Origin of the sequence: Marinomonas colpomeniae, from assembly GCF_014803385.1 — a bacterium.
Classification (GTDB): Bacteria; Pseudomonadota; Gammaproteobacteria; order Pseudomonadales; family Marinomonadaceae; genus Marinomonas; species Marinomonas colpomeniae.
Map to the genome: position 1 here is coordinate 1065690 of NZ_JACYFC010000001.1, position 50585 is coordinate 1116274.

A 50585-nucleotide genomic window follows, 5' to 3' on the forward strand; every position below is an offset into this window, starting at 1 on the left:
CAGATTAGTTTGATTCCTGTTAAGGATAGAAAAAAATACATGTATTTGAAGAAGGCCTCGGTAGGGATTTTATAATGCAACCAAGCGCCTAGCTGAACTCCTGCATAAGCAAGGGGGATAAAATAAAGCGATAGTAGAATATTAGAAGTGTTTAGCTGTCCAAGAATGCCATATGGAATGAGTTTGACGTAGTTTACAGCAGCGAAAATAACGGCGGCAGTGGCGACATATTGGGTTTTATCTAAATTGGTTCTGAGTAAGTAGACACTCATTGGAGGTCCGCCAGCGTGAGCGATAAAACTTGTGAAGCCTCCAAGTGCACACCAGAACTTGCCTGTTATCGCGCTAAGTGGCTTTTTTTGAGATGTTGTGTTTTTTTTCGGCCATGAGTTGATCGTAAAGCCAATCGCAATTATACCAACGACAATTTTTAGCCACTCTGTAGAAAACCATGAAGCAGTTAACCCACCAATAATAATACCAATTATGGCGGCGGGGATGCATTTTATTAGTTGCTCGGTACTCCATTTTCCCCAGAATTTTTGGACGGTAAAAATGTCCATAACGCAAAGTATTGGAAGCATGATCGCGGCAGCAAGAGTGGGGGATGTTTGGAGTGAGATAAGAGGTACAGCGATAACACCAAAAGCACCGGAGAAGCCTCCTTTGGATATTCCTGTTATAAAAACGGCAATAGCGATGAGAAAGATAAGGAACCAATCCATATAAATGCTCTTTATTTTTAATTGTTGTTATTTAGTTGGTAAAGCGGATGTTTTTATTATGTGTTATCTAGTCTTGTTTCAAAAGGTTTCTGTATTAGAATTGTTTAAATGTTAGTTTTTGCTCCGTTGAGTGAAGAAAGGATAAATACATAATGCGAATAGAAAAAGAAGTGTATGGAGAAGAGGCAATGGAGAAGCTAGGAGAAGCTTTTTCATCTTCACTCCATATTGGTGGTGTTGTCTATTTAGATGGCGACCTAGGTATGGGGAAAACCACATTAGTAAGAGGTGTTTTATGTGGCCTAGGGTACGTAGGGCCTGTAAAAAGTCCTACTTACACGATTGTTGAGCCTTATGAGATAGCAGGGGTTGAAGTTTTTCATTTTGACTTATATCGAGTGACAGACCCTGAAGAGCTTGAATATATGGGGATTCGAGATTATTTTTCAGAGAGTGGTTTGTGTTTGATTGAGTGGGCTGAAATGGGGCGCGGTGTGGTGGCTGAGGCGGATGTTGTTGTTTCATTGACGTTAATACCTGAAGGTCGACATGTGTCTTTTGAGGCTAAAACAGAAAAAGGCCGTGTTGCCTTACAGGCCCTAGGAGATGACATAACTACTTGATGTATAGAAGTCTTTACTATAAGTAAGATTGAGATCAACTTGATCAGCAGTTATAGTGGACAGATATACTAGCTAGCTGTCTGATATGCATACTAAATTTCATACTCATCTTTGTGTTTTTATAACGTTAATTTTATCTGTTGCGTCTTTTTATGTGGCGGCGGCAGATGTTCGAGATATACGTGTTGCTCAGCAAGAAGGCGTTACCCGTTTAGTGTTTGAGCTTTCTGGTTCCTCTGACCATCGTCTCTTCCCCCTTTCAAATCCTGAGCGTATTGTTCTTGATATTAGTAATGTCGAATTGACTTCTTCTGTTATGAGTAGTTTATCTTCTCTATCGTCTGATGTTTTGTCGCGAGTGCGTTATGCCAAGCGAGATAATGGCGTGCGCTTTGTATTAGATTTAGTTAGATCTGTAAAGGCAAAAAGTAGCGTGTTGGCGGCTAATGGAACGTATGGCCCGCGAATATTAATTGAACTTGAATATGGTGTTCGTAAGCCTGCAACGATTGTGAAAAGTTTGGCGACTCTTTCGCAAGAAAAGCGGGATATTGTCATAGCAATTGACCCGGGTCATGGTGGGAAAGATCCTGGTGCTTTGGGTCAATATAAAGTGCGAGAAAAAGATATCGTACTTTCTATTGCTAAAGAGTTAGCAAAACGAATTGATGCTGTAGATGGCTTTAAATCGGTTTTAACTCGTTCAACGGATACTTATCTTAAGTTACGAGATCGCTCACGGGTTGCCCGAGAGGCAAACGCGGATTTGATGATTTCTATCCACGCAGACGCGTTTACTAAATCAAGTGCGAGAGGTGCTTCTGTGTGGGCTTTATCATTAAGTGGAAAGAGCTCTGAGATGGGGCGCTGGCTGGCTCAGCAAGAAAATTCAGCTGACTTGGTTGGCGGTATTTCATTAGACGATAAGGATCAGTTGTTGGCTGAAGTGTTGCTAGATATGTCAATGAATTCAACTATTCATATGAGTCTTAATATAGGTAAAAGTGTATTGGGTGAAATGCGCGGAGTTGCTAGGCTGCATAAAGATACCGTTCAGCAGGCTGGTTTTGTAGTGCTTAAATCGCCCGATATTCCCTCTATTTTGATTGAGACGGGTTTTGTCTCAAATAAAACGGAAGCTAAAAATTTATCTAGCCGAACGTATCGAGTCAAGCTTGCGGCTTCTATTGCGAAAGGGACTGTTGAATATTTTACCAAGAATGCACCTGATGGCACCTTGGTTGCCTGGAAGCAAAAAAAGCATTCCGATTATATCTATGCGGTAACAAAAGGAGATACTTTGTCTGAAATTGCCCGTCGTAACAATGTTTCTCTAACTGTTTTGCGCCAAGCAAATAATTTGAAAAACGATGTTATATGGATTGGTCAAAAACTCGTTATTCCTGCTGGGTAGAATACTATTTAATCTCCTTGTGATAGACAAGGCGATACTATTATTAAAGGTCGTTCATGAACAGAATTAATCTATTATCTCCGCGTTTAGCTAACCAAATTGCAGCAGGTGAGGTGGTAGAGCGACCTGCTTCTGTTGTGAAAGAGTTACTTGAAAATAGCTTGGATGCGGGTGCTTCACAGCTTGATATCGATGTTGAGCAAGGTGGTGTGAGGCGTATAAAAATACGCGATAATGGCACTGGTATTATGAAAGAAGACCTTTCTTTGGCTCTGAGCCGGCATGCAACCAGTAAAATTATTACATTAGATGATCTAGAGGCAGTTCGTACCCTAGGGTTTCGTGGTGAGGCGCTTGCAAGTATTAGTTCTGTTTCTCGAATGCATCTTACCTCTCAAGCCGAGGGTGAGACTGAAGCTTGGCGTGTAGAAGTTGAAGGGAAAGATATGGCGGCAGCTATTCGGCCTGCGTCCCACCCTGAAGGCACGACAATAGATGTGTGTGATTTGTTTTTTAACACGCCAGCCCGTCGAAAATTCTTACGTACTGAAAAAACTGAATTTACTCATTTAGAAGAAGTGGTAAAGCGTCTGGCTTTAAGTCGTTATGAAACGGGTTTTCGTTTAAGTCATAATGGTAAGCAAGTTTACGATCTTCGACCTGTTACAGATCAACTCCATGCGGAGCATCGATTAGCGACTCTGCTTGGTAAGAAGTTTATTGAAAACTCCTTAACATTAGATGTCGAAGCCGCTGGGTTACGGTTGTGGGGTTGGATTGGATTGCCAACGTTTTCTCGATCTCAGGCAGATCTACAGTATTTCTTTGTAAATGGCCGAGTCGTGAAAGATAAGTTGGTGGCACACGCTGTGCGCCAGGCTTATCGTGATGTTTTGTATAATGGGCGTCATCCTACTTTTGTCTTATACCTTGAGTTGGATCCAGCAACAGTGGATGTCAATGTGCATCCTACTAAGCATGAAGTGCGTTTTCGTGATGGTCGTTTGGTTCATGATTTTCTGTTTAGTCGAATACATAAGGCTATTGCTGATGTGAGGCCTGAGTCTGATGCTGCGCCAACAGGTATGCAGGGAGGATCAATAGTTGAGCCTGAGATTACCGAGCAGTCAGCTTTGCCTCTGACAAATCGTTCATCTACGGCGGGAATGGATTGGATGAGGCCTACTTCTAATAGTGTTGGGGCTTCAGATGTCCGAGGGCAGCTTGACGGAATGAGTCGCCTTTCTGGTTACGCTCAAGAATATACTGCTCGTACTGAAGAGGTTGACCCTGAAACTGGAGAGGTAAGAGAAATTGCACCGATAAATTCTATTGGTGTGTCTGGGCCTTTAGAGCAAAGAGACGATTATCAGGCTGTGCCTCCTTTAGGTTTTGCTGTTGCTCAGTTGCATGGTGTGTATATTATTTCTGAGAGTGAGCAAGGGCTTATCTTGGTGGATATGCATGCGGCTCATGAGCGAATTGTTTATGAAAGAATGAAAACGGCTTTTTATCAAAAAAGTATTTCCTCTCAACCACTACTGGTCCCAATTAACGTTTCTGTTTCACAAAGTGAAGCGGATCTTGTTGAAGAAAGTGGTTATGTTTTTGAGTCGTTTGGCTTTCGTGTAGAAAGAACAGGACTAGAGAGTGTAATGGTCCGTGAGGTCCCCGTTATACTGATTCGTGGCGATGTAGAAGGGCTTGTGCGTGACGTAATTAGTGATTTGGCGGCTAATGGTATTTCAGATCTTATTGAATCTCGTGCGAATGAGTTGATGGCGTCAATGGCTTGTCATGGTGCTATTCGAGCAAATAGAAAACTAACCATTACAGAGATGAATAGTCTTCTTCGAGATATGGAAGTAACTGAGCGAAGCGGGCAGTGTAATCATGGGCGACCAACTTGGGCGCATTTAAGTATGTCTGACTTGGATAAACTCTTCTTGAGAGGGCGTTAAGATGACAAAACCAAATGTTGTTTGTTTAATGGGGCCAACCGCCTCTGGAAAAACTGGGTTAGCAGTTGAGTTGGCTGAAAACCACAATTTTGAAATTATCAGTGTGGATTCCGCTTTAGTATATAAAGGTATGGATATTGGCACTGCAAAACCGGACGCCGAATTACTAGCAAGGGCGCCACATCGTTTAATTGATATTATTGATCCTCTAGAGTCTTATTCTGCAGCTGATTTTGTTCTTGATGCAGTGGAGCAGTCTCAAGAAATACTGGCAAAAGGTAAGACGCCGCTATTGGTTGGCGGTACTATGATGTATTTCAATGCGTTGCAAAAGGGTTTGGCGGAAATGCCAACAGCGGATGCTGGCTTACGTGCAGAAATTGAAAAAGAAGCGCTTGAAAAAGGCTGGCCTGTATTGCATAACGAGTTACAACAAATAGACCCTGAGGCCGCATTACGAATTCACCCTAATGATCCTCAGCGCTTGCAGCGGGCAATCGAAGTATATCGTCTGACTGGCAAAACAATGTCTCAGTTATGGTCTGAGCAAGGGACGGTTTCTTTACCTTTTGAAATGATTAATGTGGCTGTTATGCCAAAAGAGCGAAGTGTTTTACATCAGCGTATTGAGCAGCGTTTTAGTGAAATGATGGAGCAAGGCTTTCTCGATGAAGTTGAAGGTTTTTACCGTAGAGGGGATTTATCTATTGATATGCCCTCTATGCGCTGTGTTGGCTATCGACAGCTTTGGCAACATTTAGACGGGGTGGATTCTCTAGATGATGCTATATTTAAAGGTGTTGTTGCTTCACGTCAGTTGGCAAAAAGACAATTAACGTGGCTGCGGGGTTGGGAAGATTTGATGATTTTTGATAGTTTGTCTCAAAATCTTACTGTCGAGGCCTTGAATTATATAGAAAGCAGGATTATATAAGGGGAAATGGATAAAAAATTGGTGTAGTATCTACCGTATTGTTTTATCAATATTTAATTTAAAATTTTGCACTTACTTAAGGAGATTCCAATGTCAAAGGGGCAATCATTACAAGACCCTTATCTAAATATCCTACGCAAAGAAAGAGTTCCAGTGTCTATCTTTCTTGTGAATGGAATTAAGCTTCAAGGTCAAATCGAATCATTCGATCAATTCGTGATTCTACTAAAAAATACTGTTAGTCAAATGGTTTATAAACATGCCATTTCTACAGTTGTACCTTCTCGTACTATCCGTGTTCCATCTCCTGATGATGAGCCTGAAGGCGCTGCTGAATAGTTTGTCTTTAATACGACAAACAGAGGAATACCATATTGTTTTTTGAACGCCCAGATAGTGGTGATCTTGCTGTATTGGTTCATATAGATTTTCATATTCAAAGTGAAAGTTATGGGCCGGAAGAGTTTGTTGAGCTTGCTATTTCCGCTGGTGCGGATCCTGTCGCAGTTGTTTCAGGGTCTCGCCAACGTCCAGATGCTAGGTACTTTGTAGGTACTGGTAAACTCGCTGAAATCAAAGATATTGTTGATCGAGAAGAAGCTGAAATTGTGCTTTTTGATCATGCTTTGACACCCTCTCAAGAGCGAAATTTAGAAAGCTATTTACAGTGTCGAGTGATTGACCGTACAGGGCTTATTTTAGATATTTTTGCTCGACGTGCACGAACTCATGAAGGCAAGTTGCAGGTCGAGCTTGCTCAGTTACAACATACGTCAACTCGCCTTATTCGAGGTTGGACGCATCTAGAACGCCAAAAAGGCGGTATAGGTATGCGTGGGCCAGGTGAAACCCAGCTTGAGACTGACCGTCGGTTATTAAGGGAACGTATTAAATCTATTCAGAAAAGATTGGCTAAGGTGGATGCTCAGCGAGATCAAAATCGTCGATCTCGTTCACGTTCAGAAATGCCTGTTGTATCTCTTGTTGGTTATACGAATGCAGGTAAGTCAACCTTATTTAACCATGTTACTGGTGCGGATGTATTCGCGGCAGATCAGCTTTTCGCTACGCTTGATCCTACATTAAGACGTTTAGATATTGAGCAAGTAGGTACAATTATTTTAGCGGACACGGTTGGTTTTATCCGACAGTTGCCCCATAGATTGATTAAAGCCTTTCAGGCAACACTGAAAGAGTCTTCGGAAGCTGATTTATTATTGCATGTTGTTGATGCTGCGGATTCTTATCGTGATGACAATATTGCGCATGTAGGTGTAGTACTGAAAGAAATTGGTGCTGATGAAGTCCCAACGCTGACCGTTTTTAATAAAATTGATGCGCTTCCAACCGGAGAGCCTCGTATCGATAGGGATGTTGATGGGAACCCTTATCGAGTTTGGCTGTCTGCTCGTGATGGGCAGGGTTTGGATTTGCTTAAGCAGGCTGTTGCTGAATTGTTGGCAGTAGATGTGTTTAATGAAAAACTTTATCTACCAAGTAATTGCGGTCGATTAAGAGCGATGCTTTTTGAGCATGGTGCAGTGAAAAATGAACGTTTTGATGAAAGAGGTCAATCTGTTCTTGAAGTGAAATTGCCTAAAAAAGATTATTTACAGATTTTGGCACGTGCTGGCATGTCTGAGGATCAGATCGAAGCTGCATAAGTTGCACAGGATTATCATTAAAATAAAGTGGAGATGTAGTATGGCCTGGAATGAACCGGGTAATAACGACAATGACCCATGGAATCCAGATAAAAACCGGAATAATGGTACTGGGCGCTCTGATGACGGTCGTGAAAAAGATACCAACAACGACGACCCTTGGGGTCGTAAGTCTGGAGGGAAGGATCAGGGTCCACCGGATCTTGATGAAGCCTTCCGGAAGTTGATGGATATGCTTGGCGTGAAAAAATCTCGCAAAACAGGCGGTCCTAATGGTGGTGGTTCTAATATGTCGGGTAAGTTTGGTGGAAGTTTAATCATCATCGTCTTACTTGCTATTGGCGGTTTGTGGGCTGCGACTGGTATTTATCAGGTTGATCAGCAAGAGCGTGGTGTTGTGATGCGCTTAGGTAAATACCACTCTACTGTTATGCCGGGCCTTCATTGGAATGCGCCTTTAATTGATTCTGTTAGTAAAGTGAATGTAACTAAGGTTCGTTCTCTTGATCATAAAGCGTTAATGCTTACTGTGGATGATGCTATTGTTGAGGTTGGTGTTGGGGTTCAGTACTCGGTACAGAATCCAAAAGACTTCTTATTTAACGTACGTAGACCTGAAGATTCTTTAGCTCAGATTACGGAAAGTGCGCTTCGTCATGTGGTTGGTAGTTCTGAAATGGATCAGATTTTAACTGAAGGTCGTGAGCTTTTGGCGGCTGAAGTTAAAGAGCGTATGCAGGATTACAGTGATGCTTACGGTACTGGCTTATTGATTTCAAAAGTTAACGTTGAGAACACTCAGGCACCAACTCAGGTGCAAGAAGCGTTTGATGATGTTATCAAGGCGAAAGAAGATGAGTTGCGGGTCCGTAACGAAGCAGAATCATATGCGAACGGCATTATCCCTGAAGCGCGTGGTCGTGCGCAGCGTATCAGAGAGGAAGCGGAAGCTTATCGATCTGAAATAGTTGCTCGAGCAAGTGGTCAGGCAGATCGTTTTGACCGTTTATATCGAGAGTACACGAAAGCGCCAGAAGTAACCCGTCGTCGTTTGTATATAGAAACGATGGAATCGGTTTATAAAGATGTGAATAAAGTTGTTGTTGATACTGAGGGTGGAAATAACATGATGTATTTGCCTTTGGATCAATTGATGAAGCAACGTTCAGCATCGTCTGAAGGGGCGACTTCTGTCGGTTCTGGAAATATTGGGTCGTTAACGGATCAGGTTATTGAAGAGATTCGTAAGCGTCAAAGCGCAACTATTCGTAGAGAGGGAAGAAACTAATGAAAGGCTTTTCTTTTTCAGTTTTATTTGTTGTTCTTCTCGGTATGTTGTTTGCTTCTCAAACGCTTTTTGTTGTGAAAGAAACAGAGCGTGCGGTAGTGCTTAAGTTTGGTGAGATTGTTGATGCGGATGTGCAGCCAGGTCTTCATTTTAAACTTCCGATTATGAATGAAGTTAAAAGATTTGATGCTCGAGTTTTAACAATGGACTCTCGTCCTCAGCGTTATTTAACGCTTGAGAAGAAGGCTGTTGTTGTTGACTCTTATGTTAAGTGGAAAATCGATTCTGTTTCTAAGTTCTATCAAGCAACATCAGGTGACGAAATCGTTGCCAACCGTGTATTGTCTTCTCGTGTTGATACTGGGCTTAGGAATAAGTTTGGTGAGCGGACAATGAATGAGGTTGTTTCTGGTCAACGTGATCAGTTAATGACTGAGTTGCGCGATGATTTGAATTTAGTTGCTCAAAATGAATTGGGTATTTCTATTGTTGATATTCGTGTTAAACGAATTGATTTACCACCTGATGTGAGTGAGTCGGTTTATCAGCGTATGAGAACTGAACGTGAGCGTGAAGCTCGTGAGCATAGGTCGAAAGGTTTAGAGCTTGCGGAAGGTATTCGTGCTGATGCTGATCGTCAACAAGTTGTATTAGAAGCTGAAGCTCAACGTGATGCGGAAATGATTCGTGGTGACGGTGATGCTAATGCAGCTGCTATATATTCTAATGTTTACACGCAAGACCCTGAGTTTTACGAATTTTATCGTAGTCTTCAGGCGTACCGTGAAAGCTTTAATGGTAGTAGCGACTTGTTCGTTCTTGAGCCAGATAGTGAGTTCTTTAAGTATTTGAATAGCTCTACTGGTACTCCTGCAAAATAGAGTGAGTATTAATTAATAATCGTACTTGAAGCCTATTTGTTAAAATAGGAAACATGTTACTATTATACAAACCGGGCAAAGCCCGGTTTTTTAATGGTCAAAATAAAGAGAATCTATGCAAGAACTGTTGCAGTCGCTGTTGGTTGGCGTCAGCCTTTTATTGATCGTCGAGGGTGTTTTGCCTTTTTTGACTCCAAATATATGGAGAAGGATTATGGAAAAAGCCATCGCAAGCTCTGACTTTAATTTACGTATTATTGGGGCGGTTAGTATGTTTCTTGGATTAGTCCTTCTTTTGCTGACACGAAGCTAAGAGGAAAAATTAATGACATTAGCAGATCGCTGGTTACTTCCTGAAGGTGTTGATGAAGCGTTACCTGAACAGGCCGCAAAAATTGAACACCTTAGAAGAACTCTGCTTAATCTCCATGAAAGTTGGGGATACCACTTAGTAATACCTCCTCTTTTAGAGTATTTGGATTCCCTTCTTACAGGTGCTGGTTCAGACCTAGAAATTGAAACCTTTAAAGTAATTGACCAATTATCTGGTCGACTTTTAGGTATTCGTGCAGATTTCACCTCCCAGGTTGCTCGTATTGATGCGCATTGCCTCAAAAATGACGGCGTTGAGCGTTTGAGTTATTGCGGTAGTGTTTTAAGAACGATGCCATCTGGCTTGGATGGTACGCGTAGCCCTATTCAGTTAGGTGCAGAAATTTATGGTCATGGTGGCGTTGAAAGTGACATTGAAGTCTTGTCATTGATGTTGCAGACGTTATCTTCAGCAGGTATTTCTAATCTTGTTCTTGATCTTGGACATGTTGATGTCGTTAGCGGTGTATTGACGACTTGCGATCTTAGTAATGAGCAAGAAAGTAAATTAATCGAATTATATAAAACAAAAGATCTACCTGAGCTTGATCGATATGTTGATAGTTTGTCTTTGTCTGATGCTCACAAGCAGTGGCTAGTTGGTTTACCTCGTTTGTGTGGTGGTAAGGAAGTGTTGGGGCAGGCGGCTGAATTATTTGGCGAAGTTAACTCATCTATCAATGATGCGATTGTGTTGTTGAAAAAATTGAGTGATGTGGTTTGTCAGCGCTTTCCTAGCGTTGGGCTGCATTTTGATCTGAGTGATTTGGTTTCTTATAGCTATCATACCGGCGTTGTTTTTGCGGCTTATGTTCCCGGTCATGGTAACGCAATTGCACGCGGTGGTCGTTATAATAATATTGGTGAAGTGTTTGGTCGTTCTAGGCCTGCCACTGGTTTTAGCACTGACGTTAAAGCTTTGGTTGCTTTAGCTGATGTTGTAGTAAGTAAACCTAAAACAGTTATATCACCAATTTGTTCAAGTGATGCGCTTTGGAAAAAAGTGAATGATTTGCGCTCTGAAGGATATCGAGTGGTAGAGGTTTTAGATGACCTGTATTCTGGGTGTGCTGATTTTAAATTGGATTTTGTTGATGAAGCTTGGCAGTTGATGCCAACTCAAAACTAAACTTTTCTTTAAGAACTATCTAAATGAGACCTGAAATTATGGGTAAAAATGTTGTTATTCTAGGCACTCAATGGGGTGATGAAGGTAAAGGCAAGGTTGTTGATCTACTAACTGAAGATGTTGCTGCCGTAGTACGTTTTCAGGGTGGTCACAATGCTGGTCATACTTTAGTTATTGATGGTAAAAAGACTGTTTTGCACCTAATACCTTCTGGTATTTTGCGTGAAGGTGTTCAATGTATCATTGGTAATGGTGTTGTTTTGTCTCCTGCCGCTTTGAAAAAAGAGGTGCTTGAGCTTCTAGAGCAAGGTGTTCCAGCGGTAGATCGTTTAAAAATCAGTGCTGCATGTCCTTTGATTCTTCCTTATCACATCGCAATTGATCAGGCTCGTGAGCTTGCTAAAGGTGAGAAGAAAATTGGTACAACAGGCCGTGGTATTGGGCCTGCGTATGAAGATAAAGTTGCTCGTCGTGCCATTCGTGTTGGAGATTTATTGGATTCCGAGCGTTTTGCTACCAAATTAAAAGAAGTACTTGAGTACTATAATTTTGTATTAACTCAGTATCACAAAGTCGATCCTATTTCCTTTGATGAGGTTTATGCGGAAGGCTTGAAAATGGCTGAGTTTCTGCGTCCTATGGTTGCAGATACTATTACTTTATTACATGACCTGCGTAAAGCGGGTAAAAATATCATGTTTGAAGGTGCTCAAGGCTCTTTGTTAGACGTCGATCATGGTACTTATCCATATGTAACGTCTTCAAATACAACAGCAGGTGGCGCACCGGCTGGAACAGGTTTTGGCCCTTTGTATTTGGATTATGTGTTGGGTATTACTAAGGCTTATACGACGCGTGTTGGCTCAGGCCCTTTTCCAACAGAGCTTTTTGATGAAGACGGTGATCGTTTAGGCGAGCGAGGCCATGAATTTGGTGCGACTACTGGTCGCTCTCGTCGTTGTGGTTGGTTTGATGCTGTTGCATTGCGTCACGCGGTTCAAATTAGTTCAGTGTCTGGTATGTGCTTAACAAAATTAGACGTGCTTGATGGCTCTTCCGTTATTAAGGTTTGCGTATCTTATGTAGATGTTAATGGTGTCGCTGTTGCTGGCTCTTTGGTTGATAGTGAAGGTTATGAACAAGCTAAGCCTGTTTATGTCGAGTTGCCTGGTTGGACTGAATCAACTGTTGGTGCTGCAAACTTCGAAGCCTTACCTAAAAATGCTCAAGACTATATTCGTTTCTTGGAAGAGCAGGTTGGTATACCGGTAGATATTATTTCTACAGGTCCTGACCGCAACGAAACAATTGTTATTCGAGATCCTTTTAAGCAGTAAGTTGCATTTATTCGATTATTATTTTTTAAAAAGCCGCTTTTATGCGGCTTTTTTTTGTTTTTTTTGCCATTAAGTTCACCATATTAGTATTCTTTGTAAATAGAGTGAAAAGAGGGGGATTAGTTTATCTAGCGCTAAGGTAATATTTACAATTGAATTTAAGGTGATGTAATTACCTGTTAAATAATGGAAAAATGAGAGGAAATGGTGATGGTTAAGTTATTGCTTGCTGATGATGATGCTCGTTTATCGGATTTAATAAAAGAATACTTTACTGGCGAGGGCTATGACGTAACGCATGCTTGGAATGGTCGTGAGGCATTGGAGTTAATGGCTGCGGATATGCCTGACATTGTTATTCTTGATGTGATGATGCCAGAGTTGGATGGCTTTGAAACATTAAAGCAAATTCGTAATAAAAGTGCTGTACCTGTTATTATGTTAACAGCAAAAGGGGATGATATTGACCGTATTCTTGGGTTAGAAATGGGTGCTGATGATTATTTATCTAAGCCTTTTAATCCGAGAGAGCTACTGGCTCGTATCAAAGCTATTTTGCGTAGAGCAAGTCAGGAGCGTGAAGGAGATCCAACCGCAGATATAGAGCTTTCCGGCGTTTTATTACGACGTAAAGATCGTACGGTTTATTTGGACGGTGAGTTAATTGAGTTAACGACTTCTGAATATACCTTGTTAGAATGTATGTTAATGGCTCCGGGTCAAGTTTTGACTAAGCAGGAGTTATCTGAAAAAGCGCTAGGTCGTAAATTAACTATGTATGATCGTAGTTTGGATATGCATATAAGTAACCTGCGTAAGAAAATTGGTAATTTGGAAAAAGGTGATCCTCGTATTAAAACTGTCCGAGGTGTAGGTTATATTTTTGTATCTGATGAGCAAGGTGCTTAACGTTTTATGAAGAATACTTTTCTGCGCGTATTTCTGGTGGTTTTGCTCTCCAATATTATAGTTGTGAGTATTGGTTTGGGTATGGTTCATTTTATCCAGAAACGTAACCAGGTATCAGCTGATTTATTGGGTGATATAGGTGTTCAGTTAGTGGCGGGGTATGAAAAATTTGGAATTACCTCTCTAGAAACAGAAACAGAAAAGGCTGAGAAAAAACTAGCGGGTACTATTTACCTTTATCAAGAAAATGGACGACCTCTTCTTAAGTCGTTACCTCGGAATTTTAGAGAGGAAAACTCACCGAGCATGGCGAGTCGTCCTGCAGCAGATTTTTTACATAGTCAATTTATTCAGGTAATTGGTGAAAGTAATGTCCAGTACTTATTGATATTTAAGCCCGATCCTAAGATTGATTCTCTTGCGCCGCAGGCTGTTGTTGGATTTTCTTTATTAGGTTTGCTCGTATCTAGTGGTGTTTTGGCTTATTGGTTATTGGGGCCGTTGTTGAAGTTACAGCGTGCAGCTCGCTCTTTCGGTCAGGGGGATATGTCTGCTCGGGTAGAGAATAAACTGGCTAGAAGAAGTGATGCTGTTGGTAAGTTGGCTCGTGAATTTAATGAGATGGCTGTCAGGATTGAAAATTTACTTTCTTCAAAAGAGCGTTTAATGCGAGATGTGTCCCATGAACTAAGGACACCATTGGCAAGGATCGAGGTCGCGCTAACGATCGCAGAGGATAAATATGCGATTGAAGCTCAAAAAGGCTACCTTCATCGTATTCGTACAGAGTTGCATGAGCTGGACGAGTTAATTGGACAAGTTCTCACATTAAGTCGGTTGGAAGAGGCTTCTTTAGTTAAAGAAAAAATGGATCTACAGGAGTGGCTTACTGAAATTGTCGACGATGTGAGTTTTGAGAGTCAGTTAAAGGGAATTAGAGTGACTAAAATAGGCTGTATTCCAAAAATCATATTGGGTGATCCTCTGCAATTACGTCATGCTATAGAGAATGTATTGCGTAATGCCTGCTTTTATTCTGGTAGTGGTGGGGTTATTGAAGTGGAGACAGAAGAAAGGTCTGGTTCTGCTTTTATTTACGTGAGAGATAACGGTCCTGGTGTGTCAGATGATAAGTTGGAAAAAATATTTCATGCCTTTTATCGATCTTCCGAAGCGCGAGGTGCCAATAGTGGGGGGTTTGGTGTTGGTCTTACTATTTCTCAGCGTATTATTCGTGCGCATAAAGGCTCAATCACTGCTTGTAATCGTGAGGTCGGAGGGTTAGAGGTTTGCTTTCAGTTACCATTAGTGTGAGGTTTTGATTTTTAATCTACCTGCCTTTTGAGAAAGCGCTTGTTATTATTTCTAGACATAAGTAATATGCCCCTCGCAAGTTGGCTAGGCAGTCGCCGCTCAATTTATTGAGGGGAGGAAAGTCCGGGCTTCGCAGGGTAAAGTGCCAGGTAACGCCTGGGGGGCGTGAGCCTACGGAAAGTGCAGCAGAAAATAAACCGCCTAAGTAGTTTACTACCGGTAAGGTTGAAATGGTGCGGTAAGAGCGCACCGCGCGACTGGTAACAGTTCGTGGCAAGGTAAACCCCACTTGAAGCAAGACCAAATAGGAACTCTTTGGCGTGACCCGCGCTGAGTTCGGGTAGGTTGCTAAAGACGTGCAGTGATGTACGTATTAGATGAATGACTGTTCACGACAGAACCCGGCTTATCGGCCAACTTGCGATTTTTACTCCCTTTTCTCTTTTTCACTCTGCTATTTATATTTTAAATAGTATGTCTTTTTATTCCTATATTGAATTTTTCTGTAGTGCTTCTCTTTGTTTGTAATTCCTATTTTTGTTTTTAAATTTTAATTAACCGCTATATCAAATAGCGGTTTTTTTATGCCTGTTGTTTTCTTTTTACACTTTTATTCAATTTTTTTTTACAATTTTGATCAATAAGTGTTAGATTGTGGGATAAAGTGTCGATAAGTGGGATATGGCTGTGTTTAGAGGGATTCATCAAGTTAGTGTGGATGTAAAGGGGCGTATGTCGCTTCCTGCACGCTTGCGTGATGAACTCGCTCAATATGACGATGAGGGCGTGGTGGTTACCATAGATCCCGTTTCTCGATGTTTACTGCTTTATCCCTTGTCTGAGTGGGAGTTAATTCAGCAGAAGTTAGATAAGTTACCCACCTTTCAGCCACAGGCCCGTCGACTTCAGCGTCTTTTGGTTGGACACGCAACGGATTTAGAAGTAGATAAAGCTGGACGGATTTTGTTGCCGGCACCTCTGCGAGAGTTTGCTCACTTAGATAAAAAACTCACTATTCTTGGGCAAGGCAAAAAATTAGAAATTTGGAGTCAGGAAGAGTGGGAAACACAGCGAGAAGATTACTTATCTCAAGATGCACTTGAGGATTTACAAATTGAAACCATGATGGATATTTCTTTATGACAAAGACGATGGCAGAACACATAAGCGTCATGCTTAATGAGTCCGTCGATATGCTGGTAACTGATGAAAACGGCCTTTATGTTGATGGTACGTTTGGTCGTGGCGGGCATACTCGTTTGGTTTTAAATCGATTGGAGGGTGGTCGTTTACTTGGCTTCGACAAAGACCCTGTTGCGATTCATCATGGCAAATTGCTAGAACAAGAAGATAGCCGATTCTCGATCGTTCAGGATAGTTTTGCCAATATGGCGGAGCAAATTCCTAACGTGTTCGGTGTTGATAGAGTCGATGGTGTAATGATGGATTTAGGGGTGTCTTCACCGCAAATTGATGATGCTGAACGCGGCTTTAGCTTTATGAATGATGGCCCGCTTGATATGCGAATGAACCCTGATGAAGGCATTAGTGCTGCTGATTGGATCGCAAAAGTAAAAGAAAAAGAATTAGCTGATGTTATGTACCAATTTGGTGAGGAGCGTTTCTCTCGCCGTATAGCAAAAGCTATTTGTGAGTATCGTGCTCATACGCCTATTTTGACAACGCTTCAGCTTTCTAAAGTTGTTGCTGAGGCTAATCCAGCTTGGGAAAAAGGAAAGAATCCAGCAACACGAGCTTTCCAGGGCATCCGAATTTATATCAACAATGAATTAGGTGATTTGGAAACAGGTTTAGAAGCTGCTGTAAGTTCTTTGAAGGTCGGTGGGCGGTTAGTTGTTATTAGTTTTCACTCGCTTGAGGATCGAATTGTAAAGCGTTTCATGAAATTAAAATCTAAAGGGCCTGAGTTGCCACGACACCTTCCTATTCGTAATGATCATCTCAATATTAAATTCAAATCGATAGGGAAGGCCATTAAGCCATCTCAATCAGAAGTTAGTGAGAATGTGCGATCCCGTAGCGCTGTTATGCGAGTGCTGGAGCGAGTAAGTGATTAGGTCGCGATTCTCGCTGCTGATCTTTATTCTCGGTGTTTCGGTATTGGCTGCGGTGTCAATTGCCGTTGTTATCCAGGTTTATGATTTCAGAAAAAACTTTTCTTATCTTCAGACTATGAAGAAAGATGAGGTCGATTATGAGGTTAGGTGGGGGCAGTTATTGCTTGAAGAGAGTGCTCTTACTCAACCTAGTCGTTTAGAGCAAGCGGCAATTAAAGATTTAAATATGCACGCACCATCACAGGATGAATTGGTAATAGTGAAACCATGAATATTGAAAATAGAGTTCACACCCCAGGGAAATGGCGCTTTAGATTCGTTTACGGCATTGCTTTAGTGCTATTTTTTGTTGCAGCTGGGCGGCTCTTTTATTTAACAGCGGTTGATAATGCATTCTTAAAAAATCAAGGTGAAATTCGTGCTGTTAGAACTGAGTCAATTCCTGCTACTCGCGGTATGATTTTAGATCGCCGTGGAGAGCCTTTGGCTGTGAGTACGCCTACATGGACGATAGTCGCCAATCCTAAAACTTTGTGGAAAATGCCAAATGATCCATCCTCTAATACTGGGCCAGAGCAAGAAATAGAGCGTCTTGCAGGTGTTATGGGGGTAGGTCGTGCGTGGTTACAAGAGAAATTTGAAGCAAATAAAGCACGATCCTTTATGTACCTGCGTCGCCAAATAGCACCAAGTGAAGCGGATGTTATAATGGGTGCCAAAATTGTTGGTGTAAGTAAGACCAAAGAATACAAACGATTTTATCCTGCTGGTGAGGTGGCGTCACATGTTGTTGGCTTCACTAATATCGATGATAAGGGGCAAGAGGGTGTTGAGTTAGCTTATGATAAAGCGCTAGAGGGTGAACCAGGTCGTCGTAGCTATGTTAAGGATTTAAGAGGGAATATTATTCGAGGTGTTGGTGTCGATGAAACAGAGCATCCAGGTGAAAATATTGAGTTAAGTATTGATTTAAGATTGCAGTATCTGGCCTATAGAGAGCTTAAAGCGGCTGTCACTGAGCATCGGGCAACGTCAGCATCTGCGGTTATTTTAGATGTCAAAACAGGTGAAGTGTTAGCGATGGTGAATCAACCGTCATATAACCCAAATGATCGTTCTAAGCTCGAATATGAAGAATTACGTAACCGCGCTGTTATTGATTTATTTGAGCCTGGTTCTACGATGAAGCCATTCACTATTTCTGCGGCATTAATGTCTGGTCAATATACGACAGAAACACAAATCAATACGTCTCCTGGTTATTTGCGTTTTGGGCGTTTCACAATACGAGATGCTGCAAATTACGGTGTTATTGATTTTGAAAAATTATTGATTAAGTCCAGTAACGTGGGAGCATCAAAGATAGCCTTGTCTTTACCTCAAGATGCCATCTGGAATATGGATTACGAACTCGGAATTGGCTCTTCTGTAGGTATTGGTTTTCCGGGTGAAGCTTCAGGTGTTTTACCATCTCATCCAAAGTGGCATCCATCAGAGATTGCAACCTTGTCTTATGGTTATGGTTTGTCTGTATCGACATTGCAATTGGCTCAAGCTTATATGACTTTGGCTAATGGTGGTTATCGTGTCCCTGTTACTATTTTTAAACAAGACGTTCCAGCGGATGGTAAACAAGTTATTCCGCGTGAAGTTGCTAAAGATGTTGTGAAAATGATGGAAGCTGTTGTGCAGCGTGGATCGGGTAAGGCTGCACAAATTCCTGGCTATCGCGTGGCAGGTAAGACGGGTACTGTTCATAAAGTAGGGTCGAAAGGCTACGAGTACGATCAATATGTGGCTTTATTTGCCGGTATGGCTCCAGCATCTAATCCTAGGTTAGCAATGGTCGTTATGATTAATGATCCGAAAGGCCGTGAGTATTACGGTGGCGAAGTTGCTGCTCCCGTTTTTTCACGAGTCATGGAGGGGGCATTAACAACACTTAATATTTATCCAGATTTACCTGAAGGGCTTAGGGAAGTGCGCTTGGACCAAAAGAAAGTGCCTTACCAAGTGGTACAAGGTCCCTAAATGCCACAGTTTACTTGTGGGCAATTACTAGAGTTAGCGGGCGATTCCATTCGGGGTGGTCCGCATTCTGATGTTGATGCCTGTGTTGATTATACTCATTTAGAAATTGACAGTCGTAAAGTTGATGCACAAAGTGTATTTTTCGCGTTACCGGGTGTTACTTCTAATGGCTGGGATTATTTAGATAAAGTTGCTTCATTAGGTTGTAGGCTTGCTGTTGTTCCAGCAGGCCTTAATTTACATCACGATACGCTAGAGCTTATCTTTGTTGTTGATCCAGCGAAACTCTTAGTTGCTACTCTTAATAGTTTTTTCGGTCGTATGCCTCAACATATGGTTGCTGTGACAGGAACCAATGGTAAATCTTCAATTTGTTATTATATGGCTCAACTAGCTCAGTCGGTTGGTTTAAGTAGTGGGTTGGTTGGCACTTTCGGCATTGGGCCTTTAGATAACTTATCTGAGGCAACGCAAACAACACCTGATATTCTTTCGCTACACCTTTTATTGATGGGCATGGCTGAAAAAGGAATTGATTTTGTTGCTTTTGAAGCTTCTTCACATGCTTTGGATCAAGGGCGTATTGAAGGTGTTCCTTTTCAAACTGCTGTTTTTTCAAACCTATCTCGTGATCATCTTGATTATCACGGAGATATGCAATCCTATGCGTTAGCAAAGCAGCGTTTATTTACTTTTCCATCTGTTGAACGTTCTGTGTTTTGTTTAGATGATGCTTATGCTTCATTTATGGCGACGGCTGCATCAAATTCTAATTGTTGTTTTTATAGCACGCAAAACCCAACCGCAGGTTTTTACGTTAAAGAGTTATTTTTGGATTCAGTTGGTTGTCATTTTGTTTTGTGTCATCCAGATGGAGAAGAAAAGATTTTTTTGCCTTTATTGGGGCGGTTTAATGTTCAAAATGCATTGGCGGCTTTGGCTAGTCTTTGGGGGGTCGTAAATGATAAGCGCCAACTTATTGATGGGCTTTCTGTATTAAAAGGCGCTCCAGGTCGAATGGATAAAATCGATAAGCCTAATTCACCTCTTGTGGTTGTTGATTTCGCACATACGGCTGATGCTTTGACTGTTGCTTTACAGGCATTGAAAGAGCATACAACGGGAAAACTTATTTGTGTGTTTGGTTGCGGTGGTGATAGAGATAGAGGTAAGCGTTCTCTAATGATGAGTGCTGCCTTAGGCAATTCTGATTTTGTGTGGTTAACATCTGATAATCCTCGCACCGAATCTATTAACCAGATTTTTTCTGATATTTTATTAGGTGTGCCAAACGATGATGGGCTATTTCATTTTGAGCCTGATCGTCGAGTTGCAATACGTGAAGCCATATCTTCTGCAGGTAAAGGTGATGTTATTTTGATTGCAGGCAAGGGGCATGAGAAGTATCAGGATATTCAAGGTATTAAATATCATTTTGATGATAAAGAGGAAGCTTTAAAGGCGTTGGAGTCATATGTTAATTGATCTTACTCTTTTAGATATTGCGCAAGCTTGTGGCGGCGAGTTGATTGGTATTAACCAGGATGTTCGTGTGGTTGTGACTGATACTCGAAAAATAACCTCTGGGTGTGTGTTCGTTGCGTTAAAAGGCGAGCGTTTTGATGGTCATGATTATGCAGTAAAGGCCGTTGAAGAGGGTGCTATTGGTGTTGTGTCAGAGCGAAGTGTTGATGTGCCATCTTATGTTAGGGTTGCAGATACAAGGCTAGCTTATGGTTGTATTGCTCGCCTGATTCGTGACTCATTTAAAGGTCCTGTTGTTTGTATTACAGGCAGTAATGGTAAAACAACTGTAAAGGATTGGCTCGCCCAATCATTTCCGGAAAGAAATGTGTTAAAAACACGCGCTAATTTAAATAATAAGATCGGTGTTCCGCAAACGTTACTTGAATTAGAGCGTTGTCATGATATTGCAGTCATCGAAGCTGGAACTAGTATTCCAGGAGAGATTGAGTGTTTAGCTGATATTGCTTTTCCTGATGTTGTTGTATTGACGAATGCCAGTGGTAGTCACTTTGAAGGCTTTGGAAGCCTTGAAGGGATTGCTCTAGAAAAAGGCTGCCTTATTTCAGGCGCAAAACCTGATGCGACAATTATTTTAAATGCAGATGATGGCTTTTATCATTATTGGTGCTCCTTGGTAGGCGTAAGAAGAGTTCTTTCTTTTGGCTTTCATGAAAGAGCAGATCTTTATGCGTTTGATTTGGTGTTGGGTGCTAAATCAAGTTCCGCTATGTTCAGTTATAAAGGTGAAATATTACCTGTTTTGGTATCTGGAGCAGGAAAACATCAAGTGGCTAATAGTATGGCAGTTGTTTTGGCTATGCTTTCTGTTGGTGTGGAGTTTCAAGCGGCAGTGCAAAAGTTAGCAATTCCAGTTCTTGTTTCAGGACGATTAGAGCGTCTTGTAACAAAAAATGGAGCTCTCTTAATTAATGATTGTTACAATGCGAGCCCAACGTCGGTTGAGGCTGCAATTGATGTTCTTACAATGCAATCGGTTGAAGAAACATGGTTGATTCTAGGTGCTCTAGGCGAGTTGGGTGAGCAGCGGGACAGTATTCACAAAGGACTAGGAATATATGCTAAACGAAAGGGCATTTCTCATCTAGTATGTGTGGGTTCTGTGGCTGGTTTGGCTGGTGCTGCTTTTAGAGATAGGGGCGGCGATGCTATGTTTTGTGATACACATGAGGAGGCGGCGGCATTGGTTCGCACGCTTGGAAAAACACACGCCATTTTAGTTAAGGGTTCTCGTTCAGCTAAAATGGAAAATGTTATTGAAGCATTAAAATAATTAGGATATTCCTTACCGATGTTACTTCTGCTAACGGCTTATTTAAGTAAGTATTACACGTTTTTTACTGTATTTGACTATTTGTCTCTCCGCGCGATTTTAGGTGTTCTTACCGCATTGGCTATATCGCTTTTGATAGGTAACAAAGTAATTACTTTATTACAGCGTTTGCAAATAGGTCAGTCCGTTCGAGATGATGGCCCTCAATCACATTTATCGAAAGCGGGCACGCCAACAATGGGCGGAGCTTTGATTATTTTTTCAATTTCTATTAGTACATTGTTATGGGGCGATCTAAGTAATAAGTACGTTTGGGTGGTTTTATTGGTGATGCTATCGTTTGGTCTGGTTGGCTGGGTTGATGACTACCGAAAAGTAGTACAGAAAAATTCTCGTGGACTTCCGGGGAAATGGAAATATTTGTGGCAAAGCGTGTTTGGTTTGGCCGCTGCATTGTATCTTTATTATACGGCAAGTACTCCAGCTGAAACCACGTTAATTGTCCCTTTATTTAAAGATGTTGCTATTCCGTTGGGTGCGTTTTTTGTTGTGCTTACTTACTTTGTCATCGTTGGTACGAGTAACGCAGTAAATTTAACAGATGGTTTAGATGGTTTAGCCATTTTACCAACAGTTTTAGTTGGTGGTGCATTGGGTGTATTTGCCTACTTAACTGGTAATATTCGCTTCGCAGATTATTTGCTTATTCCTTATGTTGAAGGGTCTGGCGAATTGTTGGTGTTTTGTGCTGCTTTGGCTGGCGCTGGTTTGGGGTTCTTATGGTTTAACACTTACCCTGCTCAAATATTTATGGGTGATGTTGGATCGTTAGCTCTAGGGGCTGCATTGGGTGTCATTGCTGTTATTGTTCGTCAAGAGTTGGTGTTGTTTATTATGGGTGGTGTTTTCGTAATGGAGACAGTGTCTGTTATTTTGCAGGTTGCTTCTTATAAGCTAACAAAGCGACGAATTTTTAGAATGGCTCCCATTCACCATCACTTTGAACTGAAAGGCTGGGCTGAGCCTAAAGTTATTGTGCGTTTTTGGATTATCACGGTTTGTCTTGTATTGGTTGGTTTTGCTACTTTAAAAGTACGTTAGGGGTTTTACATGTCGTTGATCGGGTCAGATCGGGTAAGAGCCGTTGTAGGCTTGGGTGCGACAGGTTTATCTTGCGTACGTTTTTTAGCGAGCAAAGGGTTAGACTTTTTTGTGGTGGATTCACGTGATAATCCACCAGGTCTAGACCAGGCAAAATTGCTTTGCCCTAGTGATAAAATATTCACTGGTGATTTGTCGATACTTGAAACGCTTGGCGTGACTGAACTATACGTTAGTCCTGGTGTAGCTTTGCGTACTCCTGTATTGGCTCGCTTGGCTGAACGTGGCGTAAGTATGCGTGGCGATATTGACTTGTTTTGTGATTATGTTGATGCTCCATTTGTTGCTATTACTGGCTCTAATGCGAAAAGTACTGTGACAACACTGGTCGCTTTGTTGCTTCAAGCTTGCGGAAAAAATGCAAAAGCGGGTGGTAACTTAGGTCCAGCTGCTCTAGAACTCCTTTCTCCTAATACTGATTTTTACATACTTGAATTATCTAGTTTTCAGCTTGAAACAACGAATGCGTTGCAGGCTGATTTAGCGTGCCTTTTGAATGTTTCCGAAGATCACATGGATCGATATGATAGCTTCTATGAGTATCAGCGTGTAAAGCAAAAGGTTTATCGAGGCTGTAAGGCTGCGGTCTGTAACAAGCAGGATATATTAACGGCGCCTCTCTTAGCAGAAGGGGTTCCTGTTCGATCCTTTACCACCAAAAGTCCTGATTTAAAAGAATTTGGTATGCTTGCAGATGGTGATGGAGCATGGCTCTGCCGTGGTGTTGAGCGTCTCTACCATACATCTCAGATAGCCTTAAAGGGTTCACATAATTATGCCAATGTTTTGGCCTCTTTGGCGATACTGGAGCTGCTTGGTATTGATATTCTTTCTGACGGTGTTGGTAAGGTTTTAAGTGATTTTTGTGGCTTGTCCCACCGTTGTGAAACGGTTCGAAATTATCGTGGTGCAGCTTTTATTAATGACTCGAAAGGTACAAATGTAGGGGCTACATTAGCTGCTTTGCAAGGTTTAGGCTCAGTATCCAATAAAAATATACTGCTTATTGCTGGCGGTGAAGGTAAAGGGGCTGATTTTAGCGATCTGATTAAGCCTGTCTCAAATTTTGTGCGCATTGTTTATTTATTTGGTAAGGATGCTGATCGTATTGCTGAAACGCTATCGGGTGATACTGAAATTAAGCGTTTTGACACATTGGATCAAATCGTGATGAGCGCGGCCAATGAAGTGAAAGAAGGAGACATTGTTTTGTTTTCACCTGCTTGTGCAAGCTTAGACATGTACAAGAATTATGAACTTCGTGGAGAGCACTTTGTTAGTTTGGTATCTGCCTTATGATATGGATGAAAATGTTTGACCCAGTCTCCTTTCGTGAGTTCTCTAGAGTGGATTCAATATTTATTGCTGCAGTTGTTTCTATTTTAGCATTAGGGATTGTGATGGTGTCTAGTGCATCGATCTCTATTTCAGAAAGCATTCATGGTCATCCTTACTTCTTCATGATTCGACAAGGTTTCTACCTTATTTTGGGTGCGTTTTTTGGTTGGGTGTTGCTTTCTTTACCAACTAAACAGTTGCAAAAATGGGGCATTTTGATGATGCTTTTTTCCCTTGTGCTATTGATTTTGGTTCTTTTGCCCGGTATTGGAAAGAGTGTGAATGGCAGCCGTCGGTGGATTAATTTAGTTGTATTTAACCTACAGGCTTCCGAAGTGGCTAAAGTATGCATGGTCGTTTATGTGTCGGGTTATTTGGTGCGTCGTGCTGATCGAGTGCGAGAGGGTTGGGCGGGTTTTGTACTCCCGCTCTTTCTCTGTAGCATTTTTCTACTTTTCTTATTGTTTGAACCTGATTTTGGTGCGTCAGTTGTATTGCTTGGTACTGTAATGGTGTTGCTTTTTTTAGGTGGCGCACCGTTATATCAGTTTCTGCTCTTAATGATGGCTGCAGTCGCTATGATGGGGGTTGTTGCTATTTCAGAGAGTTATCGATTAAAGAGATTAATGAACTTCACAAACCCTTGGGCTGATCCTTTTAATGAAGGTTACCAGTTGAGTCAGGCGTTAATCGCTTATGGTCGTGGTGAATGGTTTGGTTTGGGGCTAGGGAACAGTGTTCAGAAGTTGTCTTATTTACCTGAAGCTCATACAGATTTTGTGTTTTCTATTTGGGTTGAAGAGGCTGGCATGTTTGGTGGCCTGCTTTTGATTTTTCTGTTCGCTGTAATGCTAGCTCGTGCTTTTAAGATTGGACATAAAGCAATGCTTCTATCTCGTCCTTTTGCTGCTTATATGTGTTTTGGTTTCTCGATTCTTATTTTGGCTCAGGTAATTATTAATATTGGTGTGAATACAGGTTTCTTGCCAACTAAAGGTTTAACGCTGCCTCTTATTAGTTATGGTGGTAGTAGTTTAATTATCACTCTTGGAAGTTTATTTGTTGTTGCTCGTGTTGATATTGAAAATCGTCGGGCTGAAAAAGATCTGGGCACTGGTGATGTGGACGAAATAAAAGAGAGTGTGAAATGAGCGATGTTAAAAAAGTCATTGTTATGGCTGGCGGAACGGGTGGGCATATTTACCCGGCGCTGGCTTGTGCTCAAAGTTTTAAAGAAAAAAATATTGCAGTTGAGTGGTTGGGTTCAAAAGGCGGCATGGAAGAAAAATTGGTGCCAGAGAATGACATTACTATGCACTCTTTATCAATTAAAGGCGTAAGAGGAAAAGGTGTTGTTGGATTATTGGCTGCACCTTTTAGGATCTTACATGCAATAGGCCAAGCTATTGCAGTTTTACAAAAAACAAAACCAGATGTCGTATTGGGGATGGGAGGATTTGTTGCCGGACCAGGCGGTGTGGCGGCTCGAATCTTAGGTATTCCCTTGGTTATTCACGAGCAAAATGCGGTCGCTGGAACAACCAATAGATTACTGGCAAAAATTGCTAGTTTAAAGCTGCAAGCTTTTGACAGTGCTTTACCGAAAGGGATTACGGTCGGTAATCCAATTCGAGGTGATATTTTAAAGCAACAGGTTCGTGCCTCAAGAGACGGTTCTGCTCGACCTTTGCGTTTACTTGTTGTTGGTGGCAGCTTGGGGGCGAAGGCGATTAATGATGTCATACCTCAAGTGTTAAGAAATTGGTCCTTTTCACAGCGTTTAGATGTTTGGCATCAAACGGGTGTGAAAAACTTTGGTGATGTGTCGAATCTTTATAAAGACGCTCAGGTTGAAGCTCGTGTTGACGCATATTTAGATAATATGGATCAAGCCTATTATTGGGCTGATATTGTTTTATGTCGTGCTGGCGCTATGACAGTGAGTGAATTAGCTATTGCTGGATTACCTTCTATTTTAGTGCCTTATCCCTATGCAATAGATAATCATCAGACTGAAAATGCACGTTATTTAGAAAAGGTTGGCGGCGCCTATTTACTGCCTCAATCACAGCTTACGTGTGAAAAAATCCTGTCTTTACTTTCAATGTTTGTAGAAAATGAAGACACATTATTAAAAATGGGAGCTCAGGCAAAAGCAGTGGCTCACCCAGATGCGACGAGAGATGTCGTTGCACACTGTTTAAGGTTAATGAAATTATGATTGATAACAAAGTTCAGTACGACATTCCTACTATGCGCCGTATACAAAATATTCATTTCATTGGTATTGGTGGAGTTGGTATGTGTGGCATTGCTGAAGTGCTTCATAATCAAGGGTATAAGGTTTCTGGATCTGACCTCAATGGTTCTTCTGTTACAGAGCGTTTGGAAGGTCTGGGGATTAAAGTTTATCTTGGGCATTTGGAAGAAAACGTTTACGACGCGCATGTTATTGTCGTTTCTACTGCTATCAATGAAAAAAACCCAGAAATAATTTGGGGGAAAGAGCATCGTATACCTATCGTCCGTAGGGCTGAAATGCTAGCTGAATTAATGCGTTACCGACATGGTATTGCGGTTGCTGGTACACACGGAAAAACGACAACGACAAGTTTGATGGCTTCTGTTTTAGCTGCAACAGGTGAGGCGCCAACATTTGTAATTGGTGGTCGTCTAACGAGTGCTGGAGCTAACGCTCAATTAGGTAGTAGTTCGTATCTTGTTGCAGAAGCGGATGAGAGTGATGCATCGTTCCTTCACCTGCAACCTCAAACCGTGATTGTGACAAATATTGATGAAGATCATATGGACACTTATGGTGGTGATTTTGAAAAGGTAAAGCATACCTTTATTGAATTCATACATAATCTGCCGTTTTATGGTTTGGCTGTGTTGTGTGTTGATGATGAAAATATTCGAGAGATATTGCCTTCTTTAAGTCGTCCGGTGTTGACTTACGGTATTGAGCAAGAGGCTGATTTTTACGCAACGGATATTGTTCAAACCGGCCGTTTTTGTGAGTTTTTAGCTCATCGACCTGAAGGAAAGCCATTGAAAATTCGTCTTCCTATGCCAGGGATTCATAATGTCCTGAATGCACTTTCTACTATTGCGGTAGCAACGGATTTAGGTGTCGATTCGACCGCGATTCAAGTTGGCTTGATGGGCTTTGAGGGCGTAGGGCGTCGCTTCCAAGAGCAGAAACCTTTAACCCTTCCAAATGGTTCTGATGTGATGTTTGTTGATGACTATGGTCATCATCCAAGTGAGGTTCTTGCAACTATCAAGGCAATTAGGGCTGGTTGGCCTGAAAAACGTTTAGTGATGGTGTATCAGCCGCATCGCTATACACGAACGCGTGATTTGTATGAAGATTTTGTACGAGTGTTGTCACAAGTTGATGTATTACTTTTATTAGACGTTTATGCAGCAGGTGAAACTCCGATTAATGGTGCTGATAGTCGCTCTTTGTGCGGCAGTATTCGCCAGCGCGGCAATGTTGACCCTATTCATGTGGGCAGTGAGACTGACTTGCGGTCTATCTTGAGTAATGTATTGCGTGAAGGTGATTTGTTTATTACTCAAGGGGCGGGTGATATTGGTACTGTGTCTAAGAACCTATCAGTGAGTGGGGTTTAATGTGTCGAATACGTTAAAAGAATCTGTAATAGCTGTCATTTATGGCGGTCGTTCTGCTGAACGCGATGTTTCATTGTTGAGTGGGCCTTTGGTTATAGGTGGCTTGCGTGCGAACGGCTATCAAGTTGTTGAAATCGACTTATACGGGCCGCAGAAAAATTTAAATCCAGTAACTCAATTACAATCTATTGAATTTGATTTTGCCTTTATTGCGCTCCATGGTGGAGAAGGTGAAGATGGCCGAGTGCAGGCGCTACTGGAGATGCTAGGTAAGCCTTACACGGGCAGCTCACCATTAGCTTGTGGTTTGGCAATGGATAAAGTTCTAACCAAGCGCTTTTGGCATGGCGTTGGAATACCTACACCTGCTTATTTGTCTTTTGTTGATCAAGTAAATTCAGCTGTTATTGAAGAGGCCATGTCTTATCCCATGATTGTAAAGCCTTCTAGAGAGGGTTCGACAATAGGTATTAATAAAGCAACTAATCGAGCTGAGCTTGATGCTGCCCTTTTAAAAGCGTTGGAATATGACTCCGATATATTGGTGGAGGAGTTTATAGATGGCCCAGAATTTACAGTTACGATTATTGATGATGTTGCCTACCCTGCAATTGGTTTAAAAGCTTCTCCAGATCATGCGCTTTATGATTATGAAGCGAAATATATTGCAGATGATACTGAGTATTTGTTGCCGTGCGGCCTAAATGAAGATGATGAAAATGAACTTCAAATGTTAGCCCTTGATGCTTATCGCTCTCTAGGGTGCTCAGGCTGGGGGAGAGTTGATGTTATGCGTGATCAGTTAGGTGTTTTTTGGGTGTTAGAGGTGAATACTGCACCAGGCATGACATCTCATAGTTTGGTGCCTATGGCGGCCAATTATGTCGGTATTGATTATGCTTCATTAGTCGAGAAAATCGCTCAGAATGCTTGGTTAAAAGTAGGGCGTAGGTAATTTATGAGGATGGCTGCGCTAATCGGAGCGATTCTATTAGTCTTAGTCGCTACTTTTCAAGGAAATGATTCGTTTGATCGCTGGCTTGTTATTAAAAATATCGAGATTAAGGGGGATCTTAAATACGTAACAAAAGATGAATTGGAGTTGGATTATTCTACATTACTTGGTTTAAACCTTTTTAGTGTTTCGGTTGCTGACATATTAACTATTGTAGAGTCGTCTGAATGGGTTGAAAGTGCAGAAGTTCGTAAAGTTTGGCCAAATACATTGCAGGTGCTTGTTCATGAGCATACACCTCTAGCATACTGGGGAGATAGGCAGCTAGTTTCCACTTCGGCGGTTGTTATTGAGCCTAAAAGTGTACCTAAATTGCCGCTTCCTAGACTTTATGGGCCTTATGACTCTAGTGATGTTGTGCTTGAACAATTCGGTCTAATTAGCCAAGTGTTGGCATCGTCTTCTTTGCGCATCAATACACTTACTTTAGAAGCAAGAGGGGCATGGAGTATCATCTTTACGAATGGTGTTAGGGTTAAGTTGGGTCGAGAGGAGATTTTAGATAGATTACAACGCTTTATAGCGGTGTATAAAAGCGATTTATCGGGTAGAATAGAAAAAATTACATCAGTTGACGCGCGCTACCCTCATGGGGTTGCGGTAGGTTGGGAAAAAAATAAATAATGTTGGCCTGTTTGTTGCTTTTATTTAAGTAACTAAATGAGAATTATTATGCAAAACGCAATACCGGGATGGTGAAATGATAGTCGGTTTGGATGTGGGAACATCAAAAGTTATCTGTTTGGTTGGCGAAGTGCTGGCTGACGGTAGTTTGGAAATTGTAGGTATTGGCTCTCATAGCTCAAAAGGCATGAAACGCGGTGTTGTTATAAATATTGAATCAACGGTGCAGTCTATTCAGCGAGCAGTTGAGGAAGCTGAGTTGATGGCAGGTTGTAATATCCATTCTGTCTATGTGAGTGTGGCAGGAAGTCATATTCGCAGTTTAAATTCTCATGGCATTGTTGCTATTAAAGATGGTGAAGTTCAAAAAGAAGATATTGATCGGGTTATCGACGCAGCACAAGCAGTACCTATATCTTCAGATCAGCGAGTACTTCACATATTACCACAGGAATACCATATAGACTCTCAAGAAGGGATTAAAGATCCTCTTGGTATGTCTGGTGTTCGACTAGAGGCGAATGTTCATTTGATTTCTGGTGCTGTTAATGCCGTGATGAATGTCGAAAAATGTATTAAACGGTGTGGGCTCGGTGTTGATGGTGTGATTTTGTCACAGCTTGCTTCTAGTGAGTCTTCGTTGAGTGAAGATGAAAAAGATTTAGGTGTTTGTCTGGTCGATATTGGAGCTGGTACTTCGGATATAGCGGTTTGGATTGATGGTGCGCTGCATCATACTGCTGTTGTACCAGTTGCGGGTGATCAGGTGACAAATGATATTTCAATGGCATTACGTACACCTACTCAGCATGCTGAAGAAATTAAAGTTAAATATGCATGTGCAATGTCTTCAATGGCATCCGCTGATCAGGTTTTACAAGTTCCTAGTGTTGGCGATCGTCAGCCAAGATCTATTACTCGTCATGCCTTAACTGAGGTTGTTGAGGCAAGATATGAAGAAATTTACAATTTAATTTTAGATGAATTAAGACGCAGTGGATACGCGGAGCGAATCCCTGCAGGCATTGTAATTACTGGTGGTACGTCGCTTATGGAGGGTGCTGCAGATTTGGCTGAGAAGATATTTCAGATGCCAATTCGATTATCTATACCAGATTGTACTAAAGGAATGTCTGACATTGTCGATAACCCTATATATTCAACAAGTGTTGGATTATTGGCTTATGGTAGTAAAGAGGCTGAAGTAACAGAAATCTCGAAACGGGCGATGTCTAAGACGCAAATTAAACGTGAAACGTCAGTTCTGGCACCTAAAGAAATCGGGTCATCCTTCAGTGCAGCGAAGGCTTGGCAAAAATTAAAACACTGGTTTCAGAGTTATATCTAGTCAGAATAGATATTGAATTTATTGAGGAGCGATAAGCCCATGAACGTCTTTGATTTAGCTGAAGATAATTTGTCCGATAATGCCGTTATTAAAGTGATTGGAGTTGGTGGTGGCGGCGGTAATGCTGTTCGACACATGCTTCAAAACCGATTGGAAGGTGTTGAATTTATTTGCGCAAATACAGATTCCAAAGCGCTGATTGGATTTGATACAGGAATTTCATTGCAATTAGGCTCGACCATTACAAAAGGTTTGGGTGCTGGTGCAAACCCTGAAGTTGGACGTGATTCAGCTTTAGAGGACCAGGAAAAGATCACGCATCTTTTAACTGGTGCTGACATGGTGTTTATTACAGCGGGAATGGGTGGTGGTACAGGAACTGGTGCAGCACCTGTTATTGCTAAAGTGGCTCGTGAATTAGGTATATTGACGGTGGCAGTTGTTACTAAACCTTTTCCTTTTGAAGGTCGTCGTCGAGCAAGAGTTGCTGAAGAAGGTGTTAAAGAATTACGTGAAAATGTCGATTCATTAATTACAGTGCCAAATGAGCGTCTTTTGCCTGTATTAGGAAAAAATATTTCATTATTAAAGGCATTTGGTGAAGCGAATAACGTTTTATTTAATGCTGTACAGGGTATTACTGACCTTATTATGCGCCCAGGTTTGATCAACGTTGACTTCGCAGATGTAAGGACGGTTATGTCTGAAATGGGAATGGCGATGATGGGTACAGGGTCTGCGTCTGGTGATGATAGAGCAAGAGTCGCGGCTGAAGCTGCGATACATAATCCATTGCTAGAGGACATTAATCTCAGAGGTGCGCGTGGCGTACTGGTGAACATTACAGCAAACGAAGAAGTTGGTTTGTCTGAATTCACTGAGGTTGGTGGCATTATTGAAGAATATGCATCGGAAGATGCTACCGTCGTAATTGGTTGTGCAATTGATCCCAATGTTGGTGATGAAATGCGTGTTACGGTGGTTGCTACTGGTTTAGAGGGTCGCTCAGCTGTGGAAATGAAATCTGCTGTTGGTGAGTCTGTTGTCTCTCAGCCAGTTATGACAAAGGTAGAGCCTGTTATCGAAAGTCGTGAGACTCATGTAATAGAGGCGCAACCTCAGTCGAAATCTTCGCAAACTGCGAAGGTTGAAGTGGTAGAGAAAAGCTTAGATGAGAAGGGCGATTCTGTTGATTCAGCTTCTGCATCAAGTGGCGATAAATTATCGTATTTGGACATTCCAGCATTTTTGCGTCGTCAAGCTGATTAGTTTGCGCAAGAACTATGCAACATTAGGGTGTTGGATTGTATAAAAAAAGTATTATTGGTACTGTTTTTGATAGAGAGTATCAAGTCATAAAATTGTAGGAATATCATGATACGCCAACACACACTAAAGAACATTATTCGAGCGACTGGAGTGGGTTTACACTCTGGTGAAAAAGTATATTTGACGCTTAAACCTGCGCCTGTGAATACTGGTATTGTATTCGTTCGTACAGATTTAAATCCTGTTGTCGAAATTCATGGCAATGCAAAAGCTGTCGGATCAACGAACTTTGCTACGGCTTTATGTCAGGATGATGTTAGGGTCAGTACTGTAGAGCATTTGCTATCTGCTATGGCTGGCTTAGGTGTTGATAATGCCTATGTAGAGGTTAGCGCTAGTGAGATCCCTCTTATGGACGGAAGTGCGAGTCCTTTTGTTTTTCTTCTTCAGTCTGCTGGGTTGGAAGCACAAAACGCGCCTAAAAAGTTCATTCGAGTTAAGAAAGCAATTCGTGTCGATGACGGTGATAAATTTGCTTCTCTTGAGCCACATTCTTGCTTCCGCTTATCGTTTACTATCGATTTTCAACATCCAGCCATTGGTGAAGATGTTCAAAGTACGTCATTTAACTTTTCTACAACAACATTTGTAAAAGAGATTAGTCGTGCAAGAACATTTGGGTTTATGAAGGACCTTGAGTACTTCAAAAATAATAATCTGGCTCGTGGTGCGAACATGGATAATGCCATCGTACTTGACGATTATCGAGTGTTGAATGATGAAGGTTTACGTTACAGAGATGAGCTAGTGCGCCACAAAGTTTTAGATGCGATTGGTGATTTATATCTTCTAGGTCATAGTTTGATTGGCGAATATAAAGCCTATAAATCGGGTCATTCTTTAAATAATCAATTGGTATTGGCGTTACTTGAAAATCAAGACGCTTGGGAATATGTTACTTTTGAAGATGAAGCTCAAACTACACCTGTTACTTATGTAGAGCCTGCTTTTGCTGGTGCTTAGTAAGTGATTAAATCTTGAGCGTTTTTTTTAAAACCAGACATTATGTCTGGTTTTTTTGTATATAGGTCCTTGATATTTCATGTTTTGTCACACATTACCGTGATAGACTGTAATTATTACTAATTGGCTACGTTGAGTTCAAGATGTTAGGAACCGTAATTAAAAAGATTGTCGGCACAAAGAATGACCGAGAAGTTAAGCGATATAAAAAAATTGTTGCGCAAATTAATCAATTCGAAGCATCTCTCGAGATGCTTTCTGATGATGAGCTAGCTGCAAAAACAGGTGCTTTTCGTGACCGCCTTGCTCAAGGTGAATCATTAAAAGATATTTTGCCTGAGGCCTTTGCTGTCGTTCGTGAAGGTAGTCGTCGTGTGATGGGTATGCGTCATTTTGATGTGCAGCTTATTGGTGGCATGGTACTAAATGAAGGCAGAATTGCCGAAATGCGTACGGGTGAAGGTAAAACGTTAGTGGCAACATTAGCTGTTTATTTGAATGCGTTAACATCAAAAGGAGTTCATGTAATCACGGTAAATGATTATCTAGCTAAGCGTGATGCTAACTGGATGAGACCCCTTTATGAATTTCTAGATATGAGCGTCGGTATCGCCTTTTCTGGTCAAGATCGTGACGACAAGAAATCAGCTTATTTATGTGATATCACTTACGGAACCAACAACGAGTTTGGTTTTGATTACTTGCGTGACAATATGGTTTTCCGTTTGGAAGATCGTGTACAACGCGATTTGCATTTTTCTGTTATCGATGAAGTCGATTCTATTTTAATTGATGAAGCTAGAACTCCGCTTATTATTTCGGGCGCGGTTGAAGACAGTTCAGAGCAATACCGTAAGATTAATTTACTTGCTCCTCTTTTGGTTAAACAAGAAGAAGGTGAAAGTGAAGAAGCAACGGGTCATTATACATTTGATGAATCTCAAAGAAGTATTGATTTGACCGAGGAAGGTCATTCTTTTGTTGAGGAATGGTTAGTTGAGCAAGGTTTATTAGGTGAGGGTGAGAGCCTTTATGCCGCAGGAAATCTTACTTTGTTACACCATGTGCACGCTTGTTTAAAAGCACATGTGATTTTCAAAAAAGACATAGATTATGTTATTCAAGGTGACCAAATTGTCATTGTGGATGAGCATACTGGCCGAACTATGGCCGGGCGTCGTTGGTCTGAAGGTATACATCAAGCTGTAGAGGCAAAAGAAGGTGTGACTATTCAGGCTGAAAGTCAAACTCTAGCCTCAACTACATTTCAAAACTATTTCCGTCTGTATGACAAGTTATCTGGAATGACAGGTACGGCAGATACAGAAGCGTTTGAATTTCAGCAAATCTACGGTTTATCCGTTATTGTTATTCCGACTAATCGCCAGGTTCAGCGTAAAGATTTTAATGACTTGATCTATATGTCTACCGAAGACAAGTTCGAAGCAATCGTGTTGGATATTGAAGACAATGTGAAGCAAGGTAGTCCGGTGCTAGTGGGTACTGCTTCTATTGAGTATTCTGAATTACTTTCTGATTATCTTGTTAAGAAGAATGTTAAGCATAATGTTCTTAATGCTAAGCAGCATGAACGTGAAGCTGAGATTGTTGCAGAAGCTGGTCGTCCAGGTGCCGTAACAATTGCTACAAATATGGCAGGTCGTGGTACAGATATTGTATTGGGCGGTAATTTGCAGGTTGAGCTAGCTCAACTTGGAGAGTCTGCTAGCCAAGAAGCTATCGATGCTTTAAAACTTGACTGGAAATCACGTAATGAATCTGTTCTAGCCGCAGGTGGTTTACATATTATTGGTACAGAGCGTCATGAGTCACGCCGAATAGATAATCAACTGCGTGGACGTGCTGGTCGACAAGGTGATGCTGGTTCCTCTCGTTTCTATTTATCACTAGAAGATAATTTGATGCGTATTTTCATGTCTGATCGCATCAAAAAAATGATGATGGCGCTTGGTATGGAAAAGGGTGAAGCCATCGAGCATAAGATGGTATCAAATGCTATCGAAAAAGCTCAGCGTAAAGTTGAAGGTCGTAACTTTGATATTCGTAAGCAACTATTAGAATACGATGATGTTGCAAATGATCAGCGTCAGGTTATTTATCGCCAACGTTTTGAAATGATGGTGTCTGAAGATCTATCTGAAGCAATTACAGCAATGAGAGTTGAAGTGGTATCTGATCTTATTGATGAGTTTATACCGCCTCAAAGTATCTTTGATATGTGGGACCTTCAGGGTTTAGAGGATAAGCTTCGTAATGAATTTAGTCTGGATCTTCCTGTTTCTAAGTGGGTTGAAGAAGATAAAAAACTTTATGAAGAGCCATTGCGCCAAAAAATTCTAGATAGTTTTGTTAATGATTATAAAGCGAAAGAAGAAACTGCTGGTGAACAAGCGTTTAGATCCTTTGAGAAGCAGGTTCTTTTACAGGTTCTTGACACTCTTTGGAAAGAGCATCTCCAGACGATGGATATGCTTAGGCAGGGGATTCATTTGCGTGGTTATGCTCAAAAAAATCCTAAGCAGGAATATAAGCGTGAAGCATTTGAGTTATTTCAAGGTTTGCTAGAGCAAATTAAATTTGAAGTTGTTCAAATTATTACTCGAGTTAAAATACAGCCTGCCAATGAAGCTGAAAAAATAGAAGAGGCACGTCGTCAGCAAGAAGAAAAAACCACGGTTAATGCTGTTCATAATTCATTGCCTAACTCTTCTGTGGAAAAAAGCGATGATGGTAGCGAACTACCTAAAGTTGGTCGTAATGAGCCTTGTCCATGTGGTTCAGGTAAGAAATATAAACAATGTCACGGTAGTTTAGTTTAGCTGGAGATTGCTGAAATGGCAGTAGGGTTACATGATTTCCCTCTAATTCCTGAAATTAAAGGTATTAGAATTGGTGTTGCAGAAGCAGGAATTAAAAAGCCCAACAAAAAAGATGTTGTTATCTTTGAGTTGTGCGAGGGTGCTGTTGTAGCAGGTGTTTTTACTCAAAATGCTTTTTGTGCGGCCCCGGTGCGTCTTTGTCAGAAACATTTGGCAGCAATGGATGCTCGTTATTTGTTAATCAATACGGGTAATGCGAATGCTGGGACAGGCAAGTCTGGTGTGGAGAATGCGCTAAAAACTTGTGACGCCTTGTCGTCTCAAGTGGGAGTGAATATCGAGGCTATTTTACCTTTTTCTACTGGTGTTATCGGCGAGCCTTTACCTGTTGAAAAAATTATTGCAGCTATTCCGGCAGCATTGGCTAATTTATCTGGTGATAATTGGCGTTCTGCTGGTTTAGGCATTATGACGACAGATACCTTGCCAAAAGGATCTGTTCGTACTTTTGATTTTGATGGTCGTACTTATTCTATTGCCGGTATATCGAAAGGTGCTGGCATGATTCGTCCGAATATGGCGACCATGCTTGGTTATGTGTGCAGTGATATATCTATAAGTGTTGATGTTCTTCAGGCTGTTTTGAAGGATGTTGTTAATAAAAGTTTTAATCGTATTACGGTTGATAGTGATACTTCGACAAATGATTCTTGTATTGCTGTAGCAACGGGTATGGCTGGGAATAAAATGGTGACATCGCTTGATGATCCATTGGCTCAGGCTTTCTTGGTTACTTTTACTAAGGTGATGCAAGAATTAGCTCATGCTATTGTTAGGGATGGTGAGGGAGCGACTAAGTTCGTTACAGTTGAGGTTATTGGTGCTGCAGAAGTAGAAGATTCGACTAAGGTTGCTTTTGAAATAGCTCATTCACCATTAGTTAAGACTGCGTTATTTGCTTCAGACCCAAATTGGGGGAGAATTCTGGCGGTTGTTGGTCGAGCAGGCGTTGAAAATTTAGATGTAGATTGTGTTCAGCTTCATATTAATGGTTTCGAGATTGCTCGTGATGGTTGCCGTTCTCCTGATTACCTTGAGGAGCATGGAGCCGAGGCTATGGCGCCAGAAGAGATTCACATCCTTTTAGATTTAGGAATGGGGCAGCAATCTGATACTGTTTGGACAACGGATTTCTCTCATGAGTATGTCACTATTAATGCGGATTACCGTACTTAATGTTAATTAAAGTGGCTGCTGGAATTATTCTTCGTGACGATAAGGTTTTTATTTCTCTTAGGAAGTCTAATCAACATCAAGGTGGTTTGTGGGAGTTTCCTGGAGGGAAATGTGAGCCTTCCGAGTCTGCCTCGAGTGCATTGTTGAGAGAGCTAAAAGAAGAGTGTGATATTTTTGTTACAGATTATGTTCTTTTTAAAAAAATATCTCATGACTATGGTGATAAGCAAGTTGAACTTTCTTTCTATAAAGTGACCGAGTTTCAAGGCGATCCTATAGGGAAGGAGGGGCAGGAAGTGCGTTGGGTAACTATTTCTGATTTGTTGTCTTATGAGTTTCCCGAAGCAAATAAAATGATCGTAACTGAATTAATGAATACACAATAATCGCGCAGTGCGAGTTTTAAAAAAGAGCTTCTTTATGAAGCTCTTTTTTTATTTTTAATTTAATATCTGAGCTAATAACTTACGAACAACGCTTGGTTCAAATGGCTTTCCGCAGATGGCATCAACGCCTTCTTGGGCAATATTAGATAGCTGGCTATCTTCCGAATTTGAGCTAACCATCAAAATAGGTATGTGTGCTAGCTCGGGATCTTGTCTTACCGTATCGGTTAGTTCTCTACCGTCCATTTCTGGCATATTATAATCAGTAACAATTAAGTCAAACTCTGATTGAGCGAGAAGTTCAATTGCTTCTCTACCATTTTCTGCAAATTGTATGTCTTCTATGCCCATGGTGTTTAGAGTTTTACTGATGTGTTTTCGAGCCATTCGGCTATCATCTGTTACTAATACGCGAAGGGTTCTTGGGTCAAACATTTCTAGGTCAATTTCCTCCTCCACGATTAAGTCTAGAGTGGCATGAATGGCACGCTGTAGGTCTTTTGGGTTAAAGGGCTTCGGTAAAATAGCTAATACACCAGATTGTCTTAAATGTTCTAGATTTTCTCGGTTTCTTTCGCTGGAAATTAGCATGAAGCACTGGCCCTCAGTGTCTTCATTTGCTCGAATTCGATCAATTAACTCGTTAGCGGAACCGTCAGGAAGATACATAGAAGAGATAACAAGATCGGGCGGAAAAGCGCTCAAAGAATCGATTGTCTCTTGAATGTCATTTGCATAATCTATTTGTTTTATGCCAGCATCCTGCAATGCTTTGGTTATAATTTTTCTTTGAGTGTCTGATGGCTCAACAAGGAGAAAAGAAAGGTCGCTAATTGCTGCGTAAGTACTCATTTGTAAAACCACCTGTATGTCAATTCTGATGCGATTAATGCATCCATAATATATTTAGTTAATTCCATTATGATAAATAGGTTACCATGTTTTATCTAGTGTATTTAAGTAACCGGAGTAGTTATGCCAACTGCAAGTGCATGTCATATTTTAGTAAAAACAAAAACAGAAGCGGAATCAATTAAAGTAAAGTTAGATAAGGGGGCGGATTTTTATAAACTAGCAAAACAGTTTTCAACCTGCCCTTCAGGAAAGAAAGGGGGAGATCTTGGTGAATTTCATAAAGGTGATATGGTTCCGGCTTTTGATAAAGCTGTGTTTGGTGGTCCTTTATTGAAAATCCAAGGGCCTATCAAAACACAGTTTGGTTTCCACCTTATTAAGGTATTATATCGGTCTTAAATGGTTTTGAAGAAGGAAGTGGCTATGAGTAATCCAATTCAATTAGATGTATCTTATTTTGTAGCGCCTCAATTGGCTGAAGAAGATTTTGCTGTTTTGAAAGAGCAGGGTTTTGAGCGAGTTATTAATAATCGACCTGAATTAGAATCAGAAGATCAGCCTGCAGGAGAGAGTCTTCAAAGAGCGGCTGAGGTATTGGGGTTAGAATATATAAATAATCCTATTGATCTGTCTAAACTGTCACAAGAAAATGTTTCTCATCAGAGGGCGGCTTTGTTACCTGTGAAAAAGACATTGGCTTTTTGTCGAACAGGGACTCGCTCATCTGTCTTATGGGTCTTACTAAATAATGCTCAAGGTGGGAGTTATGAAGATTTATCGGCGCATGTGTCTAGTAAAGGATTTGATCTTACGCGATGCCTTCCTGCCATGCTGCCTTTATTAAAAAAATAGATTAATAGTGGATTTGTGGGTGCAGCTTAATTTTGAGTTGATTTTTTTGAGCTTTATTATTGGAAAATTATGGTTAGTCGTCCGTCATTAGAAACAGCTACAGCATCTGATCCAGACCGATTTGTAGAGCCCTTGGAGCTTGGTAAGCGTGTAAAGGCAATTCGTTTGGCCAAAGGTTGGACATTAGAGGAAGTGGGTAAAAGAACGGGTATTGCTCGCTCTACTCTATCTAAAATTGAGAATGATCAGGTTTCACCTAGTTTTACGATTGTCCAAAAGTTGATTAATGGATTGGAGATGGACTTGCCTCAGTTATTTGTTGAAGCAAGTGAGCATTCTATTGCTGGTAGAAGGGATGTGACTCGTAAAGGAAAAGGTGAACCTCATCCAACGGCAACTTATGAGCATGAGCTTTTGAATTACTCTATTAGTCGTAAAAAAATGGTACCGTTTAAAACTAAAGTACGAGCACGGTCTTTTGCTGAATTTAAAGAGTGGGTTCGGCATGATGGCGAAGAGTTTCTCCTTGTCTTACAAGGTACAATTAATTTTTTCTCTGAGCTCTATGAGCCAATTGAATTAAAAGAAGGTGATAGTGTGTATTATGATGCATCTATGGGGCATGCAGTTGTTTCTTTATCTGTAAATGATGCTGATATTCTCTGGGTTGTTGCTCGTTAAAATATTTAAATTAATATGTAAGAAGAAAAGGTTGTAGATGGTTATGAAAGAGTGGGGATTGGCAAGTTGGAGAGAAAAAACGGCGTTACAGCAGCCGGTTTATCCCAATGCTGAGCATTTGGCTCGAGTGGAGAGTACATTAGGAAAAATGCCTCCTCTTGTTTTTGCAGGTGAAGCACGTCAACTTAAGAAAGCATTGGCGCAAGTGGCAAATAGGCAGTCGTTTTTGTTGCAGGGTGGTGATTGTGCTGAAAGTTTTGCTGAATTTCACGCGAATAACATACGTGACACTTTTAAAGTTATGTTGCAAATGGCTGTTGTGCTTACTTATGCTGGAAAATGTCCAGTAGTTAAGGTGGGTCGTATGGCTGGTCAGTTTGCTAAGCCCAGGTCTGCCGGAATGGAAACAATTGATGGTATCGAGCTACCAAGCTATCGAGGCGATATTATCAATGGTATCGAGTTTACTGAGCAAGCTAGAGTGCCTGACCCAGAGCGCCTAATACAGGTTTATAATCAAAGCGCATCGACTATGAATTTACTTCGTGCATTTGCACAAGGCGGTTTTTCTGATTTACATCAAGTGCATCAGTGGAATTTGGAGTTTTTAAATAGTAGCCCGGCAGGAAGTCGCTTTCAGGATGTTGCGGATAAGACTGATGATGCACTTCAATTTATGAAGGCTTGTGGTGTAGGTGAGGGTCTTGGTCAGCTGAAAGAAACAGATTTCTATACTTCACATGAGGCATTGTTACTTCCATACGAGCAAGCTCTAACACGTCAGGATAGCTTGACTGGCGAATGGTATGATTGTTCTGCGCATATGCTTTGGATTGGTGATCGTACTCGTCAGCTTGATGGTGCTCATGTTGAATTTTTGCGTGGGGTTAAAAATCCAATTGGTGTTAAAGCTGGGCCTTCGATGGATCCAGGGGATTTGATTCGTTTGTGTGATGCGTTAAATCCAGAAAATGAGCCCGGTAGGCTTAATGTTATTGTTCGTATGGGGGCTGATAAAGTAGAGGATGGAATGCCTAAGTTGATTCGTGCTGTAGAGCGTGAGGGTAAAAGTGTAGTTTGGAGTAGTGATCCAATGCATGGTAACACTGTAAAAGCGTCAACGGGTTACAAAACCCGTCGTGTTGATGATGTATTGAAAGAGGTTCAGCAGTTCTTTCAGGTTCATAATGCAGAAGGAACTTACGCCGGCGGCGTGCATTTTGAAATGACGGGGCAAAACGTAACGGAATGTGTAGGGGGTTCTTTTGAGGTAACTGAAGCGGATTTGGCTGATAGATATCATACGCATTGTGATCCGCGCCTGAATGCAGATCAATCTTTAGAGCTAGCTTTCATGATTTCTGAGACACTTAAAAAAGCAAGGTCTTAATTGCTGCAATTTACAATAAAAAGGCCCAGTTGATTGTAGTCAACTGGGTCTTTTTTGTTTTTCTTTATTATTAGCTTTTTCGACGACGAAATGCGGATGTTGCAGATTTAGATGTGACATCAATTTTTGCCATGATGAGCGCCATTTCTTCTGCTTGTGCTTGCTGTTGTGACTTTAATGCATCCTCGCGTTCTTTTTTTGACGCTTTTTCGGCTGCGTTTAGCATTTTTTGAGTGCTAGCTTTGCTTCTTGCTACGGTTGGCGCTTTTTTTTTAGCTACTGTTTTTTCTTTTGGTGTGTCTAGTCTTTCTTCTTCAATCAGCTCACCAAAGAAGGATTTTGCCGTTGGAGTGGGCTCAACTGTTTTTTTTGGGAGAGCTACTGTTTTTTTTACCGCTGCTTTACGTGTCTTTTTAGGTTGTTCAGCGGTTGATATGCCATTGGCATCAAACAAGGCTTTTTTACCTGTATTCAAGCTGGCTGGTTTGTCAGCAGTTTGAGCAATTTTATAGCCACGTAAACTTTCGCCGTTATAAATGGAAATATAATCCGTTTCTAGCTCGTATAGTTCTTGTTTGTCGCTTGTTTCGAAAAGCTCTTCAACAATAAATGCGGCAACGCCATTTTCCCTAATGTCGTTATATAGTGGGAAATCTAAACCTTCATTGGTTGCTTCAATGTATTGTTCCAAGCGCTGGAAACCACTATTGAATGAAGTGCCTATGTAATGCTTTCCTGAGATGTTATTTGTGATTTTAAAAACGACCAAAACCGTGCCTCTTACGTAATATCTTTTAATAGCGCATAAAACCCATCCACCAAAGGTAGATGGGTTTTATAAAAAAATAGGGTTAGTGTTTTACGACGATGTTAAGACCGTCACGAACATTTAGATGGACATTTTCAACACGCTCGTCTTGCGCAATTAAGCGATTGACTTGGTTGACTGCTATGTCACTGTTTTCTATCGGAGATAAAACTCGTCCTTGCCATAAAGAATTGTCAATGATGATAAGACCGCCAGACCTTACGAGTGGTACTACCGCTTCGTAATAATTTAGGTAGTTGCGTTTGTCAGCATCAATGAAAACAAAGTCGAATTCCCCTTCAAGGGTTTTGATCGTATCTAGTGCAGCACCAAAAATCGCAGTGATTTTTTTTCCATGTTCGCTACGGTCAAAGAAATCTTGAGCAAATTCAATTGCTCTTGGGTTCGTTTCACAACAGATAAGTTCGCCATCACTAGGCATGCCTTCAGCAATAGATAATGCCGAATAACCGGTAAACATACCAATTTCAAGGGCGCGCTTAGGTTGTGCGATTCTAGCTAGAAGCTTCAAAGTACGACCTATAGTTTTTCCTGATAACTTATTTGGGTAGCCCATATCTGAGTAGGTCTTTTCAACCAGCTCGATTAATAGGTCAGGTTCTGATTGAGTGGTCTCAATACAGTAGTTGTCAAGATTGTTAAGATCCATAGGGCCTTTTAATAAATGAAGTGATTATGAAACGAATGGTAATTTTACTCTGAGTGCAGAGAATGTCTATGGCATAAAGTGAGAAAAAAGGCTTGATTTTCGTGGATGGCGGTCACACGTAGTAAAAAGACTTATTTAAATTTGATTCGCATGAATAATCGAAAAATGGTAGTTTATGCCATGAAATTTACATGTGCTCTTTAGTATGGAGCACCACTGACTCCGATAGGGGAATAAAATGCCTGTAATTACTTTGCCTGATGGCAGCCAACGTTCTTTTTCAAACCCTGTAACTGTTATACAAGTGGCCGAAGATATTGGCCCTGGTCTTGCTAAAGCAACAGTAGCAGGTCGTATTAATGGTCAGCTTGTTGATGCTTGTGAATTGATTTCTGATGATGCTGAATTAAGTATTGTGACAGGAAAAAATCCTGAAGGCGTTGAGATCATTCGCCACTCTTTTGCTCACCTTATGGGTCATGCAGTAAAACAACTTTATCCTACTGCGCAAATGGCAATTGGTCCTGTTATTGATGATGGTTTTTACTACGATATCGCTTATGAACGTCCTTTCACGCCTGAAGACTTGGCAGCGATAGAAAAACGTATGGGCGAATTGGTAAAAACAGATTACGACGTTATTAAAAGGATGACGCCTATAGCTGAAGCTCGTCAACAATTTGAAGATCGAGGGGAGTCTTATAAAGTATCCCTGATCGATGGCATGGATAAATCAATTAAAGAGGTTGGCTTATACATCCATGAAGAATATACAGATATGTGTCGTGGCCCTCATGTCCCAAATACACGTGTGCTGCGTCATTTTAAGTTGACTAAGCTTGCTGGAGCTTATTGGCGTGGTGATTCCAATAATGAGCAATTGCAGCGTATTTATGGCACGGCTTGGAATGACAAAAAAGAATTAAAAGGTTATCTGACTCGTATAGAAGAGGCGGAAAAACGCGATCATCGTAAGTTAGGTAAAAAATTAGACCTTTTTCATCTTCAAGAAGAAGCGCCTGGAATGGTTTTTTGGCATCCTAAAGGATGGCGTTTGTATCAAGTTGTTGAGCAATATATGCGTCAAAAACAACTTGATAACAATTACCAAGAAGTAAAAACACCACAAATCGTAGACCGAGTGCTTTGGGAAAAATCTGGGCACTGGGGTAAGTATCAAGAGAATATGTTTACTACGCATTCTGAAAATCGTGATTATGCGGTTAAACCGATGAATTGCCCGTGTCATATTCAAGTATATAACCAGGGTTTAAAAAGTTATCGCGACTTGCCATTCCGCATGGCTGAGTTTGGTTCTTGTCATCGAAACGAACCTTCTGGTGCCTTACATGGTATTATGCGCGTTCGTAATTTTGTTCAAGATGATGGGCATATTTTTGTTACTGAAGGTCAAATTCAGCAAGAAGTTTCAGAATTTATTGATCTTCTTCATGAAGTTTATGAAGATTTTGGTTTCGATAAAATTATTTACCGCTTGTCTACTCGTCCAGAACAGCGTGTTGGTTCAGATGAGGTTTGGGATAAGGCTGAGAAATCGCTATCTGATGCTTTGAATTCAGCAGGGCTTGATTGGGAAGAGTTACCAGGTGAGGGGGCGTTTTATGGCCCTAAAATTGAGTTCTCTTTGAAAGATGCCATCGGTCGTGTTTGGCAATGTGGTACTATTCAGGTAGATTTCTCAATGCCAACTCGTTTAAGTGCTCAATATGTATCGGAAGATGGCTCTCGCCAAACTCCAGTTATGTTGCATAGAGCAATAGTAGGTTCTCTTGAGCGATTTATTGGTATTTTGATCGAAGAATCAGAAGGTTCTTTCCCTGTTTGGCTAGCACCTGAACAAGTTGTGATCATGAATATTACCGATCGTCAGGCGGATTATTGCTCCGATTTGGAAAAAAGATTGAATTCAAATGGCTTTAGAGCAAAACTTGACTTGAGAAACGAGAAGATCGGGTTTAAAATTCGCGAGCATACTATTCAACGAATTCCATATATGGTCGTTGTTGGTGATAAAGAAGTTGAACAAGGACAAGTTGCCGTTCGAACTCGAACAGGTGAAGATCTTGGAGTGATGAGCATTTCTGATTTTGAGAACTTACTTCAAAATCAAATTGCTTGCCGTAGCCGTAAACAAGAAGTGGAGATAGCGCTATAAAAGGTAATATGAATCGTGGACGTGCAGCTGGTAAGCAGCGTCCTCAAATCAACGAGAACATTCGAGCAACTGAAGTACGTTTAATCGCTGCTGATGGTGAGCAAATTGGTGTTGTTTCGATTGAGGAAGCACTTAAAGCTGCTCAAGAAGCTAACCTTGACTTAGTGCAGATTACTGACTCGGATCCGATTGTTTGTAAAATAATGGACCACGGCAAGCATATTTTTGAAGCGAAGAAAGCCAAAGCCGCTCAAAAGAAAAATGCTAAGCAGATTCAGGTTAAAGAAATGAAATTCCGTCCAGGGACGGAGGAAGGGGATTATCAGGTAAAACTCCGCAACCTGATACGTTTCCTTGAAGGCGGGGATAAGGCCAAGGTGTCATTGCGATACCGCGGTCGTGAAATGGCCCATCAGGAGCTTGGTATGCAACTTATGAATCGAGTCGCTTTAGACTTAGAGGAATACGGTGCAGTAGAGCAAGCTGCGAAAATGGAAGGTCGTCAATTGACTATGGTGCTAGGCCCCAAAAAGAAGAAGTAATTCGAAATAACTTGAGTGATTAATGGTTTAGACTGTTAATAGCTTAGGTGATTGAAGAATTGCACTAACATTAACGAATGCGAGAGTGGTTTTATCATGTCCAAAATTAAGTCACACAGTGGCGCTGCAAAGCGCTTCAAACGTACCGCGAATGGTTTTAAGCATAAGCAGTCTCATACTAGTCATATTTTGACTAAAAAATCGACTAAGCGTAAGCGTCATCTTCGTGCAATGAAGAGTATCGCTCAAAGCGACAAAGCGTTAATTGTACGCATGTTGCCATACATCTAAGTCTCAATTTTTTAGTTCATTAATTTATTAGTATAAGGTTTATATTATGCCTCGCGTAAAACGTGGTGTTCAGGCTCGTCGCCGTCACAAGAAGATTTTAAAGCAAGCTAAAGGTTACTACGGTGCACGTAGCCGTGTATTTCGTGTAGCTAAACAAGCTGTCATCAAAGCTGGTCAGTATCAGTACCGTGACCGTCGCCAACGTAAACGTCAATTCCGCGCTTTGTGGATTGCTCGTATTAACGCTGCCGCACGTATCAATGGTCTATCTTACAGCCGTTTCATTTCTGGTTTGAAAAAAGCAGCAATTGAAATTGACCGTAAGGTTTTGGCTGACTTAGCTGTGTACGAGAAAGAAGTTTTTGCTGCAATCGTTGAAAAAGCGAAAGCAAGCTTGGCTTAATTTCTGACGTAGCCTTAGAGTAATTCGACCTTGAAAGATTTCATCTTAATAGAACGAGTTATTCAATGCAGTCTTTGATAGGGGAAGAGCTAGCGCTCTTCCCCTATTTTATTTTTTGGAGTGTATAAATGGAGAACCTAAAGCAGATTCTTGCTGATGCGTTAAGCGCAGTAGCATCATCTGAGAGTGAGTCAGCATTAGATGATGTACGTGTACATTATTTGGGCAAGAAGGGCGCTCTTACCGCTTTGTTGAAACAGCTTGGTAATGTTTCTGCAGAAGATAGGCCGAAGTTCGGTCAAATCGTGAACGAAGCAAAAGGCCAAGTTCAAGAAAAAATTACAGAGCGTAAAGCTGGGCTTGAGACAGCTGCTTTAAATGCTAAGCTCGCCACAGAAACTATTGATATTTCCTTATCTGGAAAAGGTCAAGAGGTTGGTGGTCTGCATCCGGTTACAAAAACTATGGAGCGTATTGAAACGTTTTTCCGTGGTATTGGCTTTGATGTCGCTACTGGTCCAGAAATTGAAGATGACTATCATAATTTTGAAGCGCTAAATATTCCTGCGCATCATCCAGCTCGCGCTATGCAGGATACATTTTACTTTAATCCAACAACTGTGCTGCGAACGCATACATCGCCTGTTCAAGTACGTACGATGGAAACTACGCAGCCACCGATCCGTATCATTTGCCCTGGTCGTGTTTATCGCTGTGATTCAGATCAAACACACACGCCTATGTTTCATCAGGTTGAAGGTTTGTTGATTGATGAAAATATTTCTTTTGCTGATTTAAAAGGTATTTTGCAGCAATTCTTAAATGTCTTCTTTGAAGATGATTTGAAAGTGCGCTTCCGCCCTAGTTACTTCCCGTTCACAGAGCCTTCTATTGAGGTCGATATCATGCGAACCAATAGTAAAGGTGAAGAGTCTTGGTTAGAGGTACTAGGTTGCGGTATGGTCCACCCTAAAGTGCTTGAGATGTCTGGTATCGACTCCGAAAAATACACTGGGTTTGCTTTTGGTATGGGGGTGGAGCGCTTTGCTATGCTGCGCTATAAAGTAGAAGATTTACGTATGTTCTTCGAGAACGACTTACGTTTCCTTAAGCAGTTCAAGTAACCAGTCGACCTAGGATGTTTTTATGAAAATTAGTGAAAATTGGCTAAGAGAATGGGTCAACCCAAGTATTAGTAGTGATGATCTTGTGGCTCAGATAACCATGGCTGGTCTTGAAGTAGATGAAGTTCTACCTGTTGCATCTGAGTTTACAGGTGTTGTTATTGGTGAGATTGTCAGCGCTGAATCACATCCAAATGCTGATAAGCTTCAAGTTTGTCAAGTGTCTGACGGTAGTGAGGCATTTCAAGTTGTTTGTGGTGCACCGAATGCGAGACCAGGTATTAAAATTCCATTTGCAAAGATTGGTGCTGTTTTAGGTGCTGATTTTAAAATCAAAAAAGCCAAACTTCGACAAGTCGAATCTTTTGGTATGTTGTGCTCGGCTTCTGAATTGGGTGTGAGTGACGACAACGACGGCATCATGGAATTACCGTCAAATGCTACAACGGGTGAAGATATTCGTGTCTTTTTAGGTCTCGATGATCAAATAATTGATGTAGATCTTACACCAAACCGTAGTGATTGCTTAAGTTTGGCTGGTTTGGCTCGTGAAGTCGGTGTTCTTAATAAAGTAGATGTCACTTCTGTGGCAGTGGTTGCGACCAATGTTGCGATTGAAGATACTTTTCAGGTGCGTGTGGATGTTTCTTCTGCTTGTCCTCGTTATTTAGGGCGTGTTGTACGTGGCGTAAATGTTAAAGCGCAAACTCCTTTATGGATGGTTGAAAAGCTTCGCCGCAGCGGTATTCGTTCTATTGATCCTGTGGTTGATATTACAAACTATGTGATGCTTGAATTGGGTCAACCTATGCATGCATTTGATTTAGCAAACTTGTCTGAATCGATTGTTGTGCGTATGGCTAAAACGGATGAAAAAATTGTCCTGCTGGATGGTCAAGAAATTTCTCTTCGTGAAGACACTATGGTTATTGCTGATGAGAAAAAAGCATTAGCTATTGCTGGTGTAATGGGGGGGGAGGGTTCAGGTGTTAATGCTGAAACTCAAGATATCTTCCTTGAAAGTGCATTTTTCACGCCATTAGCGTTAGCAGGTAAGGCGCGTTCTTACGGCTTACATACCGATTCTTCTCATCGTTTTGAACGTGGTGTAGACGCGACACTTCAAGAGAGGGCTCTTGAGAGAGCAACAGCTTTGATGTTGGAAATCGCTGGCGGACAAGTTGGGCCAATTACCCATAAGGTTGATGAGGCATCTTTGCCTGAAGCGACAGTTGTGACTTTGCGTCGCAAAAAGCTGGATCAATACTTGGCTGTGTCTATAGATAAAGATCTAGTGACAGACATTTTGACTCGTCTTGGTTTAGATATGCTTGAAGTGACAGATGAGGTTTGGGTTGCAAAATCGCCATCGCATCGTTTTGATATTGCTATTGAAGCAGACTTGATTGAAGAAGTTGCCCGTATATACGGTTACGATAATCTGCCTTCTTCTATGCCTCAAGCTGCGGTGAACTTCACGCCTTTGTCTGAGGGCAAAACAGCGATTCAGGTTTTACGCTCAATCCTTGTGTCTCAGGGATACCATGAAGCGGTTACTTATAGTTTTATTGATCCAAACTTAAGTAAACAGTTCTTGCCTAATATTGATCCTGTGCCACTAGCGAATCCTATTTCTGCTGATATGGGCGTTATGCGTCCAAGTTTGCTGCCGGGTCTAGTGAAAACGTATTTATATAATCAAAACCGTCAACAGTCTCGAGTTCGTTTGTTTGAAACGGGTCGTCGTTTTATTGGCTCGGTAGATGCTTTAACAGACCTAGATCAACAAGAGCAAATATCAGGGCTGATTGCAGGTAGTCGTGATTCAGAGGCTTGGTATCACAATGCGGAAAAGGTTGATTTTTATGACCTTAAAGCGCATGTAGAATCCTTGTTTGCTTTGAATGATGGTGGTAAGCCAGCTTATGAGCGTTCTGAGTGTGAGTTTCTTCATCCTGGTCGTTCAGCGGATATCTTCGTTAATGGCAAGTTTGTTGGCCTTATGGGTGAGCTTCATCCGCAGCTATCAAAAGAATTAGGAGCTAACCAGCCAATTTATGTTTTTGATATTGCGTTGAGCGCAGTGCTAAATGCATCGCTTCCTGAATATAAAGCAGTTTCTCGTTTTCCTGAGGTTCGTCGTGATTTGGCGCTGTTGGTTGATCGCTCCGTTCCTGTCAGTGAGTTAGAGAAAGTAATCTCCGGCTCGGCTGGTGATGCGCTCAAAAAAGTGTTGGTTTTTGATGTCTATCAAGGTCAAGGTATTGATGAATCGAAAAAAAGTGTCGCTTTGGGCTTGACGTGGCAGCATCCTTCACACACTCTTAGTGATGAAGAAGTGAACAACTCTGTCGAGCAAACTGTAACAGCATTGTCTGAGCAGTTGGGAGCCGTTGTAAGGGGATAGATATATGGGATCGTTGACAAAAGCGGACCTTGCTGAAAACTTAGTAGATACAATTGGTCTAAGTAAAAAAGATGCGAAAGATCTTGTTGAAGGTTTTTTTGATGTCGTTCGCAGCTCTCTTGTGGATAGGCAGCAAGTTAAGTTGTCGGGCTTTGGTAATTTTGAAGTGCGTGAAAAGAGTCAGCGTCCAGGTCGAAATCCTAAGACGGGCGAAGAGATTCCGATATCAGCACGTACTGTTGTTACTTTTAGACCTGGGCAAAAGCTTAAGTCTAAAGTAGAAGACTATATGCAAGAATAGCGTTGTTTATCTCTAAAAAAGCCATCCATCAGGGTGGCTTTTTTGTGGGTGCTTTTTACTTCTATTTGTTTTGTTATGCATAGAGGCTTTTACAGGTTGGAAGTTGTCAAATTCTATAAAGACCTTAAAGCGGAATGATATTTAGACTAAGGCTTAAGTGATTAATCTAATAAGAGCTAGTTACATGATAAAATTGAAAAAAAATGTATAAAACTCTTCCCTTTTAAGTTCGTTATAGTAATATACGCACCCGCTGACAACGACAGTGTTGTTGTTTGCATCGGGGCGTAGCGCAGCCTGGTAGCGCACTAGCATGGGGTGTTAGTGGTCGTAGGTTCAAATCCTACCGTCCCGACCAAGAAAAAGAAATTTTTTGCCGCTATAGCTCAGTTGGTAGAGCATCTGACTTGTAATCAGAGGGTCCCGAGTTCGACTCTTGGTGGCGGCACCATTTACTTAATTAGTGACATTGTTAAGTAGTGGAAGTTAAGTGCTTAGAAATTAATTACTAGAAAATTGATTTAGCGTTAAGCCGCTATAGCTCAGTTGGTAGAGCATCTGACTTGTAATCAGAGGGTCCCGAGTTCGACTCTTGGTGGCGGCACCATTTCCTTAGGAAGTGTGTTTTTTTAGTAAACTGCGTCATGTAATGCCGCTATAGCTCAGTTGGTAGAGCATCTGACTTGTAATCAGAGGGTCCCGAGTTCGACTCTTGGTGGCGGCACCAT

47 protein-coding genes, 4 tRNA genes and 1 other RNA gene (1 of these 52 only partly in view) are annotated in these 50585 nt (G+C 41.3%); 48 read left to right on the plus strand and 4 right to left on the minus strand.

Annotated features, from left to right (window positions below; translation table 11 throughout):
- Positions 1-725 carry the 5' portion of a sulfite exporter TauE/SafE family protein gene (locus tag IF202_RS05010; RefSeq protein WP_191593746.1) on the minus strand. The gene continues 25 nt to the left of window position 1, outside the view, so only the first 725 of its 750 coding nucleotides appear in the window; the start codon lies at positions 723-725; its stop codon lies off the left edge, out of view.
- A 152-nt stretch (positions 726-877) separates the two neighbouring features.
- On the opposite strand from IF202_RS05010, the gene tsaE reads away from it, so the two are divergent.
- From tsaE to mutT, 33 genes are all read left to right on the plus strand, one after another.
- A complete protein-coding gene (gene tsaE / locus IF202_RS05015) occupies positions 878-1348 on the plus strand; it encodes a tRNA (adenosine(37)-N6)-threonylcarbamoyltransferase complex ATPase subunit type 1 TsaE (protein WP_191593747.1) in 471 nt (156 codons plus the stop codon).
- Positions 1349-1433: 85 nt separating this feature from the next.
- Positions 1434-2762 carry an N-acetylmuramoyl-L-alanine amidase gene (locus IF202_RS05020; protein ID WP_191593748.1) on the plus strand — a complete coding sequence of 443 codons (1329 nt, stop codon included), beginning with the start codon at positions 1434-1436 and terminating at the stop codon, positions 2760-2762.
- A 56-nt stretch (positions 2763-2818) separates the two neighbouring features.
- The gene (gene mutL, locus IF202_RS05025) at positions 2819-4723 is read left to right on the plus strand and encodes a DNA mismatch repair endonuclease MutL (RefSeq protein WP_191593749.1); all 1905 of its coding nucleotides are present in this window, start codon (positions 2819-2821) and stop codon (positions 4721-4723) included.
- A 1-nt stretch (position 4724) separates the two neighbouring features.
- Positions 4725-5657, plus strand: a complete 933-nt coding sequence (gene miaA / locus IF202_RS05030) for a tRNA (adenosine(37)-N6)-dimethylallyltransferase MiaA (RefSeq protein ID WP_191593750.1) — start codon at positions 4725-4727, stop codon at positions 5655-5657.
- A gap of 90 nt (positions 5658-5747) precedes the next feature.
- Positions 5748-5996, plus strand: coding sequence for an RNA chaperone Hfq (gene hfq / locus IF202_RS05035; RefSeq protein WP_191593751.1), 249 nt, complete (start codon positions 5748-5750; stop codon positions 5994-5996).
- Positions 5997-6031: 35 nt separating this feature from the next.
- Positions 6032-7321, plus strand: a complete 1290-nt coding sequence (gene hflX / locus IF202_RS05040) for a ribosome rescue GTPase HflX (protein WP_191593752.1) — start codon at positions 6032-6034, stop codon at positions 7319-7321.
- Positions 7322-7361: 40 nt separating this feature from the next.
- On the plus strand, positions 7362-8609 hold the full coding sequence (gene hflK, locus IF202_RS05045) for an FtsH protease activity modulator HflK (RefSeq protein ID WP_191593753.1): 1248 nt from the start codon (positions 7362-7364) through the stop codon (positions 8607-8609).
- Positions 8609-9490, plus strand: coding sequence for a protease modulator HflC (gene hflC, locus IF202_RS05050; protein WP_191593754.1), 882 nt, complete (start codon positions 8609-8611; stop codon positions 9488-9490). Before hflK ends, hflC begins: the two co-directional genes overlap by 1 nt.
- Before the next feature lie 115 nt (positions 9491-9605).
- A complete protein-coding gene (locus IF202_RS05055; RefSeq protein ID WP_191593755.1) occupies positions 9606-9803 on the plus strand; it encodes a DUF2065 domain-containing protein in 198 nt (65 codons plus the stop codon).
- 12 nt (positions 9804-9815) lie between these two features.
- A complete protein-coding gene (locus IF202_RS05060; RefSeq protein WP_191593756.1) occupies positions 9816-10991 on the plus strand; it encodes an ATP phosphoribosyltransferase regulatory subunit in 1176 nt (391 codons plus the stop codon).
- Between the two features lie 38 nt (positions 10992-11029).
- The gene (locus IF202_RS05065; RefSeq protein ID WP_191593846.1) at positions 11030-12328 is read left to right on the plus strand and encodes an adenylosuccinate synthase; all 1299 of its coding nucleotides are present in this window, start codon (positions 11030-11032) and stop codon (positions 12326-12328) included.
- 210 nt (positions 12329-12538) lie between these two features.
- Positions 12539-13237: a response regulator transcription factor gene (locus tag IF202_RS05070; RefSeq protein WP_191593757.1), complete on the plus strand. Its 699-nt coding sequence runs from the start codon at positions 12539-12541 to the stop codon at positions 13235-13237.
- A gap of 6 nt (positions 13238-13243) precedes the next feature.
- On the plus strand, positions 13244-14551 hold the full coding sequence (locus IF202_RS05075; protein ID WP_191593758.1) for a HAMP domain-containing sensor histidine kinase: 1308 nt from the start codon (positions 13244-13246) through the stop codon (positions 14549-14551).
- 76 nt (positions 14552-14627) lie between these two features.
- Positions 14628-14976: RNase P RNA component class A (gene rnpB, locus IF202_RS05080), an RNA gene on the plus strand.
- A 262-nt stretch (positions 14977-15238) separates the two neighbouring features.
- Entirely contained in the window at positions 15239-15694 is a 456-nt protein-coding gene (gene mraZ / locus IF202_RS05085) for a division/cell wall cluster transcriptional repressor MraZ (protein WP_191593847.1), read from the plus strand.
- On the plus strand, positions 15691-16629 hold the full coding sequence (gene rsmH, locus IF202_RS05090) for a 16S rRNA (cytosine(1402)-N(4))-methyltransferase RsmH (protein ID WP_191593759.1): 939 nt from the start codon (positions 15691-15693) through the stop codon (positions 16627-16629). Before mraZ ends, rsmH begins: the two co-directional genes overlap by 4 nt.
- The gene (gene ftsL, locus IF202_RS05095) at positions 16622-16900 is read left to right on the plus strand and encodes a cell division protein FtsL (protein ID WP_191593760.1); all 279 of its coding nucleotides are present in this window, start codon (positions 16622-16624) and stop codon (positions 16898-16900) included. The genes rsmH and ftsL overlap by 8 nt, the downstream gene beginning before the upstream one ends.
- Entirely contained in the window at positions 16897-18660 is a 1764-nt protein-coding gene (locus IF202_RS05100) for a peptidoglycan D,D-transpeptidase FtsI family protein (RefSeq protein ID WP_191593761.1), read from the plus strand. Before ftsL ends, IF202_RS05100 begins: the two co-directional genes overlap by 4 nt.
- The gene (locus IF202_RS05105) at positions 18661-20145 is read left to right on the plus strand and encodes a UDP-N-acetylmuramoyl-L-alanyl-D-glutamate--2,6-diaminopimelate ligase (protein WP_191593762.1); all 1485 of its coding nucleotides are present in this window, start codon (positions 18661-18663) and stop codon (positions 20143-20145) included.
- Positions 20135-21478, plus strand: coding sequence for a UDP-N-acetylmuramoyl-tripeptide--D-alanyl-D-alanine ligase (locus tag IF202_RS05110; protein WP_191593763.1), 1344 nt, complete (start codon positions 20135-20137; stop codon positions 21476-21478). The genes IF202_RS05105 and IF202_RS05110 overlap by 11 nt, the downstream gene beginning before the upstream one ends.
- Positions 21479-21496: 18 nt before the next feature.
- The gene (gene mraY / locus IF202_RS05115) at positions 21497-22579 is read left to right on the plus strand and encodes a phospho-N-acetylmuramoyl-pentapeptide-transferase (protein ID WP_191593764.1); all 1083 of its coding nucleotides are present in this window, start codon (positions 21497-21499) and stop codon (positions 22577-22579) included.
- A 9-nt stretch (positions 22580-22588) separates the two neighbouring features.
- A complete protein-coding gene (gene murD, locus IF202_RS05120; protein WP_191593765.1) occupies positions 22589-23938 on the plus strand; it encodes a UDP-N-acetylmuramoyl-L-alanine--D-glutamate ligase in 1350 nt (449 codons plus the stop codon).
- On the plus strand, positions 23935-25128 hold the full coding sequence (gene ftsW, locus IF202_RS05125; RefSeq protein ID WP_191593766.1) for a putative lipid II flippase FtsW: 1194 nt from the start codon (positions 23935-23937) through the stop codon (positions 25126-25128). The genes murD and ftsW overlap by 4 nt, the downstream gene beginning before the upstream one ends.
- Positions 25125-26198: an undecaprenyldiphospho-muramoylpentapeptide beta-N-acetylglucosaminyltransferase gene (gene murG / locus IF202_RS05130; RefSeq protein ID WP_191593767.1), complete on the plus strand. Its 1074-nt coding sequence runs from the start codon at positions 25125-25127 to the stop codon at positions 26196-26198. The genes ftsW and murG overlap by 4 nt, the downstream gene beginning before the upstream one ends.
- The gene (gene murC / locus IF202_RS05135; protein ID WP_191593768.1) at positions 26195-27616 is read left to right on the plus strand and encodes a UDP-N-acetylmuramate--L-alanine ligase; all 1422 of its coding nucleotides are present in this window, start codon (positions 26195-26197) and stop codon (positions 27614-27616) included. Before murG ends, murC begins: the two co-directional genes overlap by 4 nt.
- A 1-nt stretch (position 27617) precedes the next feature.
- A complete protein-coding gene (locus IF202_RS05140; protein WP_191593769.1) occupies positions 27618-28571 on the plus strand; it encodes a D-alanine--D-alanine ligase in 954 nt (317 codons plus the stop codon).
- A 9-nt stretch (positions 28572-28580) separates the two neighbouring features.
- Positions 28581-29255 carry a cell division protein FtsQ/DivIB gene (locus IF202_RS05145; RefSeq protein WP_235963270.1) on the plus strand — a complete coding sequence of 225 codons (675 nt, stop codon included), beginning with the start codon at positions 28581-28583 and terminating at the stop codon, positions 29253-29255.
- 76 nt (positions 29256-29331) lie between these two features.
- Positions 29332-30603, plus strand: coding sequence for a cell division protein FtsA (gene ftsA / locus IF202_RS05150; protein ID WP_191593771.1), 1272 nt, complete (start codon positions 29332-29334; stop codon positions 30601-30603).
- Between the two features lie 39 nt (positions 30604-30642).
- Positions 30643-31872, plus strand: coding sequence for a cell division protein FtsZ (gene ftsZ / locus IF202_RS05155; protein WP_191593772.1), 1230 nt, complete (start codon positions 30643-30645; stop codon positions 31870-31872).
- Positions 31873-31977: 105 nt separating this feature from the next.
- A complete protein-coding gene (gene lpxC, locus IF202_RS05160; protein WP_191593773.1) occupies positions 31978-32895 on the plus strand; it encodes a UDP-3-O-acyl-N-acetylglucosamine deacetylase in 918 nt (305 codons plus the stop codon).
- A gap of 143 nt (positions 32896-33038) precedes the next feature.
- Positions 33039-35735, plus strand: coding sequence for a preprotein translocase subunit SecA (gene secA / locus IF202_RS05165; protein ID WP_191593774.1), 2697 nt, complete (start codon positions 33039-33041; stop codon positions 35733-35735).
- A 15-nt stretch (positions 35736-35750) separates the two neighbouring features.
- The gene (gene argJ, locus IF202_RS05170; RefSeq protein ID WP_191593775.1) at positions 35751-36971 is read left to right on the plus strand and encodes a bifunctional glutamate N-acetyltransferase/amino-acid acetyltransferase ArgJ; all 1221 of its coding nucleotides are present in this window, start codon (positions 35751-35753) and stop codon (positions 36969-36971) included.
- Entirely contained in the window at positions 36971-37357 is a 387-nt protein-coding gene (gene mutT, locus IF202_RS05175) for an 8-oxo-dGTP diphosphatase MutT (protein ID WP_191593776.1), read from the plus strand. The genes argJ and mutT overlap by 1 nt, the downstream gene beginning before the upstream one ends.
- Before the next feature lie 54 nt (positions 37358-37411).
- Here the strand turns inward: mutT and IF202_RS05180 are convergent, their stop codons facing one another.
- Complete coding sequence (locus tag IF202_RS05180; RefSeq protein ID WP_191593777.1) at positions 37412-38209, minus strand: response regulator; 798 nt, start codon at positions 38207-38209, stop codon at positions 37412-37414.
- Between the two features lie 123 nt (positions 38210-38332).
- Here IF202_RS05180 and IF202_RS05185 point away from each other — a divergent pair, with 123 nt between their 5' ends.
- The 4 genes from IF202_RS05185 to IF202_RS05200 all read left to right on the plus strand — a co-directional run bounded on the left by IF202_RS05185 (position 38333) and on the right by IF202_RS05200 (position 41135).
- Positions 38333-38611, plus strand: coding sequence for a peptidylprolyl isomerase (locus IF202_RS05185; RefSeq protein WP_191593778.1), 279 nt, complete (start codon positions 38333-38335; stop codon positions 38609-38611).
- Between the two features lie 24 nt (positions 38612-38635).
- Positions 38636-39064: a TIGR01244 family sulfur transferase gene (locus IF202_RS05190; RefSeq protein WP_191593779.1), complete on the plus strand. Its 429-nt coding sequence runs from the start codon at positions 38636-38638 to the stop codon at positions 39062-39064.
- 69 nt (positions 39065-39133) lie between these two features.
- Positions 39134-39745 (plus strand): helix-turn-helix domain-containing protein, encoded by a 612-nt coding sequence (locus IF202_RS05195; RefSeq protein ID WP_191593780.1) that lies wholly within the window; start codon positions 39134-39136, stop codon positions 39743-39745.
- 43 nt (positions 39746-39788) lie between these two features.
- The gene (locus IF202_RS05200; protein WP_191593781.1) at positions 39789-41135 is read left to right on the plus strand and encodes a class II 3-deoxy-7-phosphoheptulonate synthase; all 1347 of its coding nucleotides are present in this window, start codon (positions 39789-39791) and stop codon (positions 41133-41135) included.
- A gap of 70 nt (positions 41136-41205) precedes the next feature.
- Here IF202_RS05200 and IF202_RS05205 read toward each other — a convergent pair whose 3' ends face one another.
- Entirely contained in the window at positions 41206-41904 is a 699-nt protein-coding gene (locus IF202_RS05205) for a GIY-YIG nuclease family protein (protein ID WP_191593782.1), read from the minus strand.
- 82 nt (positions 41905-41986) lie between these two features.
- Positions 41987-42613 carry an O-methyltransferase gene (locus tag IF202_RS05210; protein WP_191593783.1) on the minus strand — a complete coding sequence of 209 codons (627 nt, stop codon included), beginning with the start codon at positions 42611-42613 and terminating at the stop codon, positions 41987-41989.
- A 238-nt stretch (positions 42614-42851) separates the two neighbouring features.
- Between IF202_RS05210 and thrS the strand changes: the two genes are divergently transcribed.
- From thrS to IF202_RS05265, 11 genes are all read left to right on the plus strand, one after another.
- A complete protein-coding gene (thrS, locus tag IF202_RS05215; protein WP_191593784.1) occupies positions 42852-44789 on the plus strand; it encodes a threonine--tRNA ligase in 1938 nt (645 codons plus the stop codon).
- A gap of 8 nt (positions 44790-44797) precedes the next feature.
- Complete coding sequence (gene infC / locus IF202_RS05220) at positions 44798-45331, plus strand: translation initiation factor IF-3 (RefSeq protein ID WP_191593785.1); 534 nt, start codon at positions 44798-44800, stop codon at positions 45329-45331.
- A gap of 96 nt (positions 45332-45427) precedes the next feature.
- Positions 45428-45622: a 50S ribosomal protein L35 gene (gene rpmI / locus IF202_RS05225; protein ID WP_036162540.1), complete on the plus strand. Its 195-nt coding sequence runs from the start codon at positions 45428-45430 to the stop codon at positions 45620-45622.
- Between the two features lie 46 nt (positions 45623-45668).
- A complete protein-coding gene (rplT, locus tag IF202_RS05230; protein ID WP_191593786.1) occupies positions 45669-46025 on the plus strand; it encodes a 50S ribosomal protein L20 in 357 nt (118 codons plus the stop codon).
- 128 nt (positions 46026-46153) lie between these two features.
- Positions 46154-47149: a phenylalanine--tRNA ligase subunit alpha gene (pheS, locus tag IF202_RS05235; RefSeq protein ID WP_191593787.1), complete on the plus strand. Its 996-nt coding sequence runs from the start codon at positions 46154-46156 to the stop codon at positions 47147-47149.
- A 22-nt stretch (positions 47150-47171) separates the two neighbouring features.
- Entirely contained in the window at positions 47172-49556 is a 2385-nt protein-coding gene (pheT, locus tag IF202_RS05240; RefSeq protein ID WP_191593788.1) for a phenylalanine--tRNA ligase subunit beta, read from the plus strand.
- A gap of 4 nt (positions 49557-49560) precedes the next feature.
- On the plus strand, positions 49561-49857 hold the full coding sequence (locus tag IF202_RS05245) for an integration host factor subunit alpha (protein ID WP_191593789.1): 297 nt from the start codon (positions 49561-49563) through the stop codon (positions 49855-49857).
- Positions 49858-50138: 281 nt separating this feature from the next.
- Positions 50139-50215: transfer RNA gene (locus tag IF202_RS05250), tRNA-Pro, on the plus strand.
- A gap of 17 nt (positions 50216-50232) precedes the next feature.
- Positions 50233-50308: transfer RNA gene (locus IF202_RS05255), tRNA-Thr, on the plus strand.
- A gap of 80 nt (positions 50309-50388) precedes the next feature.
- Positions 50389-50464 (plus strand) — tRNA-Thr (locus tag IF202_RS05260).
- Between the two features lie 44 nt (positions 50465-50508).
- Positions 50509-50584, plus strand: a tRNA-Thr gene (locus IF202_RS05265).
- The last annotated feature ends 1 nt before the right edge of the window (position 50585 follow it).

Bases quoted from the DNA above. Each gene is read 5' to 3' on its own strand.
- tsaE (WP_191593747.1), top strand. From the start codon at position 878: ATGCGAATAGAAAAAGAAGTGTATGGAGAAGAGGCAATGGAGAAGCTA.
- IF202_RS05020 (WP_191593748.1), top strand. From the start codon at position 1,434: ATGCATACTAAATTTCATACTCATCTTTGTGTTTTTATAACGTTAATT.
- mutL (WP_191593749.1), top strand. From the start codon at position 2,819: ATGAACAGAATTAATCTATTATCTCCGCGTTTAGCTAACCAAATTGCA.
- miaA (WP_191593750.1), top strand. From the start codon at position 4,725: ATGACAAAACCAAATGTTGTTTGTTTAATGGGGCCAACCGCCTCTGGA.
- hfq (WP_191593751.1), top strand. From the start codon at position 5,748: ATGTCAAAGGGGCAATCATTACAAGACCCTTATCTAAATATCCTACGC.
- hflK (WP_191593753.1), top strand. From the start codon at position 7,362: ATGGCCTGGAATGAACCGGGTAATAACGACAATGACCCATGGAATCCA.
- hflC (WP_191593754.1), top strand. From the start codon at position 8,609: ATGAAAGGCTTTTCTTTTTCAGTTTTATTTGTTGTTCTTCTCGGTATG.
- IF202_RS05055 (WP_191593755.1), top strand. From the start codon at position 9,606: ATGCAAGAACTGTTGCAGTCGCTGTTGGTTGGCGTCAGCCTTTTATTG.
- IF202_RS05060 (WP_191593756.1), top strand. From the start codon at position 9,816: ATGACATTAGCAGATCGCTGGTTACTTCCTGAAGGTGTTGATGAAGCG.
- IF202_RS05065 (WP_191593846.1), top strand. From the start codon at position 11,030: ATGGGTAAAAATGTTGTTATTCTAGGCACTCAATGGGGTGATGAAGGT.
- IF202_RS05070 (WP_191593757.1), top strand. From the start codon at position 12,539: ATGGTTAAGTTATTGCTTGCTGATGATGATGCTCGTTTATCGGATTTA.
- IF202_RS05075 (WP_191593758.1), top strand. From the start codon at position 13,244: ATGAAGAATACTTTTCTGCGCGTATTTCTGGTGGTTTTGCTCTCCAAT.
- rsmH (WP_191593759.1), top strand. From the start codon at position 15,691: ATGACAAAGACGATGGCAGAACACATAAGCGTCATGCTTAATGAGTCC.
- IF202_RS05100 (WP_191593761.1), top strand. From the start codon at position 16,897: ATGAATATTGAAAATAGAGTTCACACCCCAGGGAAATGGCGCTTTAGA.
- IF202_RS05105 (WP_191593762.1), top strand. From the start codon at position 18,661: ATGCCACAGTTTACTTGTGGGCAATTACTAGAGTTAGCGGGCGATTCC.
- IF202_RS05110 (WP_191593763.1), top strand. From the start codon at position 20,135: ATGTTAATTGATCTTACTCTTTTAGATATTGCGCAAGCTTGTGGCGGC.
- mraY (WP_191593764.1), top strand. From the start codon at position 21,497: ATGTTACTTCTGCTAACGGCTTATTTAAGTAAGTATTACACGTTTTTT.
- murD (WP_191593765.1), top strand. From the start codon at position 22,589: ATGTCGTTGATCGGGTCAGATCGGGTAAGAGCCGTTGTAGGCTTGGGT.
- ftsW (WP_191593766.1), top strand. From the start codon at position 23,935: ATGATATGGATGAAAATGTTTGACCCAGTCTCCTTTCGTGAGTTCTCT.
- murG (WP_191593767.1), top strand. From the start codon at position 25,125: ATGAGCGATGTTAAAAAAGTCATTGTTATGGCTGGCGGAACGGGTGGG.
- murC (WP_191593768.1), top strand. From the start codon at position 26,195: ATGATTGATAACAAAGTTCAGTACGACATTCCTACTATGCGCCGTATA.
- IF202_RS05145 (WP_235963270.1), top strand. From the start codon at position 28,581: ATGGCTGCGCTAATCGGAGCGATTCTATTAGTCTTAGTCGCTACTTTT.
- ftsA (WP_191593771.1), top strand. From the start codon at position 29,332: ATGATAGTCGGTTTGGATGTGGGAACATCAAAAGTTATCTGTTTGGTT.
- ftsZ (WP_191593772.1), top strand. From the start codon at position 30,643: ATGAACGTCTTTGATTTAGCTGAAGATAATTTGTCCGATAATGCCGTT.
- lpxC (WP_191593773.1), top strand. From the start codon at position 31,978: ATGATACGCCAACACACACTAAAGAACATTATTCGAGCGACTGGAGTG.
- secA (WP_191593774.1), top strand. From the start codon at position 33,039: ATGTTAGGAACCGTAATTAAAAAGATTGTCGGCACAAAGAATGACCGA.
- argJ (WP_191593775.1), top strand. From the start codon at position 35,751: ATGGCAGTAGGGTTACATGATTTCCCTCTAATTCCTGAAATTAAAGGT.
- mutT (WP_191593776.1), top strand. From the start codon at position 36,971: ATGTTAATTAAAGTGGCTGCTGGAATTATTCTTCGTGACGATAAGGTT.
- IF202_RS05180 (WP_191593777.1), bottom strand. From the start codon at position 38,209: ATGAGTACTTACGCAGCAATTAGCGACCTTTCTTTTCTCCTTGTTGAG.
- IF202_RS05185 (WP_191593778.1), top strand. From the start codon at position 38,333: ATGCCAACTGCAAGTGCATGTCATATTTTAGTAAAAACAAAAACAGAA.
- IF202_RS05190 (WP_191593779.1), top strand. From the start codon at position 38,636: ATGAGTAATCCAATTCAATTAGATGTATCTTATTTTGTAGCGCCTCAA.
- IF202_RS05195 (WP_191593780.1), top strand. From the start codon at position 39,134: ATGGTTAGTCGTCCGTCATTAGAAACAGCTACAGCATCTGATCCAGAC.
- IF202_RS05200 (WP_191593781.1), top strand. From the start codon at position 39,789: ATGAAAGAGTGGGGATTGGCAAGTTGGAGAGAAAAAACGGCGTTACAG.
- IF202_RS05210 (WP_191593783.1), bottom strand. From the start codon at position 42,613: ATGGATCTTAACAATCTTGACAACTACTGTATTGAGACCACTCAATCA.
- thrS (WP_191593784.1), top strand. From the start codon at position 42,852: ATGCCTGTAATTACTTTGCCTGATGGCAGCCAACGTTCTTTTTCAAAC.
- infC (WP_191593785.1), top strand. From the start codon at position 44,798: ATGAATCGTGGACGTGCAGCTGGTAAGCAGCGTCCTCAAATCAACGAG.
- rpmI (WP_036162540.1), top strand. From the start codon at position 45,428: ATGTCCAAAATTAAGTCACACAGTGGCGCTGCAAAGCGCTTCAAACGT.
- rplT (WP_191593786.1), top strand. From the start codon at position 45,669: ATGCCTCGCGTAAAACGTGGTGTTCAGGCTCGTCGCCGTCACAAGAAG.
- pheS (WP_191593787.1), top strand. From the start codon at position 46,154: ATGGAGAACCTAAAGCAGATTCTTGCTGATGCGTTAAGCGCAGTAGCA.
- pheT (WP_191593788.1), top strand. From the start codon at position 47,172: ATGAAAATTAGTGAAAATTGGCTAAGAGAATGGGTCAACCCAAGTATT.
- IF202_RS05245 (WP_191593789.1), top strand. From the start codon at position 49,561: ATGGGATCGTTGACAAAAGCGGACCTTGCTGAAAACTTAGTAGATACA.